A 55,360-nucleotide genomic window follows, 5' to 3' on the forward strand; every position below is an offset into this window, starting at 1 on the left:
TTTTGCGGGTCGGCTAAGTTGATCATGGGCACCTTGACTTGGCGCGGGTCCGGCAACCGTCGAACCTTTGCGCAAGAATGGGTAATTACTATCGATGACGAGCGCGGTGCCAGGCACTCTCGCTGCCTTTTTGTGCTTTTTTTCCCTGACCGTCAACGTTTCCGACGCGACAGGCCAGGAAACGGTGGCGAAGCCGGAAAAAAAGACAACCGAAATCAAGATAGGCTATTTGCGGGCCTACGCACCGCAATTGACGCTTTCCATGCTCGACCTGCCGCCACGTGACGAAGGTGTCGCCGGCGCCGAGGTTGCGATCGGCGACAACAATACGACCGGAAAGTTCACCAACCAGAAATTCAGCCTCGACGTGACCGAGATCAAGCCCGACGGCGACGCGGTTCAGGCATTCGAAGGCATGATCGCCAAGGGCGACCGCTATGTGGTCGCCGATCTTTCAGCCAAACAATTGCTGTCGATCGCCGACATCGCCCGCGACAAAGGCGTGCTGATCTTCAACGTCGGCGCCACCGACGACAGCCTTCGCGAGGAGGACTGCCGCGTCAACGTTTTCCATGTCGCGCCGACGCGCAGCATGCTGGCCGATGCGCTGGCGCAGTATCTCATGGTGAAGAAGTGGCCGAATTGGGTGCTGCTGTATGGATCGCATGAGCAGGATCGTCTCTACGCCGATGCGTTGCGCCGCGCGGCAACCCGCTTCGGCGGCCAGATCGTCGCCGAGAAGGAATTCAAGGATACCGGCACAGCCAGGCGCACCGACACCGGCGCCACGCAGATACAGCAGCAGATTTCCGTGTTCACGCAAGATCTCCCGGAGCATGACGTGGTGCTTGTCGCGGACGAAAGCGAGGTTTTCGGGACCTACGTGCCCTATCGCACCTGGACGCCGCGGCTGGTCGCCGGCACGGCCGGTCTGGTTGCATCGTCATGGCATCCCGCCAGCGAACAATGGGGCGGCATCCAGATGCAGAGCCGCTTCTTGAAGACGGCGAGCCGGCGGATGCTTTCAAAGGACATGTCGGCCTGGACGGCGGTGCGTGCCGTCGGCGAGGCCACCACGCGCACCAAGGGCGACGATGCGAAAAAGATCAGCGACTACATGCGCTCGGACGACTTTTCGGTTGCTGCTTTCAAGGGGCAGAAGCTGACCTTCCGCAAATGGAACCTCCAGCTTCGCCAGCCGATCTTGCTTGGCGATACCAAGTCCGTCGTCTCGACATCGCCACAAGAGGGCTATCTTCACCAAGTCTCCGAACTCGACACGCTCGGTGTCGATCAGCCGGAAACGAAATGCGCTCTCAAGTAGAGTCAATCGGGAGGAATTTGCGTGCAGAAACGAGCTTGCGCATTCGCCATTCTCGCGGCCGGCCTGACGGCCAGTCCGGCATCGGCCTATACGGCCTACGTTTCCAACGAGAAGGACAACACGATGACCGTCGTCGACACGGCGACGATGCAGGTGGTGAAGACAGTTGAAGTCGGCCAGAGACCTCGCGGCATCACCATCTCGCATGACGGCAAGTTCGTCTACCTATGCGCCAGCGATGACGATACGGTCCAGATCATCGATACCGCGACGCTTGAAATCGTCGGTACGCTGCCATCCGGCCCCGATCCCGAATTGTTCGTGCTCTCGCCGGACGGCAAGACGCTTTATGTCGCCAATGAGGACGATAATCTCGTCACCGCCATCGACGTCGAAAGCAAGCAGGTCCTGGCCGAGATTCCGGTCGGCGTGGAACCGGAAGGCATGGGTGTCAGCCCCGATGGCAAGACCATGGTCAACACCTCGGAAACCACCAGCATGGCGCATTTCATCGACACCAGCACGCATGAGGTGACCGACAACGTGCTGGTCGACACGCGCCCGCGCTTCGCCGACTTCAAGCCCGACGGCTCGCAGGTCTGGGTCAGCGCCGAGGTCGGTGGCACTGTCAGCGTCATCGACAACGCCAAACGCGAAGTGGTGAAGAAGATCCAGTTCGCGATTCAGGGACTGCGGGCCGAAACCATCCAGCCGGTAGGCATCGCCATCACCGCCGATGGCAAGAAAGCCTATGTCGCGCTCGGCCCGGCGAACCATGTCGCGGTGATCAATACCGACACCTACGAGGTGGAGAAATACATCCTCGTCGGCCAGCGTGTCTGGCATCTGGCCTTCACGCCCGACCAGAAAACGCTGATCACCACGAATGGCAATTCCAACGATATCACCTTCATCGACACGGCCACCGACGAGCCGGTCCAATCGCTCACCGTGGGCCAGCAGCCCTGGGGTGTGGTCATTTCGCCCAAATAGCAGACATTGATCATCGGGAGGCTCAAGACATGAAACTTTTCCGCAGGTTTTTCTTCGCCGCGCTCGCCGGATTCGTCCTTGCTCCGACCGGAGCAAGCGCCGACGACGCAACACCAAAACCGTCGCGTGCCAGCAAGAACCTGCCGGAACTGATTATCGGTTCGGCCGATTCCACTTACGCCGTCAATCAGAAGGATTTCGAGCTGATCGCCGGCCAGGGCTATCGCTGGAAGATCACCTCCAAGGGCGGTTTCGAATACAAGTTCGTCACCGACCTCTTCCGCAATGTCTGGATGGACCAGATCGTCATCAACGATTTGGAAGTGCATATGGACGGCGGACCAGCCTGGCTGGAATTCGACGACGCGGGAACGATCCAGGTGCAGTTCCATACCGTTCGCCCGGGCGAATATACCTGGTCGGTTCCCGACCTTGCCGACAAGGGACTGAAGGGCAAGATTACGATCAAGTGAGACAAAAGGCGATCAAGGCGCCAGATAGCCAACGCGTCCTGAAGGAGCGGCCCGGCATGCAGCATATGAGGACAAGCGGTCCGGGAGAAGAGGTGGCGGCGCTCGATGTCGGTGCCGTCAGCCATTCCTATGGCCAGAAGCGGGCGCTCAACGACGTCTCCTTCTCGATCGCGCCGGCGACTTTCACCGTTCTGCTCGGCCTCAACGGGGCCGGCAAGACAACGCTGTTCTCACTGATAAGCCACCTCTACGACACGCGTCACGGATCGATCCGCATCTTCGGCCATGACATTCGCCGCGCATCCGGCGAAGCACTCAGACGCGTCGGCATCGTGTTCCAGGCACGCACGCTCGACCTCGACCTCAGCGTCTACCAGAATCTCTCATACCACGCCTCGCTGCATGGCATTGGCGGACGCGACGCTCGCCAGCGCATTGCCGCGCTGCTTGAAACGGTCGACATGCAGGGCCGCCAGCATGACAAGGCACGCAGCCTCTCCGGGGGTCAGATGCGGCGCATCGAAATCGCCCGGGCGCTGTTGCACCGACCTTCCCTGCTCCTGCTTGACGAGGCGACCGTAGGCCTCGACATCGAGTCTCGCGCGGGCATCCTCGCCACCATCCGCAAGCTCGTCCAAGCCGAGGGCATCGGCGTGCTCTGGGCCACGCATCTGATCGACGAAGTCGAAGACGCCGACCATGTCGTCATACTGCGGCGGGGTGATCTGGTCGCGAGCGGCAAGGTGTCGGATGTGATCCGTGCGAATGGTGGAAGTTCGATTCGCGAAACCTTTTCGAAGCTCAGCCGCGTCGATGCGGCGGGCATGGCGGAGACGTCGCCATGAGCGCTCCTGCGATGCCTGGAAAGCTCGCCGGCATCATGCCAGTGCGGTCTGAACCATTCGGCCTGCGCCACTATCTCATTTGCCTGAAAGGCGTCGTCCTGCGCGAATGCCTGCGCTTCCTGCACCAGCGCGAACGCTTCATTTCCTCGCTGGTCCGGCCGCTCGTCTGGCTGTTCATCTTCGCCGCCGGCTTTCGCCAGGTGCTCGGCGTGTCGATCATCCCACCCTACAAGACCTATGTGCTCTACGAGGTCTATATCACGCCGGGCCTTTGCGGCATGATCCTGCTGTTTTCCGGCATGCAGTCTTCGCTGTCGATGGTCTACGACCGCGAGATGGGCAACATGCGCATCCTGCTGGTCAGCCCGTTTCCGCGCTGGTTCCTGCTGGTGTCGAAGATGCTCGCCGGCGTGGCCGTATCGATCGTGCAGGTCTACGCGTTCCTGATCGTTGCCTGGTTGTGGGGCGTCAAGGCGCCGCCACTCGGCTACCTCTATGTGCTGCCGGCACTGTTCCTGTCGGGCATGATGCTTTGCGCGCTCGGCATGCTCTTGTCTTCGCTGATCAAGCAGCTCGAAAACTTCGCCGGCATCATGAACTTCGTCATCTTTCCCGGCTATTTCGCGTCTCCGGCGCTGTATCCCTTGTGGCGCATCCAGGAGGCGAGCCCGCTGCTCTACAAAATCTGCCTCTGCAACCCGTTCACCTATGCCGTCGAACTGATCCGCTTTGCCTTCTACGGGCAGATCGAATGGCTGTCGCTGGGCGTCGTGGCCGGCTGCACGCTGCTGTTTCTGGGCGGCGCCATTATCGCATACGACCCTTCGCGCGGTTTGGTGATCCGCAAGCAGGACATGGGAGGAAACGCCTGATGGCGCGAATGAGACTTGTTCACACTCTCGTTGTGGTCGCCACGCTTGCCTTGATGGGAGGCGCCGGCGCGGCAAACACCGATCCCGACTGGCCTTGCATACAACGTAAGGTGCCACGGCTCTCGCTTGGCCAGATCTGGAATGGGCCGGAGCTTCCTGCGACCGCGAAAGATTGGGCGAAGGATGCCCGTGTGTCGGCGCTTGTCGAAGCGGTGGCGGCCCGGCGGACGCCGATTGCCGAAGCCCAAAAAGAGATCAAGGATTTCGCGACTTCCCTGCCGCCCGAGCAGGTCGCACCAAAAATGACGATGCTGGTGCAGGGAATGTTCGAGCATATGGACGCCGAGCGTTCGCACGTGATCTCCGGCATCTCCCGCTATGCGCACAAACAGCTCGAAATGGCGGCACAGTTGCGCAAGGAAGCATCCGAAGTCGACGCGCTGCGCGCCAAGGCCGATGCGGATCCGGACGAAGTCGAACGGCGAACCGACCAGCTGAATTTCGCGACGCGAATTTTCACCGAACGGGTCCAGTCGCTGACTTATGTCTGCGATGTGCCCACGATAATCGAGCAGCGGCTTTACCAGTTGTCGAAGACCGTCTCGGAAACGCTCGTCGTGAAGAAATAGAGCTTGGCTGCCTGTCTCATGACTCCCTGCCAGGCAGCACACGCCAACGCTGCACGAAATAACCGGGATGTGTTTCGATCCACCGAGCCACCAGCGGCTGCGCCTGCATGAAGGCAGTCCCGGGATTCATCGCCAGACCGTCCACCATTTGTTCGCGTTGTTCGCAGGTCCGCGGTATATCCGTCAGGCAGACCATCATAACGAGTGTGTAAAGCATTACCCCTTTTCCCCATCGAATTCCCGAACCCTACCCGGGAGATTTCCGAACAGTCTGCAGGGGTTGCACATACAGATCGCTTACGGGTGTGAAAGGACGTGGCCCCCGCTCTTTCGCACTGCAACATAACACATCGCTTATATAACACCAACGATCGCGGGCGTTCTCCACCGGACTTTCCGTCGCGTTCGTGCAATGTCATCCCGCCTTGTCTGGATACAGCTTTCCGAAAAGGGGCAGGTACATCGCGCCCTTGCGCATCAGGAAATCGTTGAACGTGGCCATGGCCGGCGAGATTGCGTGATCGGTTCGCATCACTGAGAACCATTGCCGGCGGATCGGCATGCCGACAACGTCGAGGATGACAAGCCGGCCTGCTTCGGTTTCCGCAGCGATGGTGTGGGCAGAGATGAAGGCGATGCCCAGGCCGGCCATCACCGCCTGCTTGATCGTTTCGTTCGACGCCATCTCGACACCGAGATCGTCGATGCGGCCAGGCACGTCGCTCAGGAATATTTCCAGCGAGATGCGGGTTCCGGAGCCGGGCTCGCGAATAAGGAAATGCTCCTCCGCGATCCGCTCCTTGGAGATATCTCGCGCCGCGACCAACGGATGGTCTGGCGGCGCGATGATGACCAGCGGGTGATCGCCGAAGACCGAAGCACGCACCGGAACCTCTTTCGCCGGGCGCCCCATCAGCGCGATGTCGATGTCGTGGTTCCTGAGGTTGTCGATCGTCTGGGCGCGGTTGCCGATGGCAAGCCGCATGTCGATGTCGGGATGGTCCTTCATGAACGCAGCCATCAGCCGCGGCGCGAAATATTTGGCAGTGGAAACGACGCCGAGCCTCAGGCTGCCGGTGCGTACGCCCTTGATGGCATCCATCTTGTCTTCGAGCAAACCGAGATGCTCCTCGATAACCTGCGCTGTCTCGACGAAAGCCCGACCTGCGGCAGTGGGACGCATGCCGTCCGACGTTCGGTCGAACAGAGCCAGCTGGAATTCTTCCTCCACTTGCCGCAACTGGATTGTCAGCGCTGGAGGAGACAGACCTAACATCTTGGCCGCGCTGACAATTTTGCCGCACTTGGTGATTGCCTGGATGGTCTTGAAATGCTTGAGCGTGAGGTTCCTCATGCCGCATACTAAATTATTTTTACTGGCTAAGTAAAGTTATTGAATTTTACTTATCTCGCGACGTTTGTTTCCATTCCTCCAGTCCAGCCGCTCCGAGGAGATGCGGCCGGACCGGGAGGTTACGATGCCAGCGGCAACGCTCGACGCTTTTCTGAACTCCTATCTCGGCCAGCCTGACGAATTCCGCTCGGCAGTTGTGACGACCGTCCGTCAGTTGACACAGGCCGCCATCAAGGTCCGCAACACCATCAACCAAGGGGTGCTCGGCGCCGCCTTTGCCGAAACCCGTGGCGCCAATGCCGACGGCGACGTCCAGAAGGATCTCGACGTCTTCTCCGACGACATCTTCCTCGACGCCATGCGCCGGGCGCCTGTCGCGCTTTACGCCTCCGAGGAACTGGAGCAGCCGGTCCTGCTCGACAGGCAAGCGCCACTAGCCATCGCGATCGACCCGCTCGACGGCTCTTCCAACATCGACACCAACGTCTCGATCGGAACGATCTTCTCGCTCCTGACCGCAACTGGCGCGCCGGACGCTGATCCGGCCGCCTCTTTCCTGCAGGCGGGCGTGAACCAGCTAGGCGCCGGTTTCTTCATCTATGGGCCGCAGCTGGCACTCGTCCTGTCGCTCGGCAGCGGCACCCATGTCTTCGTCTTCTCGACAAGGCTCGGCACCTTCGTCCAGGCCTATGAAAGCCGGATCATTCCGCAACGCACTCAGGAATTCGCCATCAACGCCGCCAACTACCGGCACTGGGACGAGGCCGTGCGGCTCTATGTCGACGACTGCCTGGAGGGCACCGAAGGACCGCGCGAGAAGGATTTCAACATGCGCTGGATCGCCTCTCTGGTTGCCGACTGTTACCGCATATTGATGCGCGGCGGCGTTTTTCTCTACCCCGGCGATCGACGCAAGGGCTATGGTCAGGGACGGCTGCGCCTCGTCTACGAGGCCAACCCGATCGCCTATCTCATAGAACAGGCTGGTGGTGCCGCCACCGATGCAATCAACCGAATCCTGGAAATCGAACCCGAGAGCCTGCATCAGCGCGTGCCGATGATCTTCGGGTCGGCGCGGGAAGTCGCGCGCATCACCCGCTACCACACAGAGCCGAGCAACATCGGTGAGCGTGCGCCGCTGTTCAGCCGCCGCGGCCTGTTCAGAGCCTGAGCAGCACCATGTCAGCCAAGCACCCCATCATCACCATCACCGGGTCGTCGGGCGCCGGCACGACCTCGGTCAAGCGCATCTTCGATCTGATTTTCCGGCGCGAGAACATCGAGGCCGCTTTCATCGAAGGCGACGCCTTCCACCGCTACGATCGCGCGGCGATGAAGGCAAAGGTGGCCGAGGAGGAAAAGGCCGGCAACCCGAACTTCACCCATTTCAATGCCGCGGCCAACGAACTCGGAATTCTCGAAGAGGTGTTCGCGGAATATGGCCGCCGCGGAACCGGCAAGACCCGCACCTACATTCACGATGAGGAAGAGGAAAAGCAGCACGGCACGCCACCGGGAACCTTTACCGAATGGCGCGAATTCGCTCCCAGCGACCTGCTCTTCTACGAGGGGCTGCACGGCTGTGTCGTCACCGACACGATCAATTTGGCCAAGCATGCGGATCTCAAGATAGGGGTCGTGCCGGTCATCAATCTCGAATGGATCCAGAAGATCCATCGCGACCGTTCGACACGCGGCTATTCCACCGAGGCGGTGATGGACGTGATCCTGCGCCGGATGCCCGACTATGTCCGCTACATCGTCCCGCAATTCTCGCAGACCGCCATCAACTTCCAGCGCGTGCCGATCGTCGACACGTCCAACCCGTTCATCGCGCGCTGGATCCCGACGCCCGACGAATCGATGCTGGTTATCCGCTTCGCCAATCCGCGCGGCATCGATTTTCCGTATCTGCTGTCGATGATCCACGACTCGTTCATGTCGCGGCCAAATTCCATAGTGGTGCCAGGCAACAAGCTCGATCTTGCCATGCAACTGATCCTGACGCCGCTCATCCTGCAATTGATTGAACGCAAGAGCCGTGTGTCGTGAGGAGGATGCAATGACCAGCCAAACAGCACTGAAGCCCGTCACCACAACCGCTCCCGTCTCGGAGCGCGACATGGCGAACGCCATTCGCGCGCTGGCGATGGACAGCGTCCAAAAGGCGAATTCGGGTCACCCTGGCATGCCGATGGGCATGGCCGACGTCGCAACGGTGCTGTTCAACCGCTTCATCAATATCGATCCGTCGAGGCCGGACTGGCCCGACCGTGACCGTTTCGTGCTTTCAGCCGGCCACGGCTCGATGCTGCAATACGCGCTGCATCATCTGCTCGGCTATGAAGACATGCAGATCGAGGAATTGCAGCGATTTCGGCAGTTGGGCAGCCGCACCGCCGGACATCCGGAATATGGCCATGCGCTTGGCGTGGAGACCACCACCGGACCGCTGGGACAGGGCATTTCCACGGCGGTCGGCATGGCGCTGGCGGAACGCATGCTTGCCGCCCGCCACGGTGCCGATCTGGTCGATCATCATACCTATGTCATTGCGGGCGACGGCTGCCTTCAGGAGGGAATCAGTCACGAGGCAATAGACCTCGCTGGTCACCTGAAGCTTTCCCGCCTGATCGTCTTCTGGGACGACAATGCGATTTCCATTGACGGGCCGACCTCCCTCTCCACGTCGATGGACCAGCCGGCGCGCTTCAAGGCCGCCGGCTGGGATGTCCAAAGTGTCGCCGGCCACGACATGGAGGCAGTCGCCGCGGCAATCGAGGCGGCGCGGCGGTCGGATCGGCCATCGCTGATTGCCTGCCGCACAGTGATCGGCATGGGTGCCCCCAATCTCGGCGGTTCGGAGAAGACGCACGGCGCACCGCTGGGTGAAGCAGAGATCGCCGCGACACGCGAAAACATCGGCTGGGCGCACGCACCGTTCGATGTGCCGGATGATATCCTTTTCGCCTGGCGCGAGATTGCCGGTCGCGGCGAAGCGATGCGGCGCGCCTGGGAGCAGCGGCTTGCCGCCTCGCCGCGGCGCGAGGCTTTTGAAAACGCTGTCGCCGCCGAACTGCCTGATACGGTCTTCGAAGCGCTCGACGCCTTTCGTCGCGAACATATCGAGAAGGCAACCAAGGTGGCGACGCGAAAAGCCTCCGAAATGGCGCTGGAGGTCATCAACGGCGCAACGGAGTTGACCGTCGGCGGCTCGGCCGATCTGACGCATTCGAATCTGACGATCACCAAGGGCATGAACCGCATTGCACCGGGTGACTATGCCGGCCGCTACATTCACTACGGCATTCGTGAGCACGGCATGGCGGCCGCCATGAACGGCATCGCGCTGCATGGCGGTTTCGTGCCCTATGGCGGTACGTTCCTGTGCTTCGCCGATTATGCGCGCGGCGCGATGCGGCTCTCGGCGCTCATGGGCCAGCGCGTCATCTATGTGATGACACACGATTCCATCGGCCTCGGCGAGGACGGCCCGACGCACCAGCCGGTCGAGCACCTTGCGATGCTGCGTGCCACGCCTAATCTCAACGTCTTCCGCCCGGCGGATGTCATCGAAACGGCGGAGTGCTGGGAACTCGCGCTAAAGAGCAAGGACCGGCCGAGCGTCCTGGTGCTGTCGCGCCAGAACCTGCCGATGCTGCGTCGGTCGCACAGCGACGAGAACCGCTCCTGCCAGGGCGCTTACATCCTGCGCGAGCCGGCAAAGCACCGCGCCGTCACCCTGATCGCCACCGGCTCGGAAGTCGAGATCGCGGTTGCTGCCGCCGAAAGGCTGGAGACCGAGCATGGCGCCGCCGCCGCCGTCGTGTCGATGCCGTGCTGGGAGCTTTTCGAGGAGCAGGACAGCGCCACCCGCAAGGCCGTCCTCGGCTCGGCGCCGCGCGTCGCGGTCGAAGCGGCAGCCCGGCTGGGCTGGGACCGCTGGATCGGCGAGACCGGCGCTTTCGTCGGCATGACCGGCTTCGGCGCCAGCGCCCCTGCCCCCGACCTCTACCGGCATTTCAACATAACGTCCGAAGCGGTTGCTGCAGCGGCGCTGAAGCTCATCATCTAGGAGGATTCACAATGGCTCGCATCACCCTTCGCCAGCTTCTCGACCATGCCGCCGAGCACGGCTACGGCGTACCGGCATTCAACATCAACAACATGGAACAGGGCCTCGCCATCATGGAAGCGGCCAAGGCCTGCGACGCGCCTGTCATCATCCAGGCTTCGCGTGGCGCCCGATCCTATGCCAACGACATCATGCTGGCCAAGATGATGGAGGCGCTGACCGAAATCCACCCGACCATCCCGCTATGCATCCATCAAGACCACGGCAACAGCGAGGCCACCTGCCTTTCCGCGATCCGCCACGGCTTCACCTCGGTGATGATGGACGGATCCTTGATGGCGGACGCCAAGACGCCGGCCAGCTACGACTACAACGTCGCCATAACCGAACGCGTCGCACGCATGGCGCATTGGGTCGGTGCTTCCGTCGAAGGCGAACTGGGTGTGCTCGGCTCGCTGGAAACCGGTCAAAGCGAGGCAGAGGATGGCCACGGCGCCGAAGGCGCGCTTTCCCACGACCAGTTATTGACCGATCCCGATCAGGCGGTCGACTTTGTGACCGCAACCCAGGTCGACGCGCTGGCGATCGCCTGCGGCACCTCGCACGGCGCCTACAAATTCACCCGCAAGCCGGACGGCGACATCCTGGCCATGCAGGTGATCGAGGCGATCCACGAAAAGCTGCCCAACACGCATCTGGTCATGCACGGCTCTTCCTCGGTGCCGCAGGAGTTGCAGGACATTATCAACAGATACGGCGGCGAGATGCCCCAGACCTTTGGCGTTCCGGTCGAGGAGATAGAGCGCGGCATCCGCTACGGCGTGCGCAAGGTCAACATCGACACCGATTGCCGCATGGCCATGGCCGGGCAGTTCCGCCGCGTCGCGACGGAAGACCCGCGCGAGTTCGATCCCCGTAAATTCCTGAAGCCAGCCATGGATGCCTTGCGCGACCTTTGCCGGGACCGGTTCGAGCGTTTCGGTACGGCGTCCAACGCCTCGAAGATCAAGGTCATCGCCATGGACGAGATGGCGAAACGTTACGCCGCGGGAAAGCTCGATCCCCATATCGCCACCGCGAAAGCCGCCTGAGCAACAAACAGGAGACCTGTCATGAACAAGATCGACATACTGCCAGCGGGAACGCTCAAGGAAGGCAAGGAACGCTACAAGTCAGGGGTCATCCCCTACAAGAAGATGGGCTACTGGGAGCCGGACTACAGGCCCAAGGAGACCGATCTGATCGCCATGTTCCGGATCACGCCGCAGCCGGGCGTCGACCACGAGGAGGCGGCGGCGGCCATCGCCGGTGAATCCTCCACCGCGACGTGGACCGTGGTGTGGACCGACCGACTGACGGCCTGCGAGCTCTATCGCGCCAAGGCGTTCAGATCCGAGCCGGTGCCGAACACCGGTCCCGGAACCAAGACCGAGCAACAGTACTTCGCCTACATCGCCTACGACCTCGACCTGTTCGAGCCGGGCTCGATCGCCAATCTGACCGCATCGATCATCGGCAATGTGTTCGGCTTCAAGGCAGTCAAGGCGCTGCGGCTGGAAGACATGCGTATCCCGGTGGCGTACCTCAAAACCTTCCAGGGGCCGGCGACCGGTATCGTGGTGGAGCGTGAGCGGCTCGACAAGTTCGGCCGGCCGCTGCTCGGCGCGACGACGAAGCCGAAGCTCGGCCTGTCGGGACGCAATTACGGGCGCGTCGTTTACGAAGCGCTGAAGGGCGGCCTCGACTTCGTCAAGGACGACGAGAACATTAACTCGCAGCCCTTCATGCACTGGCGCGACCGCTTCCTCTACTGCATGGAGGCCGTGAACAAGGCGTCGGCCGCCACCGGCGAGGTCAAAGGACATTATCTCAACGTCACCGCCGGCACGATGGAGGAGATGTACGAGCGCGCCGAATTCGCCAAGCAGCTTGGCTCCTGCATCGTCATGATCGACCTCGTCATCGGCTACACGGCGATCCAGTCGATGGCCAAGTGGGCGCGCCGCAACGACATGATCCTGCACCTGCACCGTGCCGGCAACTCGACCTATTCGCGCCAGAAGAACCACGGCATGAATTTCCGCGTCATCTGCAAATGGATGCGCATGGCCGGCGTCGACCACATCCATGCCGGCACGGTGGTCGGCAAGCTGGAAGGCGACCCGCTCATGATCAAGGGATTTTATGACACGCTGCGCGAGGAGCGCACGCCGCAGAACCTCGAAACCGGGCTGTTCTTCGATCAGGAATGGGCCTCGCTCAACAAGGTGATGCCCGTCGCCTCGGGCGGCATCCATGCCGGCCAGATGCACCAGTTGATCCACTATCTCGGCGAGGATGTCATCCTGCAGTTCGGCGGTGGCACGATCGGCCATCCGGACGGCATCCAGGCAGGCGCGACGGCCAATCGCGTCGCCTTGGAAGCGATGATCCTGGCCCGCAACGAGGGGCGCGATTATTTGCGCGAAGGAACCAAGATCCTCGAACAGGCGGCCAGATGGTGCACGCCGCTGAAGGCTGCCCTGGAGACCTGGAAGGACGTCACCTTCAACTACGAATCGACCGACACGGCCGACTTCGTGCCAACCGCAACGCCCAGCTTCTAGACGAAAGGAACCGTCGTCATGATGACCAATCCGGGAAACAAGGTCACACAGGGGCAGTTCTCGTTCCTGCCCGACCTGACCGACGAGCAGATTTCGGCGCAGATCAAATACGCGCTGAAGAACCATTGGGCGGTCAGCGTCGAGTACACGGACGATCCGCATCCGCGAAATACCTATTGGGAAATGTACGGCAACCCGATGTTCGACTTGAAAGATCCGGCGGGCATACTGCTCGAGGTCAACGCTTGCCGGAAAGCGTGTCCGAACATGTATGTGCGGGTAACCGCCTTCGATTCGACCAAGGGCTGGGAAGCGCCGCGCATGTCGTTCATTGTCAACCGGCCGCCCAGCGAACCCGGGTTCCGGCTGCTGCGCCAGGAGCGCGACGGCCGCAGTCAGGGTTATTCGATCGTGCCTTATGCGACCGACAGGCCCGAGGGCGAGCGGAGCTAGCCGAACCATGCTGAACGCGATGACCAAGGACGCTGCCGCACAGGACGCGACGGTTGATCTGCAGGCCGAGTTCGAGGCGTCCAACATCGACGAGGTCATGGACAAGCTCGACCGTGAACTCGTTGGCCTGAAGCCGGTCAAGACCCGCATCCGCGAGATCGCCGCTCTCCTCCTGGTCGACCGGCTTCGCCGCAAGTTCGGGCTGACTTCGGGCGCCCCGACGCTGCACATGAACTTTACGGGAAATCCCGGCACCGGAAAGACCACCGTGGCGCTGAGGATGGCCGAAATCCTGCATCGTCTGGGCTATGTCCGCGAAGGCCACATGGTCGCCGTGACGCGCGACGATCTCGTCGGCCAGTATGTGGGCCACACCGCGCCCAAGACCCGCGAGGTGATCAAGCGTGCCATGGGCGGCGTGCTTTTCATCGACGAGGCCTATTATCTCTACAAGCCCGAGAACGAACGCGACTACGGCCAGGAATCGATCGAAATCCTGCTGCAGTGCATGGAGAACAACCGTGACGATCTGGTTGTGATCCTTGCCGGCTACAAGAACAAGATGGACCGCTTCTTCGACAGCAATCCCGGCATGCGTTCGCGCATCGCCCATCACCTCGATTTCCCCGACTATGGCGTCAGCGAACTGAAATCGATCGCCGAGATTATGCTCGCGGAGCAGAATTATCGCCTCAGCGAGGCGGCGTCCCGTGCGCTCGAAGAGTATCTTCCGATCCGCATGAGGCTGCCGCATTTCTCCAACGCGCGTTCGGTCCGCAATGGGCTCGACCGGGCGCGGCTGCGGCAGGCCAACCGGCTTTTCGCATCGCGCAGCCGGGTGTTGACCAAAGCCGATCTTGTCACCATCGAGGAATCCGACATTCGCGGCAGCCGCGTGTTCGCGGAAGGGAAACTCGAAGGCGAACCGGAGACGAAGATGCGCTGACGGGATGGAGCCGGCTGGCGCAGCGACCAACACCCGCAGACAGAATTGGAGACGACGACCATGGTCACCAGGACAATCATCGCACCCTCCGTGCTTTCCGCGGATTTCTCGCGGCTCGGCGATGAGGTCGAAGCTGTCGTGCGGGCGGGTGCCGACTGGATCCATCTCGACGTGATGGACGGCCATTTCGTACCCAACATCACCTTCGGTCCGCCGGTGATCAAGGCGATCCGCGACCGAACGGACAAAATTTTCGATTGCCATCTGATGATCGCGCCGGCCGACCCCTATCTGGCCGCCTTCGCCAACGCCGGCTGCGACATCATCACGGTGCACGCCGAGGCCGGGCCGCATCTCGATCGTTCCCTGCAGGCGATCAAAAATCTCGGCAAGAAGGCCGGCGTATCGCTGAATCCTTCGACGCCGGAGAGCGTCATCGAGTATGTGCTCGACAGGCTTGACCTAGTGCTGCTGATGACGGTCAATCCAGGCTTTGGCGGCCAGGCCTTCATTTCCGCGGTCATCGAGAAGATCAGGCGAATCAAGGCACTGGTTGGCCACCGCCCGATTGACATCGAAATCGATGGCGGCGTCACGGCCGAAACCGCCCCGCTGGTCGCCGCGGCCGGGGCCAATGTGCTGGTCGCCGGGTCGGCCGTGTTCAAGGGGGGCACCGAGGCGGCTTATCGCACCAACATTGGAGCCATCCGACAGACGGCCGACGGTGCGATCCGGAAAGCGGCGTAAACAATTCCATCGGAGGCAAGCATGGCGGCCGTCCCCCCTGTCTGCGATTTCGGCTGGCGCGCCATCGATGCCGTTTTGCCTGGCGTCGACGGCAGGTCGCATTCGATCTTCAGCCAGGCCGGCCCGAACGGTCTGGTCGTGGCCTTCATCTGCAATCACTGCCCTTATGTGAAGGCAGTGATTTCACGTATCGTGCGCGATGCCAACGACCTCAAGGCCGAAGGTATCGGCTTTGTCGCGATCAACTCAAACGATGCCGACACCTACCCGGAGGATTCCTTCGACCAAATGAAGCTCTTCGCCACGACGAACGGCTTCAGCTTCCCTTACCTGCACGACCAGCACCAAACTGTGGCGCGCGATTACGCAGCCGTGTGCACTCCCGATTTCTTCGGGTTCAACAGCGAGTTGGGACTGCAATATCGCGGTCGGCTGGACGCCTCGCGACGAGAAGCCGGAGCGCCCGGGCTGAGACGCGACCTGTTCGAGGCGATGAAGCAGGTTGCCCGAACCGGCGACGGGCCGCTGGACCAGATCGCCTCGATCGGCTGCTCGATCAAGTGGAAGGATGCCGCATGAACGTCGGTGCAGGTAGGCCGCTTCGATCGCCGAAGGCGATCCTGTTCGATCTCGACGGCACGCTGGTCGACTCGGCACCGGACATAGCGGCCGCCGTCAACGAACTGCTGGCCAGTCGCGGTCTGCCGCCGCTGCGCCTGGATCAGGTCACGGCCATGATCGGCGGCGGCGTCAGGAAATTGATCGAGCGAGCCTTCGCCGCGTCGGGAGCGCCACTGCTCGGCAACGCTCTCGATGAGGCCCATCGCGTCATGGCGCCTATCTACCGCCGGCATCTGACCGGCCTGACAAGGCTGATGCCTGGAGTCAGGGAGGCTCTCACCCACTTTCATTTGGGCGGAGTAAGCATGGGCGTGGCAACCAACAAACCGCAGTTGGCGACCCGCGAAATCCTGCTTCATTTCGGATTGACGGAATATTTCGGCGCAATCGTTGGCGGAGACGCGGTGACATTCCTGAAACCGGCGCCCGATGCCCTGCTGCTGGCGTTGGCACAGCTTGGGGTCGACGCCGGTGACGCGCTGCTGGTCGGAGACAGTGGCGCTGACCTGGGTGCCGCACGCGCCGCCGGCATGGCCGTCATTCTGTTGCGCGGCGGCTACAGCCACATTCCGGTGGAAGAGCTTGGCGCCGACCTTGTTTGCGACAGCCTTTTCGATCTGCCTTCGGCCATGCAGAAGCTGCAAGCCGATGCGTGATCAAGGCGTCCGCCGGCCGAACGCAAATTCGAACGGCCGGCTGCGCTCTATTTCGAGAATTGCTTCAGATAGGCAATGACATTGGCGATGTCTTCGTCCTGCTTGAGGCCGACAAACGCCATCTTCGTTCCTTTGATCATGGCCTTGGGATCGTGAAGATAGGTCTTCAGCGAGGGCTCATCCCATTTGACGCCGGATTTTCCAGCCGCGACCATCGCCTGAGAATAGCTGAACCCCGGGTGTGTCCCAGCCGTTCGGCCTATGACGCCGTTCAACGACGGGCCGACCTTGTTCTTGTCCTGGTCGGCGGCATGGCAGACCTTGCATTTGGCGAAGACCTTCTCACCGGCCGCCGCATCCTGGGCCTGGGATTGGCTCGCCATGAAGGGCACAACGGACATGACTGCGAAAAATGCGATTGCGCGCATGGTATTTCCTCATTGATCGTCTGGGTGCCCTGGACGATTTGCGCATGCCGATCCTTTGATCCGTCTGCATGCGCCTTACGCGGTGGAGTGGAATATCCGCTTCTCCCGTGGAGCCGCGCCGCGTGGCTCAGAAGCTAATTGGCATGTTGTGAAAGTCAATCGTACAAAGGTTTAGAGGCCTGGGTGCTCAAGAGACCTGTCCATTCGTCTTTGTTGACGGCTATCCGGCGAGCGCGTAGCTTGACCTCATTCCGGTTTCTCCATTGGCACCTCGGGAAATCCGGCAAGCGGTGATTTTGTCCTCGCTCCTGGTTGGGCTGGGCTTGCCGATATGGGCGTTTGGGAACGCGCAAGAGGTGCTGAATGGACATGGTCGATCTCATATTGACGGTTTGCCTCAGCGCCAATCCGAGCAATTGCCGAGACGAACATCTCTATTTCGAGAGCCGCGGCACTCTGTTCCAATGCATGATCCTTGCCCCCAGCGAAATCGCGAAATGGTCTCAAGAACACCCGAACCTCAAGGTCATGCGCTGGAAATGCGCATTTCCGAGCAAGGAACGAGCCATCTAATTTGGCAGCGCGGAACCCTGGGGAGGAGGTGTCATGATGGTTTCACGGCGCATGACGCTGCGTCTGGCGGTTCTCGGGACAGCCGCTGTTCTTGCTACCAGGCCGGTCGTTGCGGCAGCCAGGATTCGCCTCGGTGTGCTGAAGTTCGGAACCGTGAGTTGGGAACTCGATACGCTAAGGCGGCACAAATTCGATGCCGCCAACGGGATCGATCTGGAGATCATCGACTTCGCCGGCGAGGATGCAACCAACGTCGCGATGCTGGCTGGCGCGATCGACATGATCGTCTCCGACTGGCTGTGGGTCTCGCGCCAGCGCTCCGAAGGCGGCGACCTCACATTGACCCCCTATTCGACCTCCGTGGGGGCGATCATGGTGAAGGAGGATTCGCCGATCCGGACGGTCGCCGATCTCGAGGACAAGAAAATCGGCGTCGCCGGCGGCCCGCTCGACAAGAGTTGGCTGCTTATACAAGCGCTGAGCAGACGCGATCTCGGCGTCGACCTGTCGGCAGCCAGCGACATCGTCTTCGGCGCGCCGCCGCTGATTTCGGAAAAGGCGATACAGGGCGAACTCGATGCGGTGCTGAATTTCTGGCATTTTTGCGCCCGTCTCGAGGCCAATGGCTTCCGTCGACTGATCGGCGTGAACGACGCGGCAAAGTCGCTCGGGGCTCTGGGACCCGTTTCGACCCTCGGTTACGTCTTCCATGACCAATGGGCAAACGAGAACCCGGATGCAGTCAGGGGTTTCGTGAGGGCGTCCGCGCAAGCCAAGGACTTGCTGGCCAGATCCGATGACGAATGGCTGCGCCTGGCGCCGATCATTCGCGCGGAAGGCAAGGAACTGGAAAAGCTGCGCGATCGCTACCGCCAGGGCATTCCCAGACGGTCGGTCGCGGAGGAAGCGGCCGACGCCGGCAGGCTATACCATGTGCTGGCGGCGATCGGCGGCGCGAAACTTGTCGGCAGCGCGCCGGAAATGGCGCCCGGCACGTTCTGGCAGGATCCCCGGAAATGACCGCATTGGGAACCGACGGCACGCGTGATGCTCCGCCGAGCATGTCCGGCCGACGCAGTCTGGCGACGGCACTCATGCCCGCGCTGACTGTTGCGGTCTCCCTGCTCGGGCTTTGCCTGCTGTGGAACCTTGCGGCAAGTGTCTGGCCAAGCCGTGCCTTTCCAGGGCCTCGGCAGGTCTGGCAGGTGCTTCTCAGGGAGGCTGCGAGCGGCGACCTCTTTTACCATCTCGGCGTGACTCTCGGCCGGGTCGCCGCGGCATATATCGTCGCCATGATCATCGGATCCGTCATCGGCGTTTTGCTCGGCAGCCATCGTCGCGTCGACCGCTTTTTCAACCCATGGGTGATCCTGTTCCTCAACATCCCGGCGCTGGTGGTCATCGTCCTCGGCTACATTTGGTTCGGCCTCAACGAGGCGGCGGCGATCGGCGCGGTGGCGGTGAACAAGATCCCGAATGTCGTGGTGACGATGCGCGAAGGCGCCAGGGCGCTTGATCCAAGTTACGCCGAAATGGCCACCGTCTATCGCTTCGGCCGCCTTGAACGCATCCGCCATATCCTGCTGCCGCAATTGCAGCCCTATCTTGCCGCCGCATCGCGATCCGGCATTGCCCTCATCTGGAAGATCGTCCTGGTCGTCGAACTGCTCGGCCGCTCGAACGGTGTCGGCTTCCAGATCCATCTCTATTTCCAGCTCTTCGATGTCGCCGCCATCCTTGCCTACACGCTGGCTTTCGTGGCGGTGATGCTTGTCATTGAACTTCTCCTGGTGCAGCCCGTTGAACGACATGCAACCCGTTGGCGCCGTCGTCCCGCTTAAGGTCGACATCGCCGAAAAGACCTTCAGGTCCACGCGAGGCGTCTCGATCACGGCGCTTCAGGACCTTTCCTTCGAGGTCCGGCAAGGCGAATTCGCCTGCTTGCTGGGACCGTCGGGCTGCGGCAAAACCACGACGCTGCGTATCCTGCTTGGCTTGGACAAAGACTTTTCCGGCTCCTTTCAGTTGCCGCAAGGAGGTTCGAACCGCATCGCCGCCGTATTCCAGGAACCGACCCTGCTGCCGTGGCGAACGGTGGAACAGAATGTCAGGCTGGCGTTGCCCAAAAGCTTGAGAGCGAAAAATCTCGACGGGCTGTTCGACACGCTCGGCCTCGCCGGCATGCGCTCGCTCTATCCTGCCGAACTGTCGCTCGGCCTTGCGCGCAGGGCAGCACTTGCCAGGGCTTTCGCCACCGAGCCGGCGGTGCTTTTCCTGGACGAACCTTTTGTCTCGCTCGACGAACAGACCGCCGAGCGGCTTCGGCATCTGCTTTTGACCGTGTGGTCGGCACGGCCAACGACCGCCTTGATGGTGACGCACAATCTACGCGAGGCACTGATGCTGTCGGACCGCATCATCGTGCTCGCGCCACGGCCAACCCATGTGCTCGGCGTGTTCGACGTACGGTTGCCACGGCAACATCGCAATTCGCAGGTGATGAGCGACCTCCTGCGGTCGTTCCATCATAGATTTCCGGACGTCACCTGATCGCCTGCTGGCGAAATGCATATCGGAGGCCTTCATGTCGGTTGATCGGCTAAGACGCAGGCTTGTGAGTGGCTTCACCTGCACCGCTGCCAGCGCCGCCTTGCTGCCATGCTGCCTCGGACGAGCCGTTCTGGCCGCAGGCGGCAGCTTGCGGTTCTCGACCACGCAAATCGCCGACGGCGTCTTCGCCTTCCAGGGCGCGGATGAATTGATGACCGCCGCCAACAACGGTGCGATCTGCAATCTGGGCGCCGTCATCGGCACCGATGCGGTTGCCGTCATCGACAGCGGTGGCAGCCTGATCGAGGCGCAGGCCTTTCTCGCCGCGATCGGAAAGCTGACAGCAAAGCCGGTTCGCTTCCTGGTCAACACCCACATGCATCCCGACCACATCTTCGGCAATGCGGCATTCCGGAAGATCGGCGCGACCATCGTCGGTCACCGCAATCTGCCGCGTGCTCTCGAGGCGCGTGGAGCGTTCTATCTGCACAACTATCGCGAACAGCTTGGCGAGGCGTTGATGGAGGGGATCGAGATCGTGCCGCCGACCATGCTGGTCGACGATCGCCTGCAACTCGACCTCGGCGGGCGCATGATTGAACTGCGGGCATGGAAGGCGGCGCACACCGACAACGACCTGACCGTATTCGATACCGCGACCAGAACGCTTTTTGCCGGCGATCTCGTGTTCATGGGCTCCTTGCCGACGCTCGACGGATCACTGCTTGGATGGCTCCGCCAGATGGATGCGCTCACCGCGATCGACGCCACGCGCGTCGTTCCAGGTCATGGTCCTGTAACGGCCGACTGGCCACAGGCGCTGGCGGGGGAGCGACGCTATTTCGAGATTCTGGCGCGCGATATCCGAAAGGCGATCGCCGACGGAACGCCGCTGCGCGAAGCAGTCAAAACCGCTGGCGAAACCGAACGGGATAATTGGCACCTGTTCGACGACTACAACCAGCGCAACGCAACGGCCGCATTTGCCGAACTCGAGTGGGAATAGACGATGCCGACATGCGTCCAGCAGCTGTAAGGCACGGCGATTTGCCAAGGCGTCGCCAAAGGCTTATCCTCAACGCCAGCCTGGGCACCACCTCTCTGCATTGGTGGAGGCATCGAAATGCAAAATCACCCTTACTCGAGCCGGCAGCTCGCTTTGCCGCTCGCATCCGTTTTTGTCGCGATCATCTTGGCCATCGGCACGCTGCTCGGTTCCTCCGGAACCGCCAGCGCACAGCAAACAACCGCGTCCTCGGACAGAATCTGGCATGACTTGAAGGGCGACGTGTTCGGCGATCGGGCAATTCTGGTCGATACCGGCGTCGTCAGGATCGAAGCGCCGAAGCGGGCGCAGGATGCCGCCATCGTGCCCGTGGACATCTATCTCGATCCAGCCAAGGCGCCGGACGGCATCAAATCCGTTACCTTGATCATCGATGCCAACCCTGCACCGGTGGCGGCAACGTTCCAGCTCGGCAAGGATGCCGGCGTGACGCATCTGTCGACGCGCGTGCGCGTCAACGACTATTCCTATCTGCGTGCCATCGCTGAGACGCAGAGCGGCCAGCTCCATATGATGCAGACCTTCGTCAAGGCATCAGGCGGATGCTCCGCCCCTGCGGTCAAGAACCAGGACGAGGCCAACGCGACGATGGGTCAGATGAAGCTGCGCCAGTTCCCGCCCAAAGAGACGATGACCAAGACTGAGGAACTGCAGTTGATGATCCGGCACCCTAACAATTCGGGCCTGCAGCGGGATCCGCTGACCCAGTATTTCATACCGGCGCATTTTGTTCAGAAACTGTCGATCTCGCAAGCCGGCCGGCCGATCCTCTCCATGGAAGGTGGAATATCGATTTCGGAAGACCCCAATTTCCGGTTCGATTTCACCGTGCATGGCAACGGCGAAATCCAGGTGGAAGCGACCGACACGGATGGCAAAACATTCCGCAATCAGTGGCCCCTGGAGACAGCAGGTCTCTAAAGTATCCCTCTTGCGCCGTAATGCCGGATGCTTGCCAGCTCGATCCCCGAAGTGAAGCTCATTTCGGGAGGATCATGTCCAGGCAAAGGATGGAACTCCATCCGGCTTGCGGAGGGAGCAGGCTCTAAAAGCAGCGCACGTCGGCTTCCGACTGCGCGCGCTTCAATTCGGTACGGGCGGCCTTCGCCGGTGCGCTTTCGCGAAACAGCCCAGCGTTTTCGCCTGTGGTCAAAGACATACTCTTGAAAGTCTCGGCCCTCTCATAGTGGTCGTACGGAAGGATCGAGGCGATGACGTCGATCGAGCAGGAACAGCTTTCCAGCGCCTTACGTGTCTGGCCGTTCGTCTGCATGCAGCCGAGCACGTAATCGGCAATCGTTGCTGTCGGGTAATCTCCCGCGGCGCCCGCCGGGTTTGCGAAGGCCAGCGGCGCGGCCAGGAGCAGCGGCAAGGTCGAAAATCCAACATATCTGATCATGGGAAAACCTCCGGTTAGCCTGGGCGCGATGTGCCAAGTCGGGATCACCGTGGCAGTTGGCAACGAGCCGCAGAGTCAGTCAAGCGCCCATGGCTTCCGTATACGACCAAAGGAGGAATGCGGTACTCATCGACCGTGGTTCCGCATGGCGGCCTGATGGCCCGCTCCACACCCCAACTCCAACGATCATCTCATGCTTGGCCCACTATCGATTCTCCATGCAGCACGTAGATGGCCAGGCCGAGACATCGAAGTGAATACCGCTAAATAAAATCCTTGCTTAGGTGAAATGTAAAACTCAAAAAATAATCAAATTTTATGCGGTCAACCGTTATTTAGCTAGTAGAAATACTTTATCTAACCAATACTGTCCTAGTTATTTCCTTATATTGCACCGCATCATTCACGATATTGCGGTGCAAAAAGACACCCAGGCTTTTTTGCTTGCCTAGCGTTTTGCGATGACATAGCCTCACCCTGTTTCCGGCTTCAAGGGCGTCACCGTCATTAGGGAGCGGCGACAGTCTTTCGTAGGCCAAGGTGAGGTGGGCAGTAACGGTGCCCTCTGCACATCTGGCTTAGGTCGTGACACGCTGCCGGAAATATTTCCCCCCCGTGAATCGCTTGGGCAAGCCCTTGTGGGCTCAGCAAATGATTCATCACTATGAACCTCGGGAGGAATTCGGATGCGTGTACTTACGAAAGCTACCTATATTCTAACCACTGCGGCGTTTCTGTCGCTCGGCGCGGCCTATACGGCGTCGGCTAACGAGGACCTTGCAAAGCTGGCTTCGGATTCGAAGAACTGGGCAATGCAGACGGGTGACTACGCCAACACCCGCTATTCCAAACTCAACCAGATTACTGCGGACAATGTGAAGAACCTGCAGGTCAAGTGGACCTTTTCCACCGGCGTGCTGCGAGGCCACGAGGGTGGACCGCTTATCATCGGCGATGTGATGTATGTCCACACGCCTTTCCCGAACAATGTCTTTGCGCTCGACCTCAAGAATGACGGGAAGATCCTTTGGAAATACGAACCCAAGCAGGATCCCAACGTCATTCCGATCATGTGTTGCGATACGGTCAATCGCGGTGTTGCCTATGGTGACGGCAAGATCATTCTCAATCAGGCCGACACCACGGTCGTCGCCCTCGATGCGAAGACCGGCAAGGTCGTCTGGTCGGTCAAGAACGGTGACCAGACCGATGGCGGCAAAGGCGAATCCGGTACGGCTGCCCCCGTCGTCGTCAAGGACAAGGTGCTCATCGGCGTCTCCGGCGCCGAATTCGGTGTTCGCGGCTGGCTGGCCGCCTACAATCTGAAAGATGGCAAACTCGCCTGGAAAGCCTATTCGGAAGGTCCGGACGCAGACACCCTGATCGATCCCGAAAAGACCACGCATCTCGGCAAGCCGGTGGGCAAGGACTCCGGCACGAACACTTGGGAAGGCGAGCAGTGGAAGACAGGCGGCGGCACGACATGGGGATGGTATTCCTATGATCCCAAGCTGAACCTGGTCTACTATGGCACCGGCAATCCCTCGACGTGGAACCCCGTACAACGCCCCGGCGACAATCGCTGGTCGATGACGATCATGGCCCGCGATGCGGACACGGGTGTTGCCAAATGGCTCTACCAGATGACCCCGCATGACGAATGGGACTATGACGGCGTCAATGAGATGATCCTCGTCGACGGCATGGAGGTCAACGGCGCCAAGCACGATGTGCTGGTGCATTTCGACCGCAACGGCTTTGCCTACACCATGGATCGCGCCAGCGGCGACCTTCTCGTCGCCAAAAAATACGATCCGTCGGTGAACTGGGCGACGGAAGTCAACATGGACCCAAAGAGCGATCAGTATGGCCGCCCGCAGGTCGTGGCGAAATATTCGACCCAGCAAAACGGCGAAGACACCAACTCGACCGGCATCTGCCCGGCCGCGCTTGGAACCAAAGACCAGCAGCCGGCCGCCTACTCGCCGAAGACCGGGCTGTTCTATGTCCCGACCAACCATGTCTGCATGGACTATGAGCCTTACAAGGTAAGCTACACCGCCGGTCAGCCCTATGTTGGCGCCACCGTGTCGATGTACCCGGCCCCTGGCGGCGACGGCAGCATGGGCAACTTCATTGCCTGGGATGCAGCCAAGGGTGAGATCGTCTGGTCGAAGCCCGAGATGTTCTCGGTGTGGTCTGGCGCGTTGGCCACGGATGGCGACGTCGTCTTCTACGGCACGCTCGAAGGCTACATCAAGGCGGTCGATAAGGACGGCAAGGAACTCTACAAGTTCAAGACCCCGTCCGGCATCATCGGCAACATCACGACCTACGAGCAGGGCGGCAAGCAGTACATCGCCGTTCTGTCGGGTGTTGGCGGCTGGGCAGGTATTGGCCTGGCAGGCGGCCTGCTTTCGCCTGATAACGCCGCTGCCTGGCATGGCGCCGTCGATCAGGGCCGTGCCCAAGGCGATGAGGCCGCCGTCGTTGGCACCGCTGGTCTTGGTGCCGTCGGTGGCTACGCGGCACTTGCCGACTACACGACGCTGGGCGGTCAGCTCACCGTCTTCGGTCTCCCGGATTGATGCGCTGGGAACCTTGAGAACGCCTCAGGTCTTGTGAGACCAAAGGCTTGAAGAACGAGAGCCCGGATCATCCGGAAGCCATGGCCGGGCTCTCGATTCGGTTACGCACCCAAAACACCGATCAATGCCGGTCGCGCCAGCAAAACCGTGTCCATTGGCAAATGAAGGAAGTTTGAATGTCCGTTCGCATTGTAATTTCGGCTTTGGTCCTGGCTCTGCTGCCTCTGGCAAGCTCAGGCGTCGCCCAGGCCGACGACAGCATGGAAAAAGCCAAGGCGGTGAAGGAAGAAGGCGGCAAGTATTTGGATGCGGATGGAAATCCGACCTACAATATCGAAAACGGAACCGTCGATTGGTACACGTTCAGCGGCTACCGCCGGTATCACTCCGATTGCCATGTCTGCCACGGACAGGATGCAACAGGTTCGAGCTATGCGCCGGCTTTGGTCAACAGCCTGAAAAACATGGATTACGGCACGTTCCTCTCGATCGTCGCCGAGGGCCGCAAGAATGTCGGCGGCGGCAAGGAAAACGTCATGCCTGCCTTTGGCGACAACAAGAATGTCTATTGCTACATGGACGACCTCTACATCTACCTGCGCGCGCGCGCAGATGGCGCGGCGCCCCGCGGACGGCCGCCCAAGCACGAAGACAAGGCCCAGGCGGCGAAGGATGCCGAAGCATCCTGCATGGGTGGGTGACATGATTGGCCGCGATGCATTGAAGCTGCGCGTCGTTCTGCCGATCCTCGGCACGCTCGCCTTGCTGCCGTCGAATGCGCATGCGCAAAGCGCCGGCCTTGGTGCGGCGGGAGAACTGGTCGACCCCGACATCTTGCGCGTCTGCGCCGATCCCTCGAATATGCCCTTCACCGACAAGAGCGGCGAAGGATTCGAAAACAAGCTGGCAGAGCTGGTTGCCGCGAAAACCGGGCGCAAGTCCGTCTCCTACACCTGGTTTCCCACGATCACCGGCTTCGTGCGCAATACGTTGGGGGCCAACCGATGCGACATCATCATGGGCTATGCCCAGGGCGATGAGCTGGTGCAGAACACCAACGCCTACTATCGCTCCGCCTATGTGCTTGTGCATCCGAAAAGCCACGATATGGAAGGCGTGGAAACGATCGAGGATCCCAGACTCAAGGGCAAGACGATCGGCGTCGTTGAAAGCACGCCGCCAACCGCCAACATGGCCGCCAACAAGCTCCTGCGGACCGCCAAGATCTATCCGCTTGCGGTGGATACCCGCGTCACCCCATCCATGGGGGAGGTCATGATCAAGGACATGCTGGCACACAAGATCGATGCGGCGGTGCTGTGGGGACCGATGGCAGGTTACTATGCCAAGGAACTCGGAGCTGATGTGACGATCGTTCCACTGGTGAAGGAAAAAACCGGCTCGCGCATGTCTTACCGCATTACCATGGGCGTACGTCCGTCCGACCAGGAATGGAAGCGGACGCTCAACCGAGTGATCAGGGAAAACCAGGCGGAGATCACCAGGATCCTGCTGAGCTATAACGTGCCGCTGATCGACGAACACGACAACCTGATTACCCAATGAATGGAAGGGAGACTATTTTCTTGCTGGTCGCCGCGAGCCTTCTGGGTCTGACCGAGCCGACATGGGCTGGCGATGTCGCCGAACCCAGCGGTTTCCGGATGGACGACTATCGGGCGCCGGTGCCGCGGACGCTGCAAGGCGCGAGGGTGGTGACGACGGTGGAAGCGGAAGCGCTGTGGCGGGCGAAAAAGGCGATCTTCTTCGACGTGATGCCGGACACGCCCAAACCGACCAATTTGCCGGCAGGAACCATATGGAGGGACAAGGTCAGAAAGGACATCCCAGGCAGCATATGGCTGGCCAATGTGGGATACGGCGCTATTTCGCAGGAGACCGCCAGCTATTTTCGCCAAGGCCTCGAGGCCAAGGCCGGGACGGACAAGTCGCGCGCGATTCTGTTCTACTGCATGACGAATTGCTGGATGTCGTGGAATGCGGCGAAACGGGCCGTCGAGTGGGGCTACAGTTCGGTAATCTGGTATCCGCTCGGCGCTGATGGGTGGGAAGATGCAAACCTTCCACTGGAGGAGAAAAAACCCTATACAACGAACAATTGAAGTAAGGACTGCAATTATTCTCGATAGTTGGTTTTCAACTTTTCAAAACCTATTGTTTCATTTGTCCATTTTGAGACTTGATGGACGAGCCATTGCGTCGGTGCCCTGCAATGGTTGGCTAACGACAGGATCGGTCCCTTCGGGCTGGTATTAAGAGGAGAAATGTCATGAAGAAGAACTGGAAAAAACCGACCATGTGTCAGGTTGCCGCTGGCTTCGAAATTTCACGGTATCTGCCTGCTGAAATTACTCCCAAGAAGTAGGCCGCAGAGGTGCGCGTCCCTGGCGACAGGGGCGCGCATCCCCTCGCCCCATGGATTTTCGTGAAAGATTTTGACGCACGCAAAGCGCGCGAAGCGTTTTTTGTGACTGCAAATTGCCTGCAGGTCAGAGAAGCCGGCGCGCGGGCATTTTCATGCATTTGAGGATCATCGGATCGGCGGCGGGCGGCGGCTTTCCGCAATGGAACTGCAACTACCGTCTGAGTCGTGCGGCTCGCACCGGCATGGCCGGGGTGCATTCACGAACCCAGTCCAGTATCGCCGCCTCCGCGGACGGGTTCGGCTGGGTTCTTTTCAATGCCTCGCCCGACATTCGCCAGCAAATCGCTGCAACACCTGAACTGCAGCCTGCGGGCGATGCGCCGCTGCGCTCCACGCCTATTCGCGCGGTGGTGCTGACCAACGCCGATGTCGATCATATCGCTGGACTGCTCAGCCTGCGCGAGCGGCAGCCTTTCGCCATTTATGCAACGGCGCAGGTTCTGGCGACGCTGGAGGCGAATTCGATTTTCAACGTTCTCGATCCAGCGCTTGTGCCGCGGCGCATCCTGCCGCCGGCGAAAGAATTGGCCATTTGCGACGCAGAAGGCCGCGAGACCGGCGTAATGATCGAGCCCTTTCCAGTGCCCGGGAAGATAGCACTCTATCTGGAGGATAGAGACCATCCGGATGCCAATTTCAGCTCCGACGCAGGTGATACGATCGGAGTCCGAATTGCCGGCATCGGCAGCCGCGGCTCCGTCTTCTATATTCCGGGCTGCGCGCGCATCGATGCGGCCTTGCGCACGCGTCTCACCGATGCCGCCTGGCTTCTGTTCGACGGCACGGTCTATACCGACGACGAGATGATCGTCGCCGGCGTCGGTCAGAAAACCGGCGCGCGCATGGGGCATCTGGCGATCTCGGGAGAATCGGGTTCGATCGCAGGCTTGGCCGATGTGAGGGTCGGCCGTCGCGTCTTCGTCCACATCAACAACACCAATCCCATCCTTGACGAGAATTCCGCCGAGCACGCGGCGGTCAAGGCGGCCGGCTGGGAAATCGCAAGCGACGGTATGGAGATGGAATTTTGAGCGACTTCCGCGATGCAGCCAAAGGCGGACTCTCCAAGAGCGCTCTCGAAGCCGTGCTGAGGCAGGTTGGCGCCGAGCGCTATCACAATCGCCATCCCTTTCACCACAGGATGACCAGCGGCGCATTGTCGAAGGCCGAGATAAAGGCCTGGGCGCTGAACCGCTATTGCTATCAGGCGGTCATCCCGCGCAAGGATGCCATGATACTCGTGCATGCCGAGGATCCAGCGTTTCGCGCCGCGTGGCGCAAGCGGATCGAGGATCATGACGGCGAGGACGGCTGGAGCGGCGGCATCGCGCGCTGGCTGCATCTGGCAACTTCGCTCGGCCTGGACGCCGAGGCCGTGAAGAGCGAAAGGCTGGCACTGCCGGCGACGCGCTTCGCGGTGGGCGCTTACCTTTCCTTTTGCACAAACCGGACGTTGTTCGAGGCGGTCGCGTCCTCGCTGACCGAGATGTTCTCGCCACTCATCATCGGCGAGCGGGTGCCGGCAATGCTGGCCAAATACGACTACATCACCGAGGACACGCTGGCCTATTTCAGGCAACGGCCCGAACAGGCCTCGCGTGACGCCGACTTCGCCCTCGCCTACGTGCTCAGCCATGCCGATACGGCGGAGCGCCAGCAGCAGGCAATCGATGCACTGGTGTTCAAATGCGATATACTCTGGGCCATGCTTGACGCGCTTCAACACGCCTATGGCGAGCAGGGAAACATACCGCCCGGCGCCTTCCAGCCCGAGGCAGCCCAATGATGGCGCTGCGCGAAAGAGCCGTGGTGTCGTTGCGATCGGTACCTTCGCTGCCGAAACACGTGCGCATACAATACGATTCCGTGCGGCAGGCATTCGCCGTGCTTTCACCCGAAAAGATATTCTGGCCGAACGATGTCAGTCTCGATATTTTGCGCCGCTGCGATGGACGGTCAACGGCAGGCGATATCATTGCTGGCCTTGCCGCGGATTATGAGGCCGAACAGGAGGCCGTGGCGACCGACGTCCTCGCCTTCCTGCAGGAATGGTCGGACAAGCTGCTGGTGAGGTTATGAGCACGCCCCTCCTCCCTCCAATCGGCATGCTGGCGGAACTGACGCATCGCTGCCCGCTGCAATGCCCTTATTGCTCCAATCCGCTGGAACTGCTGAAGGCCAATCGCGAACTCGACACAGAGACCTGGCTCGCCCTGTTCTCGGAGGCCGCCGATCTGGGAGTGCTCCAGGTGCATCTGTCCGGTGGCGAGCCGACACTGCGCCGCGACCTCGAGCAATTGATCGCCGGGCTTGCGGGGCGCGGCGTCTACACCAATCTGATTACCGCGGGCGTTGGCATCGTCGAGGGCCGTATCGAGGCATTTGCCGAAGCCGGCCTCGACCATCTGCAACTGAGCTTTCAGGGCGCGCGGCCGGCGACCACCGATCGCATCGGCAACCACAAGGGCGCTCACGAAAAGAAGCTGGAGACGGCACGCCGCGCGCGCGTTGCCGGTCTGCCTCTTACCATCAACGCACCGATCCATCGCCATAACATCGAGGAAGTGCCGGAATTCATCGATCTCGCCCTTTCGCTGGGCGCGGAGAGGCTCGAGATCGCCAATGTGCAGTATGCCGGCTGGGCGTTGACCAATCGCGACCAACTGATGCCCGAGCGTGAAGCGGTCGACAGGCAGGCGGAGATCGTTGCGGAGGCACAGGAGCGACTGGCCGGCATCATCAACATCGATTTTGTGACGCCGGACTATTTCGCGATCTATCCCAAGCCGTGCATGGGCGGCTGGGCGCGGGACGCCTTCATGGTGACGCCTGACGGCACCGTACTGCCCTGCCATGCCGCACAGACGATCCCGTCGCTCAGCTTCGAGCGTTTCGAACCACGCAGGCTGTCCTCGATCTGGGCCGATTCACCGGGGTTCAATGCCTTTCGCGGCACGGACTGGATGCAGGAACCCTGTCGCGGCTGTGAGCGGCGCGAGATCGACTGGGGCGGCTGCCGCTGCCAGGCGATGGCGATCGCCGGCGATGCCGCTGCAACGGACCCCGCTTGCGCGAAATCGCCGATCCATGCTCGCATGGCAATGCTGATCGACGAAGCCAAGCGCATTGCCACAGCTCCTTCGAGAGAAGAACCGTTCGTCTACCGGCGGATCGGTGCCATGACCGAATCCGCCTGACCTGGCGAGAAAGCGCTTCTCACCCCCTCCGGAAAACGCGAAGCGTCTGCTCGTCAAACAATGGCTCGTCCTGGCCGATGCGCACAAACAGAAGCCTGTGCCCCTCACCCGCCGGCACCTCGAAATACTGGATGCCGTCAGGCATTTCACCCCAGTCGCCGCAGGGCGGTTCGGGAACCTCGTCGGAACTGGCAAGCGCTTTGAGTTCTTCCGCATAGGAGGCGTCAGGGCTGAATGAGTAGCGTTTGACGCCTGCAGGCTCCGTGCCCTGCGTGTAAGGCGTCAGCACGCAGCGGGCGCTGACAGTCTTGTCGGTTTTTTCCAGGAACAGGCGGCGCAATGCAGCCTCGGCAGTTTCACCCGATATGATGTCGAACAGTTCGACGAGAGGATCGGCCGCGCCGCCGTCGCTGTATTTGATGGCAAGCGCGTTGTCGGCGAATTCGAAATGAATCTGGCGGAAGCCGAAGTCGCAGCGTTGCGCCCAGGCGGCCAGCCCGATATTTTTGTCAGACAACCTTTCCCAGACGCATTTGTCGATCGGCGAGCGCGACGGCGCCGGCTCGTCTGCCATCGCGGACATTGTCGCGGATGCAAGCAGGGCGCAGGCCCAGATGATCGATCGCACCCTATTCATCGCTGCATCCTGTCAAGGTAAAGGCATCCCATGCGGAGCCGTCTGAATTGGCATTGGCGAAGTCGGCTGGCACGCTCAAACCAGCCCGAGCAGAAAGGCCGCGCCACCGAGAAAACCTGCCGAGCAGGTCCATAGCAGCCAAAGCCCCCGGACCCGGCATTCGAGCACTGCCGAGCCGGGGTTGGCGGGGTCATAGTGGACGTCGACCTTGCTGCCTTCGATATACTGCCGTGCCTGGCCGCCGACGAGGCCGGACAGCGAGGCGGTCACGGTGGCGCCGAACGTTACACGATCGGCGCTGTAGCGCTGGCCGGCGACGCCATAGGAGTAGACGATGCGGGATTTGAAGACGGTGCGCCAGCGGCCATAGCCTGAATGGTTTCGGAGCGCCTGCAGACCTGAAGTGTCGATGCGGCCAACCACGATCGGCCATTTTGCCGCCTGCTCGGCCAACGCTTTCTGGGCGAAACCGATGCTCAGGATGAACAAGCCCATAAAAAGCAGCAACGCCGCGGCACCGAGATTCTGCGGTTTGGGCAAATGCGGCCCGATCGCCTCCAGAACACCGCCGACGGAAAACACCAGCACAACCGCGCCGAACACTAGGCCGGCCGAGAGTTGGACCATGAACTTGAAGGCGCCGTCCGGCAGGGTGCGCTCGATCACCGCTTTGCTCGGATCGGCCGGATTGTAGAAGACAGTCACCTCCGCGCCGCGGGGAAACTGGGCAAGGGTCTCCGTGACTTCGAAATTCCCCAAATTCTCTTTCACGCTGTAGCGCGAGCTTTGAAATTTCTTGCCGCCGATCTTGTATTCGAAGGTGATCGCCGGAAAATTGCGCATTTCGGTGGTGTCAGTGCTGTCCGAACCAACGCCCGAGTTTCTGACCTCACGTGCCTCGACGCGCGAGGAAATGATCTTTCCCGGCGTCGGCAGCCAGCGGCTGAGTGCCTTCACCTCTCGCCATTTCATGAAGGTGATGAACGACAGCGCGCCCGCGACCACGCAGGCAAAGCCGACAAGCATGATCTTGAGTTCCAACTCGTCTCCCCCCAGGAGTGCAGGAACTCGCACATAGACAGCAAGGCTGCGGCAATGTCTTGCTTATTCGCAAAATCTGAAAAGGTTGAGCAGCGCAAACGGCAACAGCCCACGCCGCGTCATGCAGGCTTCACGGCCAGGAACGTGTTCCATTCTTCGCTATCGCGGCCGACGTTGAAATCGTCCCTGATGAGGACGAGCCCGGCGCCTTCGAGACGGGCCGCGAAGTCGTCCCTGCGCCAGTAGACCGTATGATATTCGCCTGATGTCTCGCCGTCGCCATTACGCATCGAGACGAGAAAGGCGCCGCCCGGGCGCAGCGACCCGGCTATCTTGGCAAGCACCTGGTCGGTCTCGTCGCGAGGCACATGGATGAGGACGCACAGGGCCAGAACCGCGTCGTAGGGGCCGCCGAGATCATCGGTGATGAGATCGAGCAACTCGCCATGCTTGCCACGCGCGGCCTGCAGTTCCAGAAACCGCTTGGTCGCGTCGGTGCGCCGGACTTTGACACCCAAAGTCTCCAGAAAATCCGCGTCGTATCCGGCTCCGGACCCGACTTCCAGAATCCGGCCGCCTGTACCGGCGATTGCCACCAGGCGCTTGAGCGATGCCTGCTCCCTCTCGTTGGGAACATGGCGCACGATGGCATCATATTGTTCCGCATAATCCTCGTAAGCGCTGATCGTTTGACGGCTCTGTGCCAGAGCCTCCGATGACACACCCATCTTTCCTCCCATGCGTCCATGTCGGTCAAAGAGCCGGACACTTTCCTCAGCGAATGCTGCCGGCGGAAGCGTGTCCATCGAGCAGCCCGATGTCGCGTTGCCCAGACCGCGGACATCAGGCAGAGCGAAGTGCGCCGGGACTGACGACTGTCTCAGTTGGCGTCGGCTACCGTCTGCCGGCCGCCGGCCCAGGCGCGCCATTGCCGTTCGTCGCCATGGAAGACATTGAGGTCTATGCGGCCGGTGACGCCGTGCGACAGGCCGGAGCCGGAATACTGCCAGAACAGCCATTTGCGGCCGGGATAGACCTTTGACGGATGCTGGGCCACGGCACGCAGCCAGAACGGATAGTCGAGGAATTCGCCCCTGAGATTGTCGCGGTAGAAATCGGGCGCGGTGTAGATGATGGGACGTTGGCCGTAATGCCGCTCCAGCTTGTCCATGAACACCTGCATCTTTTCCAGCACCTTTTCGCGCGACGGCCGCCGCTTGCAGCTGGACTCGCCGTTCCATTCGACGTCGATCACCGGCGGCAGTGCGCCTTCGACCCTGGGCACGTTGCGGATGAACCAGTCCGCCTGCTCGCCGGCCGTGCGGCACCAGTAGAAGAAATGGTAGGCGCCGCGCTTCAAGCCGGCGGCGTCGGCGCTGCGCCAGTTTTTCATGAACATCGGATCGAGGTGGTCGCCACCGTCGGTCGCCTTGATGTAGGCGAAGTTGGCGCCCTGGGCCCGCAATTTGTCCCAGTTGACGTTGCCTTGCCAACGCGAGACGTCGACGCCGTGCACTGCAAGGCGGCGAGGCGAACCCTTGCCGAAATTGATCGGCTTGGCGTCGCGAAATCCGTAACGGGTGAGCGGCCCGGCCAGCATGGCCGGTGCCGCGCGGGTCAACAGCTTGGGCGGCGACACCAAGGCTGCCGGCTCGACCGGCAGCCCGCCGACATCAGGCACTTGGGGATCAGGCACGTCGGGCGCGGCAAACACGCCCGTCTCTTCCTCCTCCGCCAAGCCGAACGGGCGCGGTTTTTCCCCCGGACCGTTGTCAGACATGGGAGCCAATCCGGCCCTTGCCGCCCTGTTGCCCCTTGCCGCCGGAGCAGCGGCGATCGGTGCCGGCGGCCGGATCACGGAACTGGTGGTCTCGTTGGACGGTTTCTGCAAATCCAGCGCGTCGACGCCGGCCGTCGACGAGCAGCCGGCAAGGCATAGCGATGCGATCAAAAAACTGACGACGCCCGGAATCCGCATCTGGACCTGTACTCAAAACACAACAGACCGAGGGCAAAACGACAGCCGACGGACAAACCAGATCAGTTATGAATGAGAAATTACCAATAAAGTTTGAATCAAGTTTTTTTCGCCCATACCGCGTGCGGCAAGCGCGATGGAAACCGGCTAGGATTTTTTGAAAACGCCGATCATCGGCCCGAGATTCCAATAGTCGTCTTTGCGGCCGATGGCAGGCGCAAACAAGCTTGATATCGTGCCGTCGAGGAAGAGCGCGTTGTCGCAGCCGAGCGCATCGCGGAACAGACGGGCGAAGGCATGGAAGGTCACCATGCCGTTCGAAATCGCAAAAACCGCGACGCCGTCCTTTCGCACCCCGACACCGTCTCGGGTTTTCCGCGAAGTGCCGTCAGCCTGGAATTTTGGATGCAGCTTGCCGTCGATCACCAGCATCGGCCCCGATTGCGTCGCATAGTCGACGGTCGGGCGCCTTTTCACGAAATCCCTGGTGGCGCGGACCGCGGCCTTGCCGTCGCGCATGTAGAAAATGCCGTTCGGCTGCAGGGAAAAATTGCCGCTTCCCGATCCCGTTTTCACCGAGGCCATCTCCTGGCCACGCTCGACATAGAGGCCGACCGGCGCGAGGTTCGGGTGATACATACCGGCATTGATGCCGAACAGCATGGTGCGCCCTGCCGCCTGTTGCGTGGCATGCAGATTGTGCAGCGACTGAAACGGCTTGCCCGCCGCATCCTTCCAGAACAGCTCGAGCTGATATCGTTTTGGATCGACCTCGCAAACGAGATAGCTGGTCGCCTCGAAGGTGAAGTCCCGGCATGGCGGCAGTGAAGCGGTCCACTGGCCAAATCCCATGCCAAATGCCGCCACCGACGGCAGTGCGCCCTTGGCCAATGCCAGCAGCAACGGCAATGATTGCAGGAGGGTCAGGAAATCCATGCGCTTACCGGAATCGAAGTTCGAGGTCCGGTACGGATATAACCTGTTTCAAGCGAGACTGTGAAAGGCTCTGGACTTAGGCAAGCCATCCCATGGCGACGCTCAACAACAAGACGATGCCGAGCAGGCCGCGATAGATGACGAACGGCCAGGCCGAGAAACGCTCCAGCACGTGCATCAGCCCCCATATGGCGAAGAAGGCGGAGATCGACGCAACGACCAGCCCGACAGCAAGCACCGACCAGCCATGGGCGTCGAGATGGACCTTGTGCAGTTCCCAGAGTTCCTTGAGGCCGGCGAGCGCGATGGCAGGCAGCCCGAGCAGGAATGAGAAGCGCGCCGCCTCGGCCCGCTTGAAGCCGAGCCCCAATGCCGCCGTCAGGGTCGAGCCCGAGCGCGACACGCCGGGGACAAGTGCGCCGATCTGGGCAACACCGACGAGCAGCGCATCGGTCAGCGACGCACCCCCCATGCTGCGCCGGTGACGAGCAAAGATCTCGGCCAGCGCCAGCAGGATCGCCATTGCGATGCAGGCCCAGCCGATCACCGTCAGGCTGCGTAGCGGCGAATTGCAGGCGTTGAGCACGCCAGACAGCGCCACGCCGGCGATGACGATCGGGATCGTCGCCAGCACGATCCAGAGCGCCAGCTTGAAATGCCGGTCGGCGAAATCGCGTCGCGCCAGAGCGTTGAAAGAACCAAACAGGATATTCCTGACATCACTCCAGAAATAGCTGACCACCGCGGCAAGAGCCGCGAGTTGCATGGCGGCGGAGAAGGCGGAGCCAGGATCCTGCCAGCCGAGCACGGCCGGCACGATGCGCATATGGGCGGTCGAGGAAATCGGCAACAGTTCGGTGATGCCTTGCACCACGCCGAGGAACGCCACCTTGGCGAACCCCAGGCCGACGAAGCCCGTATCCAGGCCTTGTGTGCAGATATCGGCCAAAATCGAATTCCGTGCATGAGAGATCGGAGTTGCGTGGACCGACCATCGGTCAATCCCGGGCAAGCCTTATCGTCATGGGCCGGATAATCAATTTACGGATTTGTAAGCTGGCGTGCCGAAGTGCACGCCGTTCGAAACCGGCCCACCTTGGAGCCGGCTTGAGATACACAGCGAAAATCGCAAAGCGACTACGGGCAGAGCCAGAGTTTCTGGCATGTCCTGGCGATCACATGCGCCGGCGGCACTTCGGGCTCATCGGTCGAAGGCCGGCGAGCCCGTTCGAGCAGCATGCGCACCTGTTCGGGGCGCACACGATCGCGCTCCATCACAAGCAGGACCATCGGATCGCTCAAAAGCTCGTCCAGGGTGCTGATGCTGTCGTTCATCCGTCGTCTCCTCGAATGCCGTACCCGCGACCCATAAATAGGGAGACAATGATGGCCCGCCAATGACGCTTTGCCGGCTATCTCGTGTCGATTTGGATTAAATTTTGGCCATGCTTGCGCTCTCCCCTGGCCCTTGGCGCTGCGCGTCGATCCATTTCCTTCCACAACAAGGGGAGAAGGGAAAAATTAGCCTGGCGGAGGGGCGCCTTCGTATTTCGGCAGGCTGTCATCGAGCACCACCCAGGGCTGCCTCGAGCCCGTGAAAATATGCATTTGCGGCTTGAAAACCGTGGGATCGTCGAGCCATGCGAGTGGGGGTTAAGCGATGACGCCGAAAGCCGTCATCGCTTCCATGGAATGGCCGGCTGCCCGCTAACAGCCGGCGGCTTTGGCGTTCACTCCGTTTCGCCGACGACCTCGTCCCAGGTTTTGACCTTGGTCTGGCCGTTGAGGAACGGCAGCGCGGCGGCCGTCAGTTCGGGGGCGAAGAAAGTGTCGTAGTGGGTGCGGTTGGGCAGGATCGCCAGGCGGTTCTGCGACAGGTTCTCGCGCATCCAGCCGGCATCCTTCAGCCCGCCGCCGAGCATCTGATAGAACTTGATCTCGTGTTCGGGCTTGTACATATCGCTGTCGCCATAGACCAGCATGACCGGCATCTTCAGCTTGGCGACGTCGGCCGAGTAATCGCGGTTCTGACGCATGAAGCCGCCCAGCGCATCGAGGAGCTTCGGGAACTCCTCAGGATGCGGCGCCACGGCGACGTAGGATTTGTACATCGGCGTGTCCTTCATGAACTCAGCCGCGGCCGCGCTCACCTGTGCCTGCTGGGGACGCATCTCGTCATAGAAGCCGTCCGTGGCGTAGCCCGTCGATACCAGGACGAGGCGGCGTACCGCTTCGGGATGCTGGACGGCCATGCGGAAGGCGACGCCGCCGCCCAGCGAGTAGCCCATGAGATCGACCTGATCGTAACCGAGCGCCTTGACGATGGCGGCCATGTCGTCGCCCATCGCCTCCACGGTGAATGGGCGGTCGCCCAGCGCGGTGCGACCGTGACCCTGCAGGTCGACGCCGATGACGGTGCGGTTTTCGGCAAGTTTCGGCAGGATCGGCGCGAACATATCCGTGGTGCCGAGACCGCCATGCAGCAGAAGCAGCGGCTCGCCCTTGCCATAGATGGCATAATAATAATTCAGGCCGTTGATCGGCAGCAGGCCGGACTTTTCCGGCTTCGGCAGTGCGTTCGTCTCAGTCGTCATGGCGGGTTTTGTCTCCTCCGCATTGGTGGTGCCTGGGCAGCCAACGAGCGCTGCAACCGAAGCAAGAATGGCGAAAAACAGGGTTTTGGACATATCGATCTCCTCTCGTCATGCCGGTATCAGAGCGTCATGCGGATCAAAGCGTTTTGGCGAGTTCTTCGAGCTGGTCGGCGCACTGTCCCCAACCCTCGTGGAAACCCATCTTCTCATGCTGTTCGCGGTCGGCGACGCTCCAGTGCCTGACCCGAGCGATGTAGCGGGTCTTGCCGTTGCCCTCGTCCTCGAAGGTCAGCGCGACGGTCATGAACGGCTTTTCCGAAGGCTGCCAAGCCTCTGTGTAGGCGTCGGTGAGGACGATCTTCCTGCCGGGAACGACTTCGAGGAAGACTCCCGGGTTGGGGAATTCGTTGCCGTCCGGGCTAGCCATGACGACAAGGCTCGAGCCGCCGGTGCGCACATCCATCTCGGCGCGCGGCGTCGTCCACGGCTTTGGCGAGAACCAGCGCGTAATCAGTTTCGGGTCGGTCCAGCAGCGATAGACGTTCTCGCGCGGTGCATCGATGATGCGGGCGAGAACCAGTTCACGGTCATTGGTGGGGGCGATGTCGAGCTTGATGGTCATGATGGCGTCCTGCGTTTGATCTGGCTTCCGTCCCAAGGACGAGCCGATGAACCGCAAACCGACATCGGCCAGTGAAAAAATGTCGGCACCGTCTCGATGGGCCCAAGGCGTTCCCCACCTTCGTCATCCACGGGCGGAGCAGGAGCGGAGCTCCGTCGCGGAGACCCGAGGATCCATGCCGCGACCGTTGTCGAGGAATGCAGCGGAGCAAGAATTCCGCACCGTCGTGACGCGTTGGAGTCGCGGCATGGATCCTCGGGTCTGCGCCGCGTCGCTGCGCTCCTTGCTCCGCCCGTGGATGACGAAGCGATCAGGGTTCGAGCCAATCGCCAAGGCATTCGATAAAAACTTCTGCGCCGAGAAACTCGATGCGTCAGTGGCGCTTGGCTTGCACCAGATAAGCCTCGATCTCGGTCTCGCCGAGCCACCTTGCCGCCTCGAGCCGGTGCAGGCCTTCGACGAGGATGTGGCGCTTGCCGTCATGGCGGACCTGGATCGGCGTCTTCATGCCGTTTTCCAAAATGTCCTCGGCCAGATGGCGAACGGTCTCGGGATGCAGCGTCTTCTTGCGCGCCGTCGGCACGTAGATCTCGTCGACCTTGACCTTTTGCACTCTGAGCATTCCGACCCCCGTGGCGGAAACGCCGCCTCCACTGAGATAGTCCGTTTGATGGAGGCGGCCAAGGGTGCGGCTAGCGAATGCTGGCCCGATCGTTTCTATTTGACGCGTGACCGGCAGATCGCCGAAATGGCGGCCCTCGACCTTTTCAGGTGTTCATGACCCATCTGCCGACCGAATTCCCCGATTTCGGACTGACGCCGGAGCAGCGCCGCCACGCGGTGCGTGACCATTATTACGAATGGCCGGGGATGGATGGCGAGCGCGGCGAGATCTGGTGCTACAGCGACCGGTTTTCCTATCGCGCCGGCGAAACGGTGGCGTTGCATGTCAGTTCGACAGCTCCGAACTTCGGCATGACAATCACCCGGGATGGCGGCAGCGAGACCAAAGTGTTCGAAAAATCGGGCATCGCGGCACGCCGGCAGGACACACCCGACCAGTGTTCGGCTGAAGGCTGCGGCTGGGACGCATCCTTCGAATTTCGCGTCGGGGCGGACTGGCCGTCCTGCGCCTATCGGGTCACGCTGACCGCCGACGGGCGCGACGGCAAGCCGATCCAATGCCACCATATTTTTATCGTCAGCCCGCAGCCGGGCCGTAAACCCGGCCGTGTGCTGCAGGTGGCGGCGACGGGCACCTGGCTGGCCTACAACACCTGGGGCGGTTCCAACCACTACCAGGGCATTACCGGGCCGGACCGCAACCAATACTCGCCCATCGTGTCGACACAGCGCCCCTGGTGCCGTGGCTTCGTCGTGCTGCCGAAAGATGCGCCGCGCGTGCCGCTGGAAGTCGCCGTACCGCCCAAGACGATCCCGCGCTATCCGCACATGGAATGGGCGCTCGCCACAGGCCATTCGAAAAAGTACGCCTCGTCGGGTTGGGCCAGCTATGACAGCCATTTCTTCCGCTTTGCCGAGCGAGCCCGCTATCAAGTCGATCTCGTCAGCCAGCATGATCTCCATTCTTCGCCCGAAATTCTCGACGGCTACGACTGCGCCGTCTTCGTCGGCCATGACGAATACTGGACCTGGGAAATGCGCGATGCCGTCGACGCCTATGTCGAGCGCGGCGGCCATGCGGCGCGCTTTGCCGGTAACTTCATGTGGCAGACGCGGCTCGAGGACGAGGGCCGCCGGCAGGTCTGCTACAAATATCGCTCGCGTGCCGAAGACCCCGCCTATCTCCCAGGCAGCGACGTCACCCGCGCCACCAATTCCTGGGAAGCGCCGGAAATCGGCCGGCCGGGTTCAGCGACCTTCGGGCTCAACGCGACGCGCGGGGTCTATACCGGTTGGGGCGGCTGCGCGCCGCGCGGCGTGCGTGGTTTTCCGGTCTACCGGCCCGAGCACTGGGCCTTTGCCGGCACCGGCATCTACTATGGTGACCTGTTGGGGGCCGACAGCCATGTCTATGGCTATGAGGTCGACGGGCTCGACTTCGAGATACTCGGCGGCCTGCCCTACCCGACCGCCACCAGCGGCGCACCGGAGGGGTTGCAGGTTCTCGCCGTCGGCATGGCATCCCAGGTTGAGGAAAGCGCCGATATCCCGATCGAGGACCAGTTCCTCACCGACGAGGATGGCCGCTTCACCGCCGAGACGCTGTTCGGCGAGGCGAGCGACGCCAATCTGGAAAAGGTCAAACGCGGCAACGGCATGATCGTCAATTTCCCGCGCGGCAAGGGCGAGGTGTTCCACGCCGGAAGCTGCGAATGGGTCGCCGGCCTGCTAAGACAGGACCCGATGGTCGAACGCGTCACCAAAAATGTCCTCGATCGTTATCTCGGAAAGCCCTGACATGTCGAAAGTCCAGACCGCCGCGCAAGCCACCGACGCCCGGCGAGACTCGCATCTGTTCTATCTGTCCAGCCTGCGCCGGCCGCTGATCGACCGCGCCGAGGGCATCTATATGTGGACGCAGGACGGCCGCCGCTTCATCGACGGCTCGAGCGGCCCGATGGTCGCCAATATCGGCCACTCCAACCGCAATGTGCTGGATGCCATGAAGCGGCAGATGGACCGCGCCACCTTTGCCTATCGGCTGCATTTCGAGAACGAGCCGGCGGAGGAGCTGGCACGCGAACTGGCCGGCAAGCTGCCGGAAGGCATGGACCGCATCTTCTTCGTCTCGGGCGGCTCGGAAGCGACGGAATCCTGCATCAAGCTGGCGCGGCAATGGGCCGTCGCCACCGGCCAGGCCAGCCGCTGGAAGGTGATCACCCGCTTCCCCTCCTATCATGGCGGCACGCTGGGTTCGCTCTCGGTCACCGGCGACGATGCGCTGGCCGAAACGTTCGAGCCGATGATGCGGGCTATGCCGACCGTGCCGGCGCCGAATGCCTGGCGCGACCGCGACAATCTCTCGATGGAACAGCGCGGCATCCGCTATGCCGACATGCTGGAGGAGAAGATTCTTGCGGAAGGTCCAGACAGCGTGGTCGCTTTCATCATGGAGCCGATCGGCGGTGCGGCGACCGCGGCAATGGTCGCGCCGGACAGCTATTATCCGCGCATCCGCGAGATCTGCGACCGCTACGGAATCCTGCTCATCCACGATGAAGTGATGAGCGGCGCCGGCCGCACCGGCAAATTCCTAGGCGGCGACCATTGGAACTGCAAGCCCGACATCGTCGCGCTGTCGAAGGGGCTGGGTTCGGGCTATGCGCCGCTTGGCGCGCTCGCCGCCCCGATGCGGCTGGTGCAGCCGCTGCTTGACTCCGGCGGCTTCCAGCACGGCCACACCTATGCCGGCAACCCGCTGGCCTGCGCCGCCGGGCTTGCCGTGCTCGGTGAAATGGACCGGCTCGACCTGATCGCCAATGCGGCCGCCATGGGTGATGTGCTGATGGACGGGCTGAAGGGGCTGGCGAAGCGGTTTCCGTTCATCGCCGACGTGCGCGGCAAGGGCCTGCTCACCGGCGCCCAGATGGTTGCCGATCCAGAGACGCTGAGGCCGATCGACCAGACCAAGAAAGCCACGCAGCGGCTGCTCGACCTCGCCTATGAGCGCGGGCTGATCATCTATGGCCGCAGGGTCAAGGGTGGCGTCGACGGCGACAATTTCATGGTCGCGCCGCCGATGATCGTCACCAGCGAACAGGTCGGCGAGATCGTTTCCATCATCGGCGACTCGCTGGAGTTGCTGGCTGCCGAACTCGACCTGCCGGTCGAAGGCTGAGGCGACAAAGATGGCGCCTAGAAAAGTCATCATAACCTGCGCCGTCACCGGCTCGGTGCACACGCCGTCAATGTCGCCCTATCTGCCGGTGACGCCGGACCAGATCGCGGCGGAGGCGATCGCGGCGGCCGAAGCCGGCGCGTCGATCCTGCATCTGCACGCCCGCGACCCGAGGGATGGCCGCCCGACCGCCGATCCGGACGTCTACATGCAGTTCCTGCCGCGCATCAAACAGGCGACCGATGCGGTGATCAACATCACCACCGGCGGCTCGTCGCTGATGACGCTCGATCAGCGGCTGGCAGCCCCTTTGCGGGCTGAACCCGAAATGTGCTCGCTCAACATGGGTTCGATGAATTTCGCGCTGTTCCCGATGCTCGACAAGCCAAGGGAATGGCAGCACGAGTGGGAACCCAAGCTGCTCGAAGCGACGCGCGACACCATCTTCAAGAACACCTTCGCCGACATGGAGGGCGTGCTGGAGCGGCTGGGCAAGGGCTGCGGCACGCGCTTCGAATTCGAATGCTACGATGTCGGCCATCTCTATTCGCTGGCGCATTTCCGCGACCGGGGTCTGGTGTCGGGGCCGCTGTTCATTCAGTTCGTGCTGGGCATTCTTGGTGGCATCGGCGCCGACCCGGAGAACCTCGTCCATATGAAGCGGATCGCCGACAAATTGTTCGGCGACAGCTACCAGTTCTCGGTGCTGGCCGCCGGCCGCCAGCAGATGCCGCTGATTTCGATCGCCGCGGCGATGGGCGGCAATGTCCGGGTCGGGCTGGAAGACAGTCTCTATGATGGCCGCCAGTTGGCGAAATCCAATGCCGACCAGGTGCGCCGCATCCGTGGCATTCTCGACGGGCTGTCTCTGGAGGTTGCAACGCCAACCGAAGCGCGCGACATGCTGGCGCTCAAGGGCGGCGACCGGGTGGCGTTTTGAGAGACGACCGTGATCAATCCAACATCCAATGACGTCCTCTTACGCCCCGGCCGGATCGAAGACGTCGAAACCATCCACGCGGCGATCCTGAAGCTCGGCACGCATATCGGCGCGCCCGAGGAGATCTTCTCGACGCCGGACGATCTCAGAACGTACGGCTTTGGCGAAAAACCCGCCTTTTCGACCCTGATCGCCGAAGTCGGCGGGGAATTTGCCGGGCTTTGCCTGCATTTCCCGATCTTTTCGACCTGGATGGGGCGGCCTGGCGTCTATGTGCAGGACCTCTATGTCGAGGACCGGTTTCGCGGCCGCAAGATCGGCGAGCGGCTGTTGCGGCATGTTGCGGCGCAGTGCCGGAACGAAGGCGGCGTCTATCTCCGGCTGTCGGTCGACACCGACAATGAAGGCGCCAAGACTTTCTACGAAAGGCTGGGCATCGCCTGGTCGAGCTATGAGCAGACCCAAAAAATCATCGGCGAGGCCTTCTTTGCCTTCGCCGACGCGCCGGAAAACGGGGATCACAAATGAAAGCCTTCTATGCCGAGGAACAAAAGCGTCACGACCCCAAGGCCTTCCTGTCAAGCGGTGCGGCACAGCCCAATCCGGAACAGCCGGAGCGCGTCGAGAGATTGTTAGCCGGCGCATTATCTGCGGGTTGCACGATCGAGCGGCCTCGCAATCATGGGCTCGGTCCGGTCGCGGCGGTGCATACGCCCGAATATCTGGATTTCCTCGAGCATATCTACGCGCGCTGGCAGCGCATCGAGGGTGCTTCGGCCGAAGTGATCCCCAACATCCATCCGATCGCGCGCAACGGCTCGTATCCGGCCTCGGCAGTCGGCCAGGCCGGCTACCATATGGCCGACACCGCTTGCCCGATCTCGGGCGAGACTTGGCAAAGCGCGCTGTGGAGCGCCTGGACCGCGGTCGATGCGGCCGAGGCGGTGATGTCAGGCGTACCGGCCGCCTACGCGCTATGCCGCCCGCCCGGTCACCACGCCTTTGCCGATGTCGCCGGCGGCTTCTGTTTCATCAACAACTCGGCCGTCGCGGCGCAGGTTCTGCGTAAGCAGGCCGCACGGGTGGCGATCCTCGATGTCGACCTGCATCACGGCAACGGCACGCAAGGCATCTTCTACGCACGGCCGGATGTGCTGACCGTCTCGCTGCATGCCGATCCCGTGCGCTTCTATCCGTTCTTCTGGGGCCATGCCGACGAGCGCGGCGAAGGGCCAGGCCTCGGCTACAATTTCAACCTGCCGCTGCCGCGCAAATCCGACGACGCGGCGTTTCTCGAGGCGCTCGAGGTGGCGTTCCAGCGCATCCGTGCCTTTTCGCCGGACGCGCTGGTCGTGGCGCTCGGCCTCGACGCGTTCGAGGGCGATCCGTTCGGCGGACTTTCGGTGACGACGCCGGGTTTCTTGCGCATCGGCGAGGCTATCGCAAAGCTCGGCCTGCCGACGGTCATCGTCCAGGAGGGCGGCTACCTCTGCGACGAACTCGGCGACAATCTCACCGCGTTCCTCACCGGCTTCGGCGGCAAGACGCGGTGAATGCTCAAGCCAGCGTCAGGAGCGCTGCTGCCTGAGCATGGCGATCACACGGTGTACGCTCTCCAGCGTCTGGTCGATTTCGGCTGCAGTGTTGTAGTGGGCGATGCCGATACGCACGACGCCATGCTCGGCCGGAATGCCGAGCTGGTGGACGATCTCCCAGGCATAGTTGTGGCCAGACCACAGGAAGATGTTTTCGGCGTTCATCTGCCGCACGATCGTTTCGGGCACGATGCCATCGACGGTGAAGGAAACCGTCGGCACGCGCTCGCCGAGCCGCTTCGGATCGGTGATGCCGTGGATGGTCAGGCCCTCGACATCGGACAGGCCATCGATCAGCTGTTGCGCCAGCGGGTTTTCATAGGCGATCGAAACCGCAAACGCCTTGGCGATCTTCTGCCTTCTTGAACCGCCCTCGCCCGCCGCCGCGCCAAGGTCGGCAAAGTAGTCGACCGCGGCGGTGAGACCGGCCATCAGCTCGATCTGCGGCGTGCCGAGTTCGAACCGCTCCGGCAGGCCGTTGGAAGAGCAGCGGCACTTGTAGGGCTCCAGCGTCTCGACGACGTCGCGCCGGCCCCACAATATGCCCATATGTGGGCCGAAGAATTTGTAGGCCGAGCAGATCAGGAAATCGCAGCCGAGCTCCTGCACGTCGATCAGACCGTGAGGCGCGAATTGGACGGCATCGACATAGACAAGGGCGCCGGCATTCCTGGCCATCGCAGTCAGCGCCTTCACCCGATTGATCGAGCCGGTCAAATTGCTGGCGTAGTTCAACGCGACCAGCCGTGTCTTCTCCGAAAACAGACCGGCCAGCGTCGCCTCTTCGACCTGCCAGCTCTTTTCATCGAACGGCAGCCAGCGCACGACGAGCCCGAGATCCTCGGCCAGCTGCAGCCAGGGCGACACATTGCCCTCATGGTCCATGCGGGTGAGGATGATCTCGTCGCCGGGCTGCATCGTGCGGCCGAGCGTGCGCGACATGTGATAGGTCAGCGTCGTCATGTTGGCGCCGATGATGATTTCCTCGGGGCTGGCGGCGCCAAGGAAATCGGCCATGGCCTGGTGCGCGTCGTCGACGACGGCCTGCGCGGCGACCGTGGTTTCGAAAAAGCCGCCAAGGTTGGCATTGGTGGTCAACAGGCAGCGCGACACCGCGTCCGCCACCGCCTGTGGCACCTGCGTGCCGGCAGGATTGTCGAGATAGATGCGGCGGCGGCCCTTGTCGGTCAGGAAGAGAGCCGGAAATTTTTCACGCACTGCCTCGACTGGAAAATTCATTGCTGCTCGCTCCCGTTGTAATCATTGGATATTCGGCCTGCGGCCAATCCCGTTCAAGGACAGGGATTGCCGACCCGCTGGTGGATCGCGTCCACCGCCTTCTGCATTTCTTCGGTCCAGGTGACGTCGACAGAAGACAGCGCCATGTCGAGCTGCGAAAGCGTCGTTGCGCCGACGATGTTGGAGGTTACGAACGGCCGGCTCGAGACATAGGCATTGGCAAACAGTGCCGGCTCCAGGCCAAAGGAGCGCGCCAGCTCATTGTATTCAAGTTGTGCTTCAGCGGCACCTGGCGTCTCGTAGCGCTGGCCGCGATTGAACAGCTGCGAGCGGGACCCCTGCGGTCGCGCGCCATGGTCGTATTTGCCGGTGAGATAGCCCTGTGCCAGCGGCGAATAGGGCAGTAGCGACACTTGCTCGCGCTCACAGACCTCGGCGAGGTTCACCTCGAAAGTGCGGTTGACGAGATTGTAAGCGTTCTGGATCGACGCGACGCGCGGGCCGATGCCCTTGTCGGCTTCGGCAAGGAACCGCATCACGCCCCAGGAACTCTCGTTCGACAGCCCGAAATGGCGGATCTTTCCCGCCTTCACCAGTTCGTCGAAGACGCCAAGCGTCTCGGCGATCGGTGTTTCGTCGGCCGGTGCGCCGACGGAATCGGCGCGCGGCGACACGGCGCCGACGCGCGTCGGGTTGCCGCCCCAGGGGATATCCCGCTCCGGCCAGTGGATCTGGTAGAGGTCGATATAGTCGGTGCCGAGCTTGGCCAGCGACTTGTCGATGGCGTCAAAGATGTCGGCGCGCACCAGTTGCGACGGCCTGTCGCCGCGAAACCAGCTGTTGGCCGTGCGGCCGACGACCTTCGAGGCCAGGATCACCTTGTCGCGGTTGCCCTTGGCTTTCATCCAGTTGCCGATGATCTTTTCGGTCCGTCCCTGCGTCTCCGCCTTGGGCGGGATCGGATAGAGCTCAGCGGTGTCAATGAAATTGACGCCACGCGAGAAAGCCAGGTCCATCTGGGCGTGGCCTTCGGCCTCGGTGTTCTGCTGGCCCCAGGTCATGGAGCCCAGGCAGATCTGGGTCACAAGAAGATCGGTCCGACCGAGACGGCGTTTGTGCATGAAATTCGGCTCCGGAGGAAGGCTGGCGCGACTGCGCGGAGGAAGCCGCATCTATAGGCAAAGCAGAGCCGCTCTCCAAGCCTCGCCAGACCGACTTTTGCGTGAACCAGCCGGGTTAGCGGCGAGCACCGGCTAGTGCACGGCGCTTGGCCTCGTCGATCAGCATGTTGGCCACTTGCATGCGGATCATGGCGCGCTGGCGCAAATGCGGGGCGACACGGTCGGGATGGTTGGCAAAGGCAAAGCGGCGGCGCATGCGGCTGAAGTCGGCGACCTGCCTGGGCTGATCGAGGCCAAGTTCGACGGCGATGGCTTCGGGATCGATCGGCGGCAGCTTTTCCTCGGGCTTTGGCTCTTCGCCGGCGAGAGCCAGCTTGGCATGATCGAGCAAGGCGGCGAATTCCGTCGCCAGATCCGCGCCCGCCTCGCGATATTCGGCAGCGGAAACCTTGATGCGGCCGGAATGGAGTTCATCGGCCACCGAAAGATAGTCAAACGGGATGGATGGACGAGCGCCGGCCTCTTCGCCCTCGCCATTCTTGTCGGGGGCGATGAAGAGGTCGTCGAGCAACGAAGCGAAATCCCGCTTGGCGCCAGTAGCGATGTCAGCCTCCCCCTCGCCCGACCATTCGGGTACCGAAGCATAGAACCGGCTCGTTAAAAATGCATGCCACCGATCTTAACGAATTTAGCCGTCGCCTGCACCGCTTGACCCACCGCAACCCCAAGAAACAAAAATTCAGACTGTATTTTTTTGCAGTCCGGAATTCGCCAGGTGTGGCGAGGAAAAACCGGCCATGTAGCCAGCGTTCGAGGCTACGATACGCACCGGCCAAAAGTTTCGCCCGTTAGAGAAAATGTCGAAAAATTCGCCAAGACATGGCAGGTATGCAAATGCTGCACTGCACAATTGTCACGATTCACCTATATTGGCGGATGTGGAGGACCAATTTGGGGCTTGAATCATGGGTTTCTTCACTGAAATGTTCGCCCGGCCGCGGCCGCAGGAGCATCTGAGATACCGCTCGGCGCTCGCGCTGCTTCATTCGATGAGCAATGCCGACCGTGCCGACATCGGTATCAAGCCGGCCGACTTCCCCCGCATCGCCCGCGAAATGTCCGTTCGCTAGGTACTTCCGGTGATGTCCCGGATCGATCCGGGACATCTCCAAAAACTCAATTCCCTAGCGCGTTCCCAGGAATGTCGCCTTGCCCAACGGCACGCCATTGTGGCGAAGAATGTCGTAGGCCGTGGTGAGGTGGAAATAGAAGTTGGGCATAGCCACATGCAGCAGATACTGCAGGCCGGGCATCGAACTTTCCCGTCCGCCAAGCTTCAGCTCGATGATCTTGTCGTCGGAGCCGTCGAACTCGGCAGCCGAAAATGTGCCCAGAAGGTCGAGGGTCTTGGTGATGCGCGCCTGAATTTCGGCGAAACTCGCCTCGTTGTCCTCGTATCTCGGCACGTCGCGCCCGGCGAGCCGTGACGGCGCGCCCTTGGCATGATCGGTGGCGATCTGCACCTGCCTGGTCAAGGCGAACATGTCTGGCGCCAGCCGCGCCGTCAGAAACACCTGCGGGTCGATCTTGCGGTCAAGCGCATTCTGTTCGGCGGTCGCCAGCACATCGGAAAGCGCTTTCAGCCTGGCCGAAAACACCGGCACGGACGCCTCATACATCGATATCGTCACGTCAAATCTCCTGTCCGGCCGAACGCCGGCGGACGCGACGTAGCGCCTTCGCGCGCGATTCTTCAAGTCCGTCGAGCCTGCGTCACCACGTTGCCGCAATCGCCGTCGTAGAATCCTCTATCGAGCGGAGGTTCCCGATGAGACGCGCCCTTTTCGCAGCGACTGCCTTTCTCTCCCTGGCACCGATCGGCCAGACGGTATTGGCTGCCGACGATGCCCCCGAAGCGCCCTATATCGACGATCGGTCGAGCGCCGACGCGGTTGTCCGTTCGCTGTACAGCGCCATCAGCCGGCACGAATTCGCCCGCGCCTGGGGGTATTTCAGCGATACAAAGCCGGCAAAGGATTTCGACAGTTTCGTCAAGGGTTTTGATGGGACCCACAAGGTCGAGGTCGAGACCGGAGCTGTTTCCGACGAAGGTGCGGCTGGCAGCATTTTCTACAACGTCCCCGTCGCCATTCGCGCGACGGACAAGGCCGGCGGCGAAAAGGTCTTTGCCGGTTGCTATACGCTGCGCCAGGTGAATGCCCAGATCCAGGCGGAGCCGCCCTTCGATCCGATCCATATCGAAAAAGGCGCGCTGAAACCCTCCACCGCCGATTTCGAAGAGGCGCTGCCGCCAAGCTGCGGCGACGGGCCGCCACCGCCAAAGAAAGACACCGCACTGGAGCAGGCCAAGAAGGCCTTTCTGGCAACCTATGGCGACCAGTGCGACAAGCAGTTCCTTGCCAATGAGCCGACCGTTTTTTCGATTAAATACAAGGACAAGGATGCGCAGCCCGGCGAACCCGACAAGGAGACGCGGCTGTTCCATTTTTCCTGTTCGGCCGCGGCCTACAATGAAAGCTCGATCTACTACATGACCGACGACGTGTCGGGCGTGCAGCAGTTGCAGTTCGCCGAGCCCAAGATGGACATCCGCTACGAGAACAATGACAGCAACGGCAAATTGCTGGGCATGAGTATCGTCGGTTTCCAGACGTCCGGCTGGGCGGTCAATTCCGACTATGATGAGGCTGCCCACACGATCACAACATTCAACAAGTGGCGCGGCATCGGCGATGCGTCCGACGCAGGGACGTATCTGTTCCGCAACGGCAATTTTTCGCTGGTCCAGTATGACGTCGATGCGTCCTATGACGGCGAGCAAAATCCGGAGACGGTTGTCGACTATAACACCGCGCCCTGAGCATCACACGAGCTTGCAGGCTGCGTCGATCAGGGCGCCTTCGACAGCATCCAGTTGAGCGTGCCGCGCCAGTCGGTCATGCGGATCGGCGTGCCATGGGTGCCGGTCTCGAAGCGGACGAAGCGGGTCGGATAGGTCTTCGATTTGGTCAGGATCGAGCGAAAGAACGCCTCCTGCTTTGCCACGGGGTAGACGACGTCGTGGCTGCCCTGGCCGAAGAAGACCGGCACGCGGCGCTTGAAGGCCGGGCTGGTGAAAAAGCTCTCATCCCACAGCGAACCGAGCAGCAGCAGGCCATTGATGCGTCCGCCTGTATCCTTGCGCGCGGCCAGCTTCCAGCATAGCGCGCCGCCCATCGAGCCGCAGGCGACGAAGATCTTCGCGCCTGGCGACTGTTCGGCATAATGACCGATCAGCGCCGCCACCTGCGCCGCTCCCTTGTCGCCGAAATCGGGGAAATCAGGACTGAGATAGAGGCCGCCATTGCCGGCCATCAGGTTCTTGAGCCGGTTGAAATTGCCGCCGAAGGTGAAGTCGTCGACACCCTGCTTGCGGCTGCCGCCCTGCCCGTGCAGATAAAGCACGATGATGCCGGCGCCCTCGGTCTTGCCTGCGGCGACATGCCTGACATCGCCGGCATCGGTTTTCAGCAACAGATCCTGCTGCATCTTGCGGACGCCGGTGTCGGTGTATTGGGCGTTTACCCGGCGCTCCGGCACCTGGTCACGCTGGTTGATATCGCGCATCTCGCGGTAGTCGATGACGGTATAGGCGCCATTGGTGTCGGACGATAGCGTGGCCGGATAGGCGAAGAGATCGTCCTTGAAGGGTTTTAAGGACAGCGTCTGGCTTTGCGCGGCCGGAGACAGCAACGCGGTCGCGACTGCAAAGGCACAGAAAATTTGGCAGCGGATAGACATGTCCAAGGCATGCGTAATTCGGCTTGGGTTTGTCAATCCTGCAGCACGCCGCCGGCGCCTTCCAGCGCCTCGCGTGTGTCGACATCGACTGACGCCGCCGCGCCGATTTCGACATCGATGACATCGAGCCCTTCGGTCTCGACCAGATGGCGCGCGCCTGTGTCGCCTTCGAGATGGGCGATCGCCGGAAACAGCGAGCGCGGCAAAAGCACAGGGTTGCCGCGCTTGCCGTCATGCGAGGCGCGGACCACCGCGTTGCCGCCGGCCTTGCGGAAAGCATCGATCAATCTGTCGAGGTCATCGGACGTGATATCAGGCATGTCACCGAGAACGATCATCACGCCGGCGGAATCTTCCGGCAGATAGGCGATGCCGGCTTTCAGCGAGGTGGACAGGCCCTCGGCAAAATCGGGATTGTCGGCGAAGGTCACGTCGAGGCCCACCAGCGCAGCGCGCACCCGCTCGCGCTGGTGGCCGGTGACGATGACAGTGCCGGACGCCTTCGAGCCGAGCGCCCGCTCGGCGGTGCGGCGCACAAGCGGCTTGCCGTCGAACAGCGCCAAAAGCTTGTTCGGCCCGCCCATGCGGCTTGAGCGGCCAGCGGCCAGCAGCACGATGCCGACCTTGAGCTGGCTTTTGGCCGGCAGCGGTTCGCGCGGCTGCGGCCGTGTCGGGATTTCCATCAACAGCCCGCCGACCCCCATGGCGGCAATATCCCTGGCCGTCACGTCGAGGCCAGCGATCAACCGGTCCAGCACCCAGTCGAAACCATTCTCCTTGGGGCTGCGGGCGCAGCCGGGCGCGCCGATGATGCGCTTGCCATCGAGCGTGCCGAGCACCAGCAGATTGCCGGGATCGACCGGCATGCCCGCGCGGATGACTGCACCACCCGCCTTCTCGATCGCCGCGGGAATGACATCGGCAAAATCGCTCATCGCCGAAGCGCCGAAGATCACCACCATGTCGTTGTCGCGCGCCAGGGAGACCGCGGCCTCCGCCACTGGCGCGACCTCATGCGGCGTGCGGCGCTCCGCAGTCAGCCTGCCGCCCGTACGCGCCAGCCGCGCTTCGGTGACGCGCAGCGTCTTGTCGAGCACGGAAGGCTTGATGCCCGGCAGAACCGTCTGGATGACGCCGACACGCACGGGCCGGTAGGCATTGACGGCAAATATCTCGCCCGCGGCGCAGATTTCTGTCGCAGCGTCGACCAGCGCTGAACTGACCGCGAAGGGAATGATCTTCACGGTCGCGACCATCTGGCCTTTCTCGACCGGCGCATGCTGCGCCAGCGTGGCGATGGTGATGGCGGGATCAATGGCATTGATGGCATCGATGACAGCGGCATCGACCGTGAAGATGCCCGGCGCCTTGGCATGGAGATTGACCCGCCCGGTCGCGGCAGGCCTGGCTTCGATCCCGCGAAAGGTCATGCTCTCGGCAATCGTTTGCGCGGCCGCATCCTCGCCGAGGTCGTCCTCAGTCAGCACAGCCGCAACGACCTCGGAAACACCGGCAGCCCGCAGCAGCGCCACATCTTCAGCGCTCAGCCTGTGCGCCTTGCGGAAGCGGCGTTCGCCGGCGGTGGTGGAGTGCGCCAGCACCGCGCCTTCCGCGGTCTCGATCGGGATCGGGCCGAATTTCACGCCGCCGCGCCCTTGGCATCGAGACCGCGCGAGCGGAAGGCGTGGATTGCCTGGGCCAACACCGCAACGGCGATCTCTCCCGGGCTGGCAGCACCGATGTCGAGCCCGATCGGCGCATGGATACGGGCGATCTGATCGGCGCTCGCGCCCAGCGCCAGCAGGCGTTCGACCCGCTTGGCATGCGTCTTCCTGCTACCGAGCGCCCCGACATAGAAACAGTTGGCGTCGAGCGCGGCCTTCAGCGCGAAATCATCGACCTTCGGGTCATGAGTGACGGCGGCAAGCGCCGTATAGCTGTCGAGCGGCTGACGCTTCAGCACATCCTCCGGCCATTCGGCATGAAGCGCCACATCGGGAAAGCGGTCCGGCGTGGCGAAGGCGGTGCGGGGGTCGATTATCTCCACGGGATAGCCGGCGATCCTGGCCATCGGCGCCAGCGCCTGGCTGATATGGACAGCGCCAATCACGACCAGACGCGGCTGCGGCAGATGCGCGTTGAGAAAGAAATTCCGCCCCTCTGCTTCGACCGAACCGGAGTTGCCTGTGCGGAACGCCCTGGCGATCGCGGCGCCAAGATCGCCGGCGACCTGATCGCCTTCGCGCACGATGCGGTCGCGGCCGTCACCGAGATCGGTGACCAGGATCGCCGCGCGGCGAGCGCGTCGTTCGGCGTTCAAAATTTTTAAGGCGTAGGGATCCATCCGAGATCAGCCCAGTCTTTCCACGTACACCTTGATGCGGCCGCCACAGGACAAGCCGACCTGCCATGCGGTCTCATCGGCAACACCGAACTCCAGCATCCTGGCCTTGCCGCTGTCGATGACGTCGATGGCCTCACTGACCACAGCGCCTTCGACGCAGCCGCCCGAGACGGAGCCGTGGAAATTGCCGTCGGCGTCGATGACCAGATGGCTGCCTACAGGTCGGGGCGCCGAACCCCAGGTCTCGACCACAGTCGCGATGGCCACGTCCTTGCCGTCCTTCATCCAGCCCTCCGCGATGATCAGCGGGTCGCGGGCCTCATCCAGATAAATGCTGCTTTCCATGACCGTTTCTCCAGAAGTCTGTTTTTCTCGGGATCTGTTTTCCGGGTGGGAAAGATATGGTTATGCGGCGTGCCTCGCGCCAGCGTCCAGCCATCGGCGCGGATCGACGGATTGTGCCGACTTCTTGTCCAATGACGCGCAGAGATCGGCCAGCGCATCGAGATTGTGCACCGAGCGGAACTCGTCGACATGCGGCAGCATCGCCTTGACGCCACGGGCGCGCGCCTGAAAACCGTCAAAGCGCAGCAACGGGTTCAGCCAGATCAGCCGCCGGCAGGATTTGTGCAGGCGCTCCATTTCCTCCGACAGGCCGTCGACATCGTCGCGCTCCAACCCGTCGGTGATCAGAAGCACGACCGCCCCCTGCCCCAGCACGCGCCGCGACCATATCAGGTTGAACTCGGCAAGTGTGTCGCCGATGCGGGTGCCGCCCGACCAGTCCTTGACCGCCGCAGAACAGTCGGCAAGTGCTGCATCGGGATCGCGGTGGCGCATCTGCCGGGTCAGATTGGTCAGTCTGGTACCGAAGACGAAGGTGTGCACGCGACGCCTTTTTTCCGTCAGTGCATGCAAGAAATGCAGGAAGATGCGCGTGTACTGGCTCATCGAGCCTGAAATGTCGGCCAGAACCACCAAAGGCGGATGAACTTCGCGGGCTGAGCGGAATTTCGGCAGGATCAGTTCGCCGCCGGTGCGCGCGGCCGAACGCATCATGGCTCGCGGATCAATGCGGCGGCCATGCGCATCGGCCTTGAAGCGCCGGGTCCGCACCATGTCGAAAGGCAGCCGCAGTTCGGCGATCGCCTTCTTGGCGTCGGCCATCTCGGCGGCGTTCATCTGGGCAAAATCCTTGGCCCGCAGCACCTCGTTGCCGGAAAAGGTGAAGCGGGCGTCGACCTCGATCTCGGGAATTTCCTGTGGCGGCTGGTTCTTCTGGTGGCCCTCGAACATCGCCTGGCTGACCCGGTTTTCAGCGGCGCGCGGCTTCTGCTTTTCCCTGGTGTCGGGTGCCACCGGCGAAAACATAGCCAGCATCTTCTCGATCAGTTCACGCGATTTCCAGAACAGCCGGAAAGCTTCGTCGAAAGTGGCGTGATCCTCATGCCTGGACACCAGCACGGCGTGCAGCGTCCAGTAGAAATCGTCGCGCGAACCAATGCCGGCGGCGAGCACCGCCTCGATGGCGTCCTTGACCGAGGCCGGCCCGACCCGCATGCCGGCCTTGCGTAAGGTGCGGGCAAAATAGACGATGTTGTCGGCAATCCGCCCGTGCGGCATGGCCTCTTTCGGTTCGGGGCGCGGCATCGCCTACTCCGCCGCCGAAAGCTCGGCCTTCACCTCGTTGAGGATGCGCCGGCCTTCGCCCTGTTCGATGCGGGCAATGTCGTCCTGGTATTTCAACAGCACGCCGATCGTGTCGGAGACGGTTTCCGGATCGAGCGCCACCTTGTCGAGCTCGGTCAGCGCGCCGGCCCAGTCGATGGTCTCGGCGACGCCAGGCACCTTGAACAATTCGATCTGGCG

The 55,360-nt window shown here is 61.8% G+C and carries 62 protein-coding genes and 1 pseudogene (2 of these 63 only partly in view); 37 read left to right on the forward strand and 26 right to left on the reverse strand.

Features of this window, described 5'->3' with window-relative positions:
* On the reverse strand, positions 1-56 hold the 5' end (the start) of the coding sequence (locus NP503_RS18830; RefSeq protein ID WP_127268109.1) for a hypothetical protein. It extends 160 nt beyond the left edge of the window; only the first 56 of its 216 coding nucleotides appear in the window; the start codon lies at positions 54-56; its stop codon lies off the left edge, out of view.
* Between the two features lie 38 nt (positions 57-94).
* Here NP503_RS18830 and NP503_RS18835 point away from each other — a divergent pair, with 38 nt between their 5' ends.
* From NP503_RS18835 to NP503_RS18860, 6 genes are all read left to right on the forward strand, one after another.
* Positions 95-1,324, forward strand: a complete 1,230-nt coding sequence (locus NP503_RS18835; RefSeq protein WP_127268108.1) for an ABC transporter substrate-binding protein — start codon at positions 95-97, stop codon at positions 1,322-1,324.
* A 21-nt stretch (positions 1,325-1,345) separates the two neighbouring features.
* A complete protein-coding gene (locus NP503_RS18840; protein WP_127268107.1) occupies positions 1,346-2,317 on the forward strand; it encodes a YVTN family beta-propeller repeat protein in 972 nt (323 codons plus the stop codon).
* Positions 2,318-2,346: 29 nt separating this feature from the next.
* On the forward strand, positions 2,347-2,790 hold the full coding sequence (locus NP503_RS18845; protein ID WP_127269840.1) for a hypothetical protein: 444 nt from the start codon (positions 2,347-2,349) through the stop codon (positions 2,788-2,790).
* A gap of 56 nt (positions 2,791-2,846) precedes the next feature.
* Positions 2,847-3,635 (forward strand): ATP-binding cassette domain-containing protein, encoded by a 789-nt coding sequence (locus NP503_RS18850; protein WP_127269842.1) that lies wholly within the window; start codon positions 2,847-2,849, stop codon positions 3,633-3,635.
* 35 nt (positions 3,636-3,670) lie between these two features.
* Positions 3,671-4,507, forward strand: coding sequence for an ABC transporter permease (locus NP503_RS18855; RefSeq protein ID WP_050580490.1), 837 nt, complete (start codon positions 3,671-3,673; stop codon positions 4,505-4,507).
* Positions 4,508-4,698: 191 nt separating this feature from the next.
* Positions 4,699-5,136: a hypothetical protein gene (locus NP503_RS18860; protein WP_245456783.1), complete on the forward strand. Its 438-nt coding sequence runs from the start codon at positions 4,699-4,701 to the stop codon at positions 5,134-5,136.
* 16 nt (positions 5,137-5,152) lie between these two features.
* Here NP503_RS18860 and NP503_RS18865 read toward each other — a convergent pair whose 3' ends face one another.
* The gene (locus NP503_RS18865) at positions 5,153-5,353 is read right to left on the reverse strand and encodes a hypothetical protein (protein WP_127269848.1); all 201 of its coding nucleotides are present in this window, start codon (positions 5,351-5,353) and stop codon (positions 5,153-5,155) included.
* A gap of 198 nt (positions 5,354-5,551) precedes the next feature.
* The gene (locus tag NP503_RS18870; RefSeq protein WP_127269850.1) at positions 5,552-6,490 is read right to left on the reverse strand and encodes a LysR family transcriptional regulator; all 939 of its coding nucleotides are present in this window, start codon (positions 6,488-6,490) and stop codon (positions 5,552-5,554) included.
* A 124-nt stretch (positions 6,491-6,614) separates the two neighbouring features.
* Here NP503_RS18870 and NP503_RS18875 point away from each other — a divergent pair, with 124 nt between their 5' ends.
* From NP503_RS18875 to gph, 10 genes are read left to right on the forward strand one after another with little or no spacing between them, the layout of a single operon-like run.
* Positions 6,615-7,661, forward strand: a complete 1,047-nt coding sequence (locus NP503_RS18875; protein WP_023810405.1) for a class 1 fructose-bisphosphatase — start codon at positions 6,615-6,617, stop codon at positions 7,659-7,661.
* An 8-nt stretch (positions 7,662-7,669) separates the two neighbouring features.
* Positions 7,670-8,542 carry a phosphoribulokinase gene (locus NP503_RS18880; RefSeq protein ID WP_027036917.1) on the forward strand — a complete coding sequence of 291 codons (873 nt, stop codon included), beginning with the start codon at positions 7,670-7,672 and terminating at the stop codon, positions 8,540-8,542.
* A gap of 10 nt (positions 8,543-8,552) precedes the next feature.
* Positions 8,553-10,565: a transketolase gene (tkt, locus tag NP503_RS18885; RefSeq protein ID WP_127267900.1), complete on the forward strand. Its 2,013-nt coding sequence runs from the start codon at positions 8,553-8,555 to the stop codon at positions 10,563-10,565.
* A gap of 11 nt (positions 10,566-10,576) precedes the next feature.
* Entirely contained in the window at positions 10,577-11,656 is a 1,080-nt protein-coding gene (gene fba, locus NP503_RS18890; RefSeq protein ID WP_127267899.1) for a class II fructose-bisphosphate aldolase, read from the forward strand.
* Between the two features lie 21 nt (positions 11,657-11,677).
* A complete protein-coding gene (locus tag NP503_RS18895) occupies positions 11,678-13,171 on the forward strand; it encodes a ribulose-bisphosphate carboxylase large subunit (protein ID WP_013532056.1) in 1,494 nt (497 codons plus the stop codon).
* 18 nt (positions 13,172-13,189) lie between these two features.
* Positions 13,190-13,624, forward strand: coding sequence for a ribulose bisphosphate carboxylase small subunit (locus NP503_RS18900; protein ID WP_013532057.1), 435 nt, complete (start codon positions 13,190-13,192; stop codon positions 13,622-13,624).
* Between the two features lie 7 nt (positions 13,625-13,631).
* Positions 13,632-14,570: a CbbX protein gene (gene cbbX / locus NP503_RS18905; protein WP_023810399.1), complete on the forward strand. Its 939-nt coding sequence runs from the start codon at positions 13,632-13,634 to the stop codon at positions 14,568-14,570.
* 60 nt (positions 14,571-14,630) lie between these two features.
* Positions 14,631-15,317, forward strand: a complete 687-nt coding sequence (gene rpe / locus NP503_RS18910) for a ribulose-phosphate 3-epimerase (protein WP_127267898.1) — start codon at positions 14,631-14,633, stop codon at positions 15,315-15,317.
* A 21-nt stretch (positions 15,318-15,338) separates the two neighbouring features.
* A complete protein-coding gene (locus tag NP503_RS18915) occupies positions 15,339-15,896 on the forward strand; it encodes a thioredoxin family protein (RefSeq protein WP_127267897.1) in 558 nt (185 codons plus the stop codon).
* Positions 15,893-16,594, forward strand: a complete 702-nt coding sequence (gene gph / locus NP503_RS18920) for a phosphoglycolate phosphatase (RefSeq protein WP_127269852.1) — start codon at positions 15,893-15,895, stop codon at positions 16,592-16,594. Before NP503_RS18915 ends, gph begins: the two co-directional genes overlap by 4 nt.
* Positions 16,595-16,641: 47 nt before the next feature.
* On the opposite strand, the gene NP503_RS18925 is transcribed toward gph, so the two are convergent.
* Positions 16,642-17,022: a cytochrome c family protein gene (locus tag NP503_RS18925; RefSeq protein WP_127269601.1), complete on the reverse strand. Its 381-nt coding sequence runs from the start codon at positions 17,020-17,022 to the stop codon at positions 16,642-16,644.
* 363 nt (positions 17,023-17,385) lie between these two features.
* On the opposite strand from NP503_RS18925, the gene NP503_RS18930 reads away from it, so the two are divergent.
* From NP503_RS18930 to NP503_RS18955, 6 genes are all read left to right on the forward strand, one after another.
* Positions 17,386-17,595, forward strand: coding sequence for a hypothetical protein (locus tag NP503_RS18930; RefSeq protein WP_127269602.1), 210 nt, complete (start codon positions 17,386-17,388; stop codon positions 17,593-17,595).
* A gap of 33 nt (positions 17,596-17,628) precedes the next feature.
* Positions 17,629-18,615: an ABC transporter substrate-binding protein gene (locus tag NP503_RS18935; protein ID WP_127269603.1), complete on the forward strand. Its 987-nt coding sequence runs from the start codon at positions 17,629-17,631 to the stop codon at positions 18,613-18,615.
* The gene (locus tag NP503_RS18940) at positions 18,612-19,436 is read left to right on the forward strand and encodes an ABC transporter permease (RefSeq protein ID WP_127269855.1); all 825 of its coding nucleotides are present in this window, start codon (positions 18,612-18,614) and stop codon (positions 19,434-19,436) included. Before NP503_RS18935 ends, NP503_RS18940 begins: the two co-directional genes overlap by 4 nt.
* Positions 19,405-20,145: an ABC transporter ATP-binding protein gene (locus NP503_RS18945; protein WP_127269606.1), complete on the forward strand. Its 741-nt coding sequence runs from the start codon at positions 19,405-19,407 to the stop codon at positions 20,143-20,145. The genes NP503_RS18940 and NP503_RS18945 overlap by 32 nt, the downstream gene beginning before the upstream one ends.
* 34 nt (positions 20,146-20,179) lie before the next feature.
* Positions 20,180-21,151: a quinoprotein relay system zinc metallohydrolase 2 gene (locus NP503_RS18950; RefSeq protein ID WP_127269857.1), complete on the forward strand. Its 972-nt coding sequence runs from the start codon at positions 20,180-20,182 to the stop codon at positions 21,149-21,151.
* Positions 21,152-21,268: 117 nt separating this feature from the next.
* Complete coding sequence (locus NP503_RS18955) at positions 21,269-22,132, forward strand: quinoprotein dehydrogenase-associated SoxYZ-like carrier (protein WP_127269859.1); 864 nt, start codon at positions 21,269-21,271, stop codon at positions 22,130-22,132.
* A 124-nt stretch (positions 22,133-22,256) separates the two neighbouring features.
* On the opposite strand, the gene NP503_RS18960 is transcribed toward NP503_RS18955, so the two are convergent.
* Complete coding sequence (locus NP503_RS18960; RefSeq protein WP_127269861.1) at positions 22,257-22,610, reverse strand: hypothetical protein; 354 nt, start codon at positions 22,608-22,610, stop codon at positions 22,257-22,259.
* A gap of 812 nt (positions 22,611-23,422) precedes the next feature.
* On the opposite strand from NP503_RS18960, the gene NP503_RS18965 reads away from it, so the two are divergent.
* From NP503_RS18965 to pqqE, 8 genes are all read left to right on the forward strand, one after another.
* On the forward strand, positions 23,423-25,198 hold the full coding sequence (locus NP503_RS18965) for a methanol/ethanol family PQQ-dependent dehydrogenase (protein WP_372337995.1): 1,776 nt from the start codon (positions 23,423-23,425) through the stop codon (positions 25,196-25,198).
* Positions 25,199-25,374: 176 nt separating this feature from the next.
* Positions 25,375-25,899: a c-type cytochrome, methanol metabolism-related gene (locus NP503_RS18970; protein ID WP_127267401.1), complete on the forward strand. Its 525-nt coding sequence runs from the start codon at positions 25,375-25,377 to the stop codon at positions 25,897-25,899.
* Positions 25,871-26,764 carry a substrate-binding domain-containing protein gene (locus tag NP503_RS18975; RefSeq protein ID WP_127267402.1) on the forward strand — a complete coding sequence of 298 codons (894 nt, stop codon included), beginning with the start codon at positions 25,871-25,873 and terminating at the stop codon, positions 26,762-26,764. The genes NP503_RS18970 and NP503_RS18975 overlap by 29 nt, the downstream gene beginning before the upstream one ends.
* Positions 26,761-27,321 carry a PQQ-dependent catabolism-associated CXXCW motif protein gene (locus NP503_RS18980; protein WP_127267403.1) on the forward strand — a complete coding sequence of 187 codons (561 nt, stop codon included), beginning with the start codon at positions 26,761-26,763 and terminating at the stop codon, positions 27,319-27,321. Before NP503_RS18975 ends, NP503_RS18980 begins: the two co-directional genes overlap by 4 nt.
* A 415-nt stretch (positions 27,322-27,736) precedes the next feature.
* Positions 27,737-28,675: a pyrroloquinoline quinone biosynthesis protein PqqB gene (gene pqqB, locus NP503_RS18985; protein ID WP_127267404.1), complete on the forward strand. Its 939-nt coding sequence runs from the start codon at positions 27,737-27,739 to the stop codon at positions 28,673-28,675.
* Positions 28,672-29,430 carry a pyrroloquinoline-quinone synthase PqqC gene (gene pqqC / locus NP503_RS18990; protein WP_127267405.1) on the forward strand — a complete coding sequence of 253 codons (759 nt, stop codon included), beginning with the start codon at positions 28,672-28,674 and terminating at the stop codon, positions 29,428-29,430. Before pqqB ends, pqqC begins: the two co-directional genes overlap by 4 nt.
* Complete coding sequence (pqqD, locus tag NP503_RS18995) at positions 29,430-29,723, forward strand: pyrroloquinoline quinone biosynthesis peptide chaperone PqqD (RefSeq protein ID WP_245456776.1); 294 nt, start codon at positions 29,430-29,432, stop codon at positions 29,721-29,723. Before pqqC ends, pqqD begins: the two co-directional genes overlap by 1 nt.
* Entirely contained in the window at positions 29,720-30,841 is a 1,122-nt protein-coding gene (gene pqqE, locus NP503_RS19000) for a pyrroloquinoline quinone biosynthesis protein PqqE (protein WP_127267407.1), read from the forward strand. The genes pqqD and pqqE overlap by 4 nt, the downstream gene beginning before the upstream one ends.
* A gap of 19 nt (positions 30,842-30,860) precedes the next feature.
* On the opposite strand, the gene NP503_RS19005 is transcribed toward pqqE, so the two are convergent.
* The 11 genes and pseudogenes from NP503_RS19005 to NP503_RS19055 form a co-directional block, all read right to left on the reverse strand.
* On the reverse strand, positions 30,861-31,478 hold the full coding sequence (locus NP503_RS19005) for a hypothetical protein (RefSeq protein ID WP_127267408.1): 618 nt from the start codon (positions 31,476-31,478) through the stop codon (positions 30,861-30,863).
* A gap of 75 nt (positions 31,479-31,553) precedes the next feature.
* Entirely contained in the window at positions 31,554-32,519 is a 966-nt protein-coding gene (locus NP503_RS19010; protein ID WP_236382785.1) for a DUF3592 domain-containing protein, read from the reverse strand.
* A gap of 119 nt (positions 32,520-32,638) precedes the next feature.
* Positions 32,639-33,247 (reverse strand): class I SAM-dependent methyltransferase, encoded by a 609-nt coding sequence (locus NP503_RS19015; RefSeq protein ID WP_127267409.1) that lies wholly within the window; start codon positions 33,245-33,247, stop codon positions 32,639-32,641.
* Between the two features lie 152 nt (positions 33,248-33,399).
* Positions 33,400-34,497: a GH25 family lysozyme gene (locus NP503_RS19020; RefSeq protein ID WP_127269863.1), complete on the reverse strand. Its 1,098-nt coding sequence runs from the start codon at positions 34,495-34,497 to the stop codon at positions 33,400-33,402.
* 147 nt (positions 34,498-34,644) lie between these two features.
* Positions 34,645-35,433, reverse strand: a complete 789-nt coding sequence (locus NP503_RS19030) for a phosphodiester glycosidase family protein (RefSeq protein ID WP_127269865.1) — start codon at positions 35,431-35,433, stop codon at positions 34,645-34,647.
* A gap of 76 nt (positions 35,434-35,509) precedes the next feature.
* The gene (locus tag NP503_RS19035; protein WP_127269867.1) at positions 35,510-36,382 is read right to left on the reverse strand and encodes an undecaprenyl-diphosphate phosphatase; all 873 of its coding nucleotides are present in this window, start codon (positions 36,380-36,382) and stop codon (positions 35,510-35,512) included.
* 188 nt (positions 36,383-36,570) lie between these two features.
* Positions 36,571-36,768, reverse strand: coding sequence for a hypothetical protein (locus NP503_RS19040; protein ID WP_013532087.1), 198 nt, complete (start codon positions 36,766-36,768; stop codon positions 36,571-36,573).
* 186 nt (positions 36,769-36,954) lie between these two features.
* Positions 36,955-37,071, reverse strand: a pseudogene (locus NP503_RS33305) (GFA family protein); the annotation flags it as partial.
* A gap of 92 nt (positions 37,072-37,163) precedes the next feature.
* Positions 37,164-38,120 (reverse strand): alpha/beta fold hydrolase, encoded by a 957-nt coding sequence (locus tag NP503_RS19045; protein WP_127269869.1) that lies wholly within the window; start codon positions 38,118-38,120, stop codon positions 37,164-37,166.
* 43 nt (positions 38,121-38,163) lie between these two features.
* Positions 38,164-38,649, reverse strand: coding sequence for an SRPBCC family protein (locus NP503_RS19050; protein ID WP_127269871.1), 486 nt, complete (start codon positions 38,647-38,649; stop codon positions 38,164-38,166).
* Positions 38,650-39,022: 373 nt separating this feature from the next.
* Positions 39,023-39,271: a ParB N-terminal domain-containing protein gene (locus NP503_RS19055; RefSeq protein ID WP_127269873.1), complete on the reverse strand. Its 249-nt coding sequence runs from the start codon at positions 39,269-39,271 to the stop codon at positions 39,023-39,025.
* Between the two features lie 155 nt (positions 39,272-39,426).
* Between NP503_RS19055 and NP503_RS19060 the strand changes: the two genes are divergently transcribed.
* The 5 genes from NP503_RS19060 to NP503_RS19080 are packed head-to-tail and all read left to right on the forward strand — an operon-like array spanning position 39,427 to position 44,944.
* Positions 39,427-41,070 carry a N,N-dimethylformamidase beta subunit family domain-containing protein gene (locus NP503_RS19060; protein ID WP_127269875.1) on the forward strand — a complete coding sequence of 548 codons (1,644 nt, stop codon included), beginning with the start codon at positions 39,427-39,429 and terminating at the stop codon, positions 41,068-41,070.
* A gap of 1 nt (position 41,071) precedes the next feature.
* Positions 41,072-42,451 (forward strand): aspartate aminotransferase family protein, encoded by a 1,380-nt coding sequence (locus NP503_RS19065; RefSeq protein WP_127269877.1) that lies wholly within the window; start codon positions 41,072-41,074, stop codon positions 42,449-42,451.
* Positions 42,452-42,461: 10 nt separating this feature from the next.
* Positions 42,462-43,391: a 3-keto-5-aminohexanoate cleavage protein gene (locus NP503_RS19070; protein WP_127269879.1), complete on the forward strand. Its 930-nt coding sequence runs from the start codon at positions 42,462-42,464 to the stop codon at positions 43,389-43,391.
* A 12-nt stretch (positions 43,392-43,403) separates the two neighbouring features.
* Positions 43,404-43,919 carry a GNAT family N-acetyltransferase gene (locus NP503_RS19075; protein ID WP_127269919.1) on the forward strand — a complete coding sequence of 172 codons (516 nt, stop codon included), beginning with the start codon at positions 43,404-43,406 and terminating at the stop codon, positions 43,917-43,919.
* Positions 43,916-44,944 carry a histone deacetylase family protein gene (locus NP503_RS19080; RefSeq protein WP_127269881.1) on the forward strand — a complete coding sequence of 343 codons (1,029 nt, stop codon included), beginning with the start codon at positions 43,916-43,918 and terminating at the stop codon, positions 44,942-44,944. Before NP503_RS19075 ends, NP503_RS19080 begins: the two co-directional genes overlap by 4 nt.
* A gap of 15 nt (positions 44,945-44,959) precedes the next feature.
* On the opposite strand, the gene NP503_RS19085 is transcribed toward NP503_RS19080, so the two are convergent.
* The 3 genes from NP503_RS19085 to NP503_RS19095 all read right to left on the reverse strand — a co-directional run bounded on the left by NP503_RS19085 (position 44,960) and on the right by NP503_RS19095 (position 47,917).
* Complete coding sequence (locus NP503_RS19085) at positions 44,960-46,225, reverse strand: cysteine desulfurase-like protein (RefSeq protein WP_127267822.1); 1,266 nt, start codon at positions 46,223-46,225, stop codon at positions 44,960-44,962.
* A 53-nt stretch (positions 46,226-46,278) separates the two neighbouring features.
* Entirely contained in the window at positions 46,279-47,346 is a 1,068-nt protein-coding gene (locus tag NP503_RS19090) for an aldo/keto reductase (RefSeq protein WP_127267823.1), read from the reverse strand.
* 115 nt (positions 47,347-47,461) lie between these two features.
* Complete coding sequence (locus NP503_RS19095; protein WP_127267824.1) at positions 47,462-47,917, reverse strand: hypothetical protein; 456 nt, start codon at positions 47,915-47,917, stop codon at positions 47,462-47,464.
* A 394-nt stretch (positions 47,918-48,311) separates the two neighbouring features.
* Between NP503_RS19095 and NP503_RS19100 the strand changes: the two genes are divergently transcribed.
* Positions 48,312-48,476: a hypothetical protein gene (locus NP503_RS19100; RefSeq protein ID WP_023706483.1), complete on the forward strand. Its 165-nt coding sequence runs from the start codon at positions 48,312-48,314 to the stop codon at positions 48,474-48,476.
* Positions 48,477-48,530: 54 nt separating this feature from the next.
* Here the strand turns inward: NP503_RS19100 and NP503_RS19105 are convergent, their stop codons facing one another.
* Entirely contained in the window at positions 48,531-49,037 is a 507-nt protein-coding gene (locus tag NP503_RS19105; protein WP_127267825.1) for a DUF1993 family protein, read from the reverse strand.
* A 137-nt stretch (positions 49,038-49,174) separates the two neighbouring features.
* On the opposite strand from NP503_RS19105, the gene NP503_RS19110 reads away from it, so the two are divergent.
* On the forward strand, positions 49,175-50,227 hold the full coding sequence (locus NP503_RS19110) for a DUF1176 domain-containing protein (protein WP_127267826.1): 1,053 nt from the start codon (positions 49,175-49,177) through the stop codon (positions 50,225-50,227).
* 29 nt (positions 50,228-50,256) lie between these two features.
* Here the strand turns inward: NP503_RS19110 and NP503_RS19115 are convergent, their stop codons facing one another.
* The 6 genes in view from NP503_RS19115 to NP503_RS19140 are tightly spaced (at most 60 nt apart) and all read right to left on the reverse strand, a layout consistent with a single transcriptional unit that may run on beyond the window.
* Positions 50,257-51,147, reverse strand: coding sequence for an alpha/beta hydrolase (locus NP503_RS19115; protein ID WP_127267827.1), 891 nt, complete (start codon positions 51,145-51,147; stop codon positions 50,257-50,259).
* Positions 51,148-51,179: 32 nt separating this feature from the next.
* A complete protein-coding gene (locus tag NP503_RS19120) occupies positions 51,180-52,790 on the reverse strand; it encodes an NTP transferase domain-containing protein (RefSeq protein ID WP_127267828.1) in 1,611 nt (536 codons plus the stop codon).
* Positions 52,787-53,491 (reverse strand): XdhC family protein, encoded by a 705-nt coding sequence (locus NP503_RS19125; protein ID WP_127267829.1) that lies wholly within the window; start codon positions 53,489-53,491, stop codon positions 52,787-52,789. The genes NP503_RS19120 and NP503_RS19125 overlap by 4 nt, the downstream gene beginning before the upstream one ends.
* A 6-nt stretch (positions 53,492-53,497) precedes the next feature.
* Positions 53,498-53,836: an XdhC family protein gene (locus NP503_RS19130; protein WP_127267830.1), complete on the reverse strand. Its 339-nt coding sequence runs from the start codon at positions 53,834-53,836 to the stop codon at positions 53,498-53,500.
* A gap of 60 nt (positions 53,837-53,896) precedes the next feature.
* Complete coding sequence (locus NP503_RS19135) at positions 53,897-55,141, reverse strand: VWA domain-containing protein (RefSeq protein ID WP_127269883.1); 1,245 nt, start codon at positions 55,139-55,141, stop codon at positions 53,897-53,899.
* 3 nt (positions 55,142-55,144) lie between these two features.
* Positions 55,145-55,360 carry the 3' portion of a MoxR family ATPase gene (locus NP503_RS19140; RefSeq protein WP_023810354.1) on the reverse strand. The gene runs 714 nt beyond the window's last position, so only the last 216 of its 930 coding nucleotides appear in the window; its start codon lies off the right edge, out of view; it ends in the stop codon at positions 55,145-55,147.

The sequence above is a fragment of the Mesorhizobium sp. SEMIA396 genome (assembly GCF_024518615.1).
Taxonomy (GTDB): domain Bacteria; phylum Pseudomonadota; class Alphaproteobacteria; order Rhizobiales; family Rhizobiaceae; genus Mesorhizobium.

Bases quoted from the DNA above. Each gene is read 5' to 3' on its own strand.
- NP503_RS18835 (WP_127268108.1), top strand. From the start codon at position 95: ATGACGAGCGCGGTGCCAGGCACTCTCGCTGCCTTTTTGTGCTTTTTT.
- NP503_RS18845 (WP_127269840.1), top strand. From the start codon at position 2,347: ATGAAACTTTTCCGCAGGTTTTTCTTCGCCGCGCTCGCCGGATTCGTC.
- NP503_RS18850 (WP_127269842.1), top strand. From the start codon at position 2,847: ATGCAGCATATGAGGACAAGCGGTCCGGGAGAAGAGGTGGCGGCGCTC.
- NP503_RS18855 (WP_050580490.1), top strand. From the start codon at position 3,671: ATGCCAGTGCGGTCTGAACCATTCGGCCTGCGCCACTATCTCATTTGC.
- NP503_RS18865 (WP_127269848.1), bottom strand. From the start codon at position 5,353: ATGCTTTACACACTCGTTATGATGGTCTGCCTGACGGATATACCGCGG.
- NP503_RS18870 (WP_127269850.1), bottom strand. From the start codon at position 6,490: ATGAGGAACCTCACGCTCAAGCATTTCAAGACCATCCAGGCAATCACC.
- NP503_RS18875 (WP_023810405.1), top strand. From the start codon at position 6,615: ATGCCAGCGGCAACGCTCGACGCTTTTCTGAACTCCTATCTCGGCCAG.
- NP503_RS18880 (WP_027036917.1), top strand. From the start codon at position 7,670: ATGTCAGCCAAGCACCCCATCATCACCATCACCGGGTCGTCGGGCGCC.
- tkt (WP_127267900.1), top strand. From the start codon at position 8,553: ATGACCAGCCAAACAGCACTGAAGCCCGTCACCACAACCGCTCCCGTC.
- fba (WP_127267899.1), top strand. From the start codon at position 10,577: ATGGCTCGCATCACCCTTCGCCAGCTTCTCGACCATGCCGCCGAGCAC.
- NP503_RS18895 (WP_013532056.1), top strand. From the start codon at position 11,678: ATGAACAAGATCGACATACTGCCAGCGGGAACGCTCAAGGAAGGCAAG.
- NP503_RS18900 (WP_013532057.1), top strand. From the start codon at position 13,190: ATGATGACCAATCCGGGAAACAAGGTCACACAGGGGCAGTTCTCGTTC.
- cbbX (WP_023810399.1), top strand. From the start codon at position 13,632: ATGCTGAACGCGATGACCAAGGACGCTGCCGCACAGGACGCGACGGTT.
- rpe (WP_127267898.1), top strand. From the start codon at position 14,631: ATGGTCACCAGGACAATCATCGCACCCTCCGTGCTTTCCGCGGATTTC.
- NP503_RS18915 (WP_127267897.1), top strand. From the start codon at position 15,339: ATGGCGGCCGTCCCCCCTGTCTGCGATTTCGGCTGGCGCGCCATCGAT.
- gph (WP_127269852.1), top strand. From the start codon at position 15,893: ATGAACGTCGGTGCAGGTAGGCCGCTTCGATCGCCGAAGGCGATCCTG.
- NP503_RS18925 (WP_127269601.1), bottom strand. From the start codon at position 17,022: ATGCGCGCAATCGCATTTTTCGCAGTCATGTCCGTTGTGCCCTTCATG.
- NP503_RS18930 (WP_127269602.1), top strand. From the start codon at position 17,386: ATGGACATGGTCGATCTCATATTGACGGTTTGCCTCAGCGCCAATCCG.
- NP503_RS18935 (WP_127269603.1), top strand. From the start codon at position 17,629: ATGATGGTTTCACGGCGCATGACGCTGCGTCTGGCGGTTCTCGGGACA.
- NP503_RS18940 (WP_127269855.1), top strand. From the start codon at position 18,612: ATGACCGCATTGGGAACCGACGGCACGCGTGATGCTCCGCCGAGCATG.
- NP503_RS18945 (WP_127269606.1), top strand. From the start codon at position 19,405: ATGCAACCCGTTGGCGCCGTCGTCCCGCTTAAGGTCGACATCGCCGAA.
- NP503_RS18950 (WP_127269857.1), top strand. From the start codon at position 20,180: ATGTCGGTTGATCGGCTAAGACGCAGGCTTGTGAGTGGCTTCACCTGC.
- NP503_RS18955 (WP_127269859.1), top strand. From the start codon at position 21,269: ATGCAAAATCACCCTTACTCGAGCCGGCAGCTCGCTTTGCCGCTCGCA.
- NP503_RS18960 (WP_127269861.1), bottom strand. From the start codon at position 22,610: ATGATCAGATATGTTGGATTTTCGACCTTGCCGCTGCTCCTGGCCGCG.
- NP503_RS18965 (WP_372337995.1), top strand. From the start codon at position 23,423: ATGCAGACGGGTGACTACGCCAACACCCGCTATTCCAAACTCAACCAG.
- NP503_RS18970 (WP_127267401.1), top strand. From the start codon at position 25,375: ATGTCCGTTCGCATTGTAATTTCGGCTTTGGTCCTGGCTCTGCTGCCT.
- NP503_RS18975 (WP_127267402.1), top strand. From the start codon at position 25,871: ATGCCGAAGCATCCTGCATGGGTGGGTGACATGATTGGCCGCGATGCA.
- NP503_RS18980 (WP_127267403.1), top strand. From the start codon at position 26,761: ATGAATGGAAGGGAGACTATTTTCTTGCTGGTCGCCGCGAGCCTTCTG.
- pqqB (WP_127267404.1), top strand. From the start codon at position 27,737: ATGCATTTGAGGATCATCGGATCGGCGGCGGGCGGCGGCTTTCCGCAA.
- pqqD (WP_245456776.1), top strand. From the start codon at position 29,430: ATGGCGCTGCGCGAAAGAGCCGTGGTGTCGTTGCGATCGGTACCTTCG.
- pqqE (WP_127267407.1), top strand. From the start codon at position 29,720: ATGAGCACGCCCCTCCTCCCTCCAATCGGCATGCTGGCGGAACTGACG.
- NP503_RS19005 (WP_127267408.1), bottom strand. From the start codon at position 31,478: ATGAATAGGGTGCGATCGATCATCTGGGCCTGCGCCCTGCTTGCATCC.
- NP503_RS19015 (WP_127267409.1), bottom strand. From the start codon at position 33,247: ATGGGTGTGTCATCGGAGGCTCTGGCACAGAGCCGTCAAACGATCAGC.
- NP503_RS19020 (WP_127269863.1), bottom strand. From the start codon at position 34,497: ATGCGGATTCCGGGCGTCGTCAGTTTTTTGATCGCATCGCTATGCCTT.
- NP503_RS19030 (WP_127269865.1), bottom strand. From the start codon at position 35,433: ATGGATTTCCTGACCCTCCTGCAATCATTGCCGTTGCTGCTGGCATTG.
- NP503_RS19040 (WP_013532087.1), bottom strand. From the start codon at position 36,768: ATGAACGACAGCATCAGCACCCTGGACGAGCTTTTGAGCGATCCGATG.
- NP503_RS19045 (WP_127269869.1), bottom strand. From the start codon at position 38,120: ATGTCCAAAACCCTGTTTTTCGCCATTCTTGCTTCGGTTGCAGCGCTC.
- NP503_RS19050 (WP_127269871.1), bottom strand. From the start codon at position 38,649: ATGACCATCAAGCTCGACATCGCCCCCACCAATGACCGTGAACTGGTT.
- NP503_RS19055 (WP_127269873.1), bottom strand. From the start codon at position 39,271: ATGCTCAGAGTGCAAAAGGTCAAGGTCGACGAGATCTACGTGCCGACG.
- NP503_RS19060 (WP_127269875.1), top strand. From the start codon at position 39,427: ATGACCCATCTGCCGACCGAATTCCCCGATTTCGGACTGACGCCGGAG.
- NP503_RS19065 (WP_127269877.1), top strand. From the start codon at position 41,072: ATGTCGAAAGTCCAGACCGCCGCGCAAGCCACCGACGCCCGGCGAGAC.
- NP503_RS19070 (WP_127269879.1), top strand. From the start codon at position 42,462: ATGGCGCCTAGAAAAGTCATCATAACCTGCGCCGTCACCGGCTCGGTG.
- NP503_RS19080 (WP_127269881.1), top strand. From the start codon at position 43,916: ATGAAAGCCTTCTATGCCGAGGAACAAAAGCGTCACGACCCCAAGGCC.
- NP503_RS19085 (WP_127267822.1), bottom strand. From the start codon at position 46,225: ATGAATTTTCCAGTCGAGGCAGTGCGTGAAAAATTTCCGGCTCTCTTC.
- NP503_RS19090 (WP_127267823.1), bottom strand. From the start codon at position 47,346: ATGCACAAACGCCGTCTCGGTCGGACCGATCTTCTTGTGACCCAGATC.
- NP503_RS19100 (WP_023706483.1), top strand. From the start codon at position 48,312: ATGGGTTTCTTCACTGAAATGTTCGCCCGGCCGCGGCCGCAGGAGCAT.
- NP503_RS19110 (WP_127267826.1), top strand. From the start codon at position 49,175: ATGAGACGCGCCCTTTTCGCAGCGACTGCCTTTCTCTCCCTGGCACCG.
- NP503_RS19115 (WP_127267827.1), bottom strand. From the start codon at position 51,147: ATGTCTATCCGCTGCCAAATTTTCTGTGCCTTTGCAGTCGCGACCGCG.
- NP503_RS19125 (WP_127267829.1), bottom strand. From the start codon at position 53,491: ATGGATCCCTACGCCTTAAAAATTTTGAACGCCGAACGACGCGCTCGC.
- NP503_RS19130 (WP_127267830.1), bottom strand. From the start codon at position 53,836: ATGGAAAGCAGCATTTATCTGGATGAGGCCCGCGACCCGCTGATCATC.
- NP503_RS19135 (WP_127269883.1), bottom strand. From the start codon at position 55,141: ATGCCGCGCCCCGAACCGAAAGAGGCCATGCCGCACGGGCGGATTGCC.